Source organism: Streptomyces sp. NPDC048590 (assembly GCF_043199535.1).
In the GTDB taxonomy this organism is placed as follows: Bacteria; Actinomycetota; Actinomycetes; order Streptomycetales; family Streptomycetaceae; genus Streptomyces.
Genome location: NZ_JBICWC010000010.1, coordinates 1 through 57,316 on the forward strand (window position 1 = coordinate 1; position 57,316 = coordinate 57,316).

Genomic DNA, 57,316 nt, shown 5'->3' on the forward strand with positions numbered 1-57,316 from the left:
GCTTTCCAGTTCTTCGCTTTCGCGTTTCCCTTTCCGGCGGTTCCAACTTTACCAGACTCTTTTTCGTTCCGTTTCCGGTCCGAATTTGATTCCGGCGGCCTGTGGAGTGGCCTTTGCCTTTCGGCTGATCCGACTTTATCAGAAGCAATTGGGCCGATGCGAACCCGGCCGTCTGCTCGAAAGAGAAGAATCGATTGGCTCTGCGAAGACTGCGTCCCCTGCAAGAGCGAGTTGAACTTTAGTCGGTCCCAGCAGAGCCTGTCCAGCTCGTTGGAACCGTTAAAATCTACCTCCCCACGCCAGCCATGTCAATGGTTTTTGTGGGCGAGAAGGAGACTAGCAGGTCAGCGACTGTCTGCGCACATCGGCTCTCACCATGCGAAGGGAGCGTCCGCGCTCCGCCCCTCAGCATCCAGATCTCCGGTGTCGCCGGCGCGAGCCGCGCGGCCTCCCAGCACGTAGACGTAAGCGAGGAAGGCCAGTTCGGCCACGACCCCGATGGTGATGCGAGCCCAGGTCGGAAGTCCTGAAGGAGTGACGAAGCCTTCGATCAGTCCTGACACCAGCAGGACCAGCGCCAGCCCCATGGCCATTCCCAACGCGGCCCTCCCCTGCTGTGCCAGTGCCGATCGGCGGCTGAGCGGACCGGGGTCGATGACCGTCCAACCGAGGCGCAGGCCCGTTCCCGCGGCCACGAAGACCGCGGTGAGTTCGAGCAGACCGTGCGGCAGGACCAGTCCGAGGAAGGTGTCCAGACGGCCGGCGGAGGACATCAGGCCGACTCCGACGGCGAGGTTGAGCACGTTGACGAAGAGGATCCAGACCACCGGTATGCAGAGGAAGGCTCCCAGCACCAGGCACATGGCCGCCGCCCGTGCGTTGTTCGTCCATACCTGTGCGGCGAACGAGGCGGCGGGGTGGCTGGAGTAGTACGTCTCGTACTCCCCACCGGGGCGGGTCAGCGCGCGGAGATCGTCCGGGGCCGCGATCGTCGCCTGGACCTCCGGATGAGTCCCTATCCACCAGCCCATGACGGCGGCCAGGAGCACCGAGAGCACTGCCGTGGGGATCCACCAGTGCCGTGACCGGTACACGGCGGCCGGGAACCCCTCGGTCAGGAAGCGGGTGGCGTCGCGCCAGGACGCACGGCGCGTCCCGGTGACCGTGGCCCGGGCACGGGCCACGAGCTGGGTGAGCCGCGCGGTCAGCGCCGGATCCGGAGCGCTCGACTGCAGCAGGGACAGATGCGTGGCCGTGCGCTGGTAGAGAGCGACGAGCTCGTCCGCCTCCTCGCCGGTCATCTTGCGTCCCCGGCGCAGAAGGTGGTCCAGGCGATCCCATTCACCGTGGTGGGCGGTCACGAAGACATCAAGGTCCATGTGCGGCTGCTGCTCCAGGGATGGGTGGTGCGTACAGGTCCGTACTACGGCGGTGCGCCTCGGGTCAGCTTGGCAGACTGTGGCCCTCAGGGGCAGGGAAGGCCGACGAGGGGTGGGTGGCCATGGATGAGCTCGTGACCGGGGACGCGGTCGTACTCGGGTTGAGGCCCGCGAGGCTGCCGAGCCGGGCGTTGGCGATCGCCATCGACCTCACCGTGCTGCTCACCGTCTTCGTCCTGCTGTCCGTCGGCCTCGCCGTGGCGACGGCCGCACTCGACGAAGCGGCCGCCGCGGCGGTCGCCGTCGCCTCGTTCCTGCTGGTGCTGGTGGGCGGCCCCGTGGCGGTCGAGACGCTCACCCGGGGTCGTTCGCTCGGAAAGCTGGCCTGTGGACTCCGTGTGGTGCGGGACGACGGCGGACCGATCCGGTTCCGGCACGCCCTGGTGCGTGGGGCCATGGGAATGGTGGAGATTCTCGGGACCTTCGGGGTGGTGGGCTGCATCGCCTCGCTGGTGTCCGCACGCGGCCGCCGGCTCGGTGACGTCTTCGCTGGAACGCTCGTGGTGCGAGAGAGGCTGCCCTCCGGACGAGCCTTCGCGCCTCCGCCGCCACCTCCGCCTTGGCTCGTGGGCCGCTTCGCACAGCTTGATCTCTCGGGTGTGCCGGACGGCCTCTGGCTGGCGGTGCGCCAGTACCTGACCCGGATGAACCAGCTCGACGGCACGGTACGAGCGGCCATGGCCGACCGCTTGGCCTGGGATCTCTCCTCCCGTACAGGGGTACCGGTGCCGCCGGGGCTGCCTTCGGCCGCGTACCTGGCGGCGGTGGCCGCGGAGCGGCATGCCCGTGAGGTACGCAGGGTCGCCGGTGCGACCGCGGACCGGGCCGACGGGACGGGTCTCGCGAGCGCCCCGGACCGGCAGTTCTCCGGTAGCCACGACCGGTCGGTGCGGACGGCGACGCCCGGACCGGCACCGGCATCTGCACCGCCGGAGGGCGCGGCCGGAGGCGGCAGCGCTTCGGCTCCACGTCCGGACAGGGCCGACGGGCCGGCCTCGACGGGTTTCGCCCCGCCTGCTTGAAGACCTCGGCTCCGTACCGGCCTCGGCGCATCCGCGAGGTCGGGACAGGCTGACGCGTACGCCTACGATCGCGCCTCGCCGTGGCCCGTCCCGTGTTCCCGTCGCGTTCAGTCCTCCGCCGCTGGACCCCTGTCAGGCATGACCGATGGCGGCGATTCGAGGTGTTCGAGCTCGATTCCGGGTGCCGCCAGCACCACGTCACCGGAGAGGTGAACGGTGTGCTGTTCGCCCGTGTCCAGGGCGTTGACCTGGTACTCGTCCACGATCAGGGGCCCGTTGTCAGTGGCGTGCGCTTCACTGTTCAGCAGCGACCAGGACTGGTCGACCGTCAGTGGGGCGAGGACCGGGTCCGTGAAGGTGACCAGACGGACGCGGGCCGAGGGGGAATCGGTGGTGAGGCGCAGGAGCCGGGCCGTGGCGACGAGGAACGCGGGGGATGTGCCGGAGAAGGAATGGGCGCGGACATTGCCTTCGGTGGCATGGGTGCCGGTGGGGTCGGAGCGTACCCAGGTGACCCCGTCGAGGGCGGCGCCGCGGATCTGCCAACTCGCGGAGTGCAGTTCGAGGCGGATGGGGCGGCCGAGATCGTCCAGGGCCAGATCCACGGAGCCCAGATGGGCACCCGAAGGACCCGTGGTCTGCGAGACGTAGCGCCAGCCGGAGGGGCCGGGCGCGCAGTGGAAGTGTTCATCGCCGAGGGGGGTGTGGTCGTGGAGATCGTGGAGCGAATAACGGCCGCGGGGCATGGGGTCCTTCAGGGTCCTCGGGCTGTGCGGGTGCGGTACGGGGCAGGCCCCCGGCACGGGGGTGCGGGGGCCTGCGCTCGGACCTGCTGCTGATCTGCACGCCGGCCTGTGGCCGACGGCCTGATCAGTAGCGGTAGAGGTCCGACTTGTACGGGCCCTCGACCGGGACACCGATGTAGTCGGCCTGCTCCTGGCGGAGGGTCGTGAGCTTCACACCCAGCGCGTCGAGGTGGAGGCGGGCGACCTTCTCGTCCAGGTGCTTCGGCAGCACGTAGACGTCGGTGGGGTACGCCTCGGGCTTCGTGAACAGCTCGATCTGGGCCAGCGTCTGGTCCGCGAAGGAGTTGGACATGACGAACGAGGGGTGACCCGTGGCGTTGCCGAGGTTCAGCAGGCGGCCCTCGGACAGGACGATCAGGACCTTGCCGTCCTTGAACGTCCAGGTGTGGACCTGGGGCTTGACCTCGTCCTTGACCACGCCGTCGATCTTCGCCAGGCCGGCCATGTCGATCTCGTTGTCGAAGTGGCCGATGTTGCCGACGATGGCCTGGTGCTTCATCCGGGCCATGTCGGAGGCCATGATGATGTCCTTGTTGCCGGTCGTCGTGACGAAGATGTCCGCGGTCTCCACCACGTCGTCCAGCGTCGTGACCTGGTAGCCGTCCATCGCGGCCTGGAGGGCGCAGATCGGGTCGATCTCCGTGATGATCACCCGGGCACCCTGGCCGCGGAGGGACTCCGCACAGCCCTTGCCCACGTCGCCGTATCCGCAGACGACCGCGGTCTTGCCGCCGATGAGGACGTCGGTGGCACGGTTGATGCCGTCGATCAGCGAGTGGCGGCAGCCGTACTTGTTGTCGAACTTCGACTTGGTGACCGCGTCGTTGACGTTGATCGCCGGGAAGAGGAGCGTGCCGTCGCGGTGCATCTCATAGAGCCGGTGGACGCCGGTCGTGGTCTCCTCGGTGACGCCGCGGATCTCGGACGCCAGCTGGGTCCACTTCTGCGGGGACTCGCCGAGGGTGCGGTTCAGCAGGGTGAGGATGTACGCGTACTCCTCGCTGTCCGCGGTGGCCGGGTCGGGGGCCTGGCCGGCCTTCTCGAACTCGACTCCCTTGTGGACGAGGAGGGTGGCGTCACCACCGTCGTCGAGGATCATGTTCGGGCCGCCGGTCGGCGTGTTGGGCCACGTCAGCGCCTGCTCGGTGCACCACCAGTACTCCTCCAGGCTCTCGCCCTTCCAGGCGAAGACCGGGACGCCGGCGGGGGCGTCCGGGGTGCCGGTCGGACCCACCGCGATGGCGGCGGCTGCGTGGTCCTGGGTGGAGAAGATGTTGCAGGAGGCCCAGCGGACCTCGGCGCCCAGGGCGACGAGGGTCTCGATGAGAACGGCGGTCTGCACCGTCATGTGCAGCGAGCCGGTGATCCGGGCACCGGCCAGCGGCTGGGCGGCGGCGTACTCCTTGCGGATCGACATCAGGCCGGGCATCTCGTGCTCGGCGAGGGTGATCTCCTTGCGCCCGAAGGCGGCGAGGGAAAGGTCGGCGACCTTGAAGTCCTGGCGATTGGCGGCCGTCGTCATAACGGGCTGCTCCTCGTATCGGGTCGAGGGTGGACTGGCTGGCTCTGCGGCGACCACGGGCACACCAATGCCCGGGTGATCCGCAGTGCAGTCCGTCGGAGGCCCTCTCTCCCTCGGCCGGTCCGCTCTCGCGAACCGATCGACCGCCATCAGCAGCGACGTCTGGTACTGACCCGAATCTACACCGAACGGCCCAGTGACCCCCAGTCCGCCGGAGTGGCGGGATGGGGCACAGGGCCGTTCGTGGCTGATGGAAAGCAGGTCAGTGGCCGGATCCCGACGGCGCGCCGCCGGACTGGTCGGAGGCGGAGTCCCCTGAACCGGAGGCATCCCCGGAACCCGAGGAGTCGGCGGACTCCGCGCCGCCCGGGGCCTTGGCGGGGTTGACGCCGGCCTGTGCCGCCGCCTCGTCGTAGATGTCGGGCTCGAGGTAGATGACCCGGGCGATCGGTACGGCCTCGCGGATCCGTGTCTCCGCGGCGTTGATCGCCTCCGCGACCTCGGCGGCGGACTCCTCTGCACGCACCGCGATCTTCGCGGCCACGAGCAGTTCCTCGGGGCCGAGGTGGAGGGTGCGCATGTGGATGACACGGGTGACGGTGTCGCCGTCGACCACGGAGGCGTGGATCTTCTCGACGTCCTCGACGCCGGCGGACTCGCCGAGCAGCAGGGACTTCGTCTCGGCGGCGAGGACGATCGCGATGACGATGAGCAGGACACCGATGCAGAGGGTGCCGATGCCGTCCCAGACGCCGTCGCCGGTGCCCAGGGCCAGCCCGACACCGCCGAGCGCGAGGATCAGGCCGACGAGCGCGCCGAAGTCCTCGAGGAGGACGACGGGGAGTTCGGGCGCCTTGGCCCGGCGGACGAACTGCGTCCAGGTCAGCTTCCCGCGGGTCTGGTTGGACTCCACGATGGCGGTACGGAAGGAGAAGCTCTCGGCGATGATCGCGAAGACCAGCACACCCACCGGCCACCACCAGGCGTCGATGGGGTGGGGGTGCTTGATCTTCTCGTAGCCCTCGTAGATCGCGAACATGCCACCGACCGAGAACAGCACGATCGACACGAGGAAGGCGTAGATGTAGCGCTCACGCCCGTAACCGAAGGGGTGCTGGGGCGTGGCCTCCCGCTGGGCCTTCTTGCCGCCGAGCAGCAGGAGTCCCTGGTTCCCGGAGTCCGCCAGCGAGTGGACGCTCTCCGCCAGCATCGACGACGAGCCACTGAAGAGGAACGCCACGAATTTGGCCACTGCGATCGCGAGGTTGGCGGCCAGTGCCGCCACGATCGCCTTGGTTCCGCCTGACGCGCTCATAAGTGCCTGGTGTCCCTTCCTCGGTGCTGCGGCGGGCGCCGCGGTACGGCCGGACATTGTTGCAGCCGGTGGTGCGGGCGGTACGTCAGACCACCACGGTCGCGCGGAAGAGTGTTCCCGTACCGGCCACTTCGACCGTTTCGTCCGCCGGGACGAACACGGACTCCCCCGGGGCCAGGGCGATTTCGCCCGCCTTCGGGGTGCCGGCCGTGCAGAGCAGGATCTGCGGGGTGGGCATCGTGAGGTCGAGAGGGGCGCAGCCGGCGGGCAGGACGAAACGCGACAGCCTGAACTCGTCGACCGGCGTCTCGTACAGTTCCTCGCCGCTGGGTGCGGCCTCGGGGCGCAGGATGCCGGGCTCGGTGGCCTCGAAGCGGACGATGCGCAGGAGTTCGGGGACATCGATGTGCTTCGGGGTCAGACCGCAGCGCAGCACGTTGTCGGAGTTGGCCATGATCTCGACGCCCAGTCCCCCGAGATAGGCGTGCGGGACACCGGCACCGAGGAACATGGCCTCGCCGGGCTGGAGTTGTACGTAGTTCAGGAGCAAGGCCGCGATGACGCCCGCGTCGCCGGGGTAGTGGCGGGCGATCTCGGCGTACGGGGCGTGGGCCCCGCCGATCCGTTCGGCGGCCTCGGCCGCCTCGGCGACGGTGTGGGCCATCTCGTCGGGGTCGGCGGTGAGGATCGCCGTGAGGACCTCGCGCAGCGCCTCGTCCTCGGGACGGGCGTGGAGCAGGTCCACGTAGGGCTTCAGTGAGTCGACTCCGAGGGCGGCTATCAGTTCGGCGGCCTCGGCGGGCCTGCGGAATCCGCACAGTCCGTCGAAGGGCGTGAGCGCGCAGATCAGTTCGGGCTTGTGGTTGGCGTCCTTGTAGGTGCGGTGGGGCGCGTCCATCGGGATGCCCCGTGCTTCCTCGTCCGCGTACCCCTGCTGGGCCTGCGCGAGGTCGGGGTGGACCTGGAGGGACAGCGGTGCGCCGGCGGCGAGCAGCTTGAGCAGGAAGGGGAGGCGCGGGCCGAAAGCGCGGACGGCCTCTGGGCCGAGTTCGCGTTCGGGGTCGGCGGCGATGACGTCCGTGAGCGACTGCTCTCCCTGTCCCGCGGCGTCGCCCTCGGGGGAGCGGGTGAGGCGTGAGGGGGCTCCGGGGTGGGCTCCCATCCACATCTCGGCCTGCGGTTCGCCGGTGGGGGCCGTGCCGAGCAGCTCGGGGATGGCCGTGGGGGACCCCCAGGCGTAGGGGCGCACGGTGTTGGAGAGCCGGTCCATGGAGTTTCGTCCTCGTGGGTTGTGCGGGGGCGTGGGCGCCCCGGTGGTGGCGGGGCGTAGCTGCCCGGGGGATGCGGGCGGTCAGGCCCGGTTGTCGGAGGCCAGGGAGGCGTAGACGGCGGCGAAGTCGGTGACCGCGAGGAGTTCGGCGAGCGCTTCGAGGTCGCTGCCCTCCTCCGGTTCGAGTTCGCTGATGGCCGTGTCGTGGCTGAGGGCGAGTTCGCGGGCGGCCGGGCTCGCGGTGAGTCCGCCGGTGGGCCGGTCGCGGAGCAGGACGACGCGGGCCCGCATGGCTTCGGGCTCGTCCACCCGGTCCCGGAAGAAGTCGTCGGGGTCGGCACCGGCGGCGAAGGCTCCCGCGAGCAGCCCTCCGTGGGAGGGCAGTGCCTGGGGCAGCTCGGCCACGAGGGCGGGGCGTCCGGCGAGCTCGGCGAGGACGGCGGCGAAGCGGCGCCCGACGGGGCCGGCCGCGTCGCCCTCGGTCCACAGGAGTGGCAGGCTGTCGGCGAGCTCGGCGGCGAGTGTCTTCGCCGGGTTGCTGTACGTGGCGATCGCGGGCCCGCAGCGTTCGGCGGTGCGGTCGAGGCGGTCGGCGACCTTCTGCAGGGTGTCCGGAGACGCGTCGATCAGGCCGACCCGGTCGAGCAGCGCGAGCAGCGGGGTGAGGAGGGCCCAGAGGGTACCGGGGCCGGCCGCCGAGGTCTCGGCGTCGTACTCCCCGTGCGGGGCGGCCGCCATGGGGACGACGAGCCCGTGGACCCCGTCGACGGCGTCGCGCAGCGGGGAGCGGACGGGTGCGACGGCGACGACCGTGCAGCCGCGGCGGTAGGCCTGCTCTGCGAGGAGCGCGAGGCCGGGCTCCGAGCCGTCGGCCGTGGCGATCAGCAGCAGGTCGACGGATCCGGCCCAGCCGGGCAGCGTCCAGCGCAGTGCGCCGGGGGCCGGTGCGACTCCGGTGGGACGGATCGCGGTGACCGGCGCGGAGGCTCCCGCGAGCGCGCCGATCAGGTCGGCGACTCCGGACGCGGCGGTGCCGGGACCGGCGACGAGGACGGCGCGGGGCCGGCCCTCGGGGGCCAGGGAACCGATTCCGGCCTCGGCCGCGTGCCAGGCGGCGGTACGGACACGGGCTCCGGCCTCGGCGGCACCGCGCAGCAGTCCTCGTCTGTCGGCCCGTGCAAGGGCGTCCGGTGCGTCGAGCAGTGACTCGTCGAGCATGGGTGGGCCTCCGATCACCGTGCTGATCAGGGTGCGGTTTACGCGGGGCGGCGGGCCTCGTCGACGAGGAGCACCGGGATGCCGTCCCGGACGGGGTAGGCGAGACCGCAGTCCGCGCCGGTGCAGACCAGCTCGGGGCTCTCGGCCGCGGACCGGTCGTCGAGCTCGGCGTGGCAGGCCGGGCAGGCGAGGATCTCCAGAAGGCCGGCTTCGAGCGGCATGAGGTGGGTCCCTTCAGGCATACGGTGCGGATCCCCGTCCGGACCCGGTTCGGGTCGGCGGAGCTTGGGGCGTGGTCAGCCTACCGCCGGGCCGGGAGGGTCGCGGCCCGGCGGGTACCGCCCGGCGGGGCATGCCTCGGCGGCGGCCCCGGGCGGACGGTGTGGGCACCTGACCCCGGGGCGTGCCCACGGGATGCGTGTGCCCCTGATGCACGGGGATCACGCCCGGACGAGGGCGGCGATCACACCCGTGGCAAGGGCGGCGATCATGCCCGGACGAGGGCGAGGACCTCGTCGCGGATGTCCTCCATCGTCTTCCGGTCCCGTGCTTCGACGTTCAGGCGCAGCAGCGGTTCGGTGTTGGAGGCGCGGAGGTTGAACCACCAGTCGGTCCCGGTGACGGTGAGCCCGTCGAGTTCGTCGAACCGCACGCTGTCCCGGCCCTCGTACGCCGCCCTGATCACCGCGATTCCGGCCGACCCGTCGGCGACGGTGGAGTTGATCTCCCCGGAGCCCGCGTACCGGTCGTAGCTGTCGAGGAGGCCGGAGAGCGGTCCGTCCTGGCCGCCGAGCGCGGCGAGGACGTGCAGGGCGGCGAGCATGCCGGTGTCGGCGTTCCAGAAGTCGCGGAAGTAGTAGTGCGCGGAGTGCTCGCCGCCGAAGATCGCCCCGTGCCGGGCCATCTCGGCCTTGATGAAGGAGTGGCCGACGCGGGTGCGGACCGGCGTTCCGCCGTTCTCGCGCACGACCTCGGGGACGGACCACGAGGTGATCAGATTGTGGATCACGGTGCCCTCGCCGCCGTTGCGGGCCAGCTCGCGGGCGGCGACCAGCGCGGTGACGGCGGACGGGGAGACGCCCTCGCCCCGCTCGTCGACGACGAAGCAGCGGTCGGCGTCCCCGTCGAAGGCGAGACCGAGGTCGGCTCCTTCGGCGAGGACACGGGCCCGCAGGTCGACGATGTTCTTCGGGTCGAGGGGGTTCGCCTCGTGGTTCGGGAAGGTGCCGTCGAGCTCGAAGTACATGGGTACGAGGTCCAGCGGGAGCCCCTCGAGGACGGTGGGCACGGTGTGGCCGCCCATGCCGTTGCCCGCGTCCACGACGACCTTGAGCGGGCGGATCCCGGAGAGTCCGACGAGGCCCCGGAGGTAGGCCGCGTAGTCGGAGAGGGTGTCGCGCTCGGTCACCTTGCCCGGAGCGACGGTGTCCGCTGCGGGCGTGCCGTGCTCGGACCACTGCTCGACCAGGGTGCGGATCTCGGCGAGTCCGGTGTCCTGGCCGACCGGGGCGGCCCCGGCGCGGCAGAGCTTGATGCCGTTGTATTGCGCCGGGTTGTGCGAGGCCGTGAACATCGCCCCGGGCAGGTCCAGCGCTCCGGAGGCGTAGTAGAGCTGGTCGGTCGAGCAGAGCCCGATGAGGGTCACGTCGGCGCCGCGTGCCGTCGCGCCCCGGGCGAAGGCGGCGGCGAGACCGGGCGAGGACGGCCGCATGTCGTGCCCGATCACGATGGCGTCCGCGTCGGTGACCTGGACGAAGGCGGCGCCGAACAGTTCGGCGAGCGTCTCGTCCCACTGGTCGGGCACGACTCCGCGCACGTCGTACGCCTTCACGAGCTGCGACAGGTCAGCAACCACGGCCGGTCCTCCTGGGTCTTTGGAAGCTGTTGCCTTTCCCCGGTCGGCCTGATCCGACCGGGGAAAGGCGACAGCTTCCTACGGACCGCCCAAACTACCCGGCTCCACGGGCCCGCCCGTCAGGGGAGCATCCAGCCCAGCACAGCGGTGCTCTGCGCCATCACGATCAGGCACATGACCAGGAGCAGTCCGAGGCTCCACGGCAGGACCTTGCGGAGCAGGTCGCCCTCCCGGCCGGCGAGGCCCACGGCCGCGCAGGCGATCGTGAGGTTCTGCGGGGAGATCATCTTGCCGAGTACGCCCCCTGAGCTGTTGGCCGCCGCGAGGAGGGCGGGCGAGAGGCCGGATTCCCGTGCGGCGGAGACCTGGAGGGCTCCGAAGAGGGCGTTGGCCGAGGTGTCGGAGCCGGACACGGCGACCCCGAACCAGCCGAGGACCGGCGAGAGGAAGGCCAGGCCCGCGCCGGCCGCGGCGACGAACTGGCCGATGGTGGCCGCCTGTCCGGACAGGTTCATGACGTAGGCGAGGGCGAGCACGGAGGTCACGGTGAGGATGGCGTAGCGCAGTTCGTGCACGGTGGCCGCCCACTCCCGTACCGCTGCGCCGGCCCGTACGCCGAGCACGGCGGCGGTGACGAGCCCGGCGAGCAGGACGAGTGTGCCGCCCGTGCCGACGAGGGGGAGGGTGAAGACGTTGGCCCCGACCGGTTCGCCGTCCGGGGCGGCGACGTCGAGGAACGGCCAGTCGAAGACGCGGGTCGCCTCGGCCAGCAGGTCCTTGACGGGCGGGATCTGGGCGACGGAGAACACCGCGACGATCAGCGCGTAGGGGGCGTAGGCCCGCAGCACCTCGCGGCGCGGGTCCTCCTGGTCGAGGTCATCGCTGCGTGCGCCCGTCAGCACGGCCTCGCGTACGTCCTCGCCCGCGGGCCGGCGGGCTCCGGGTACGGCGATCAGCGCGCCGGCGCCCACCAGCGCGGCGGCGATGTCGGCGAGCTGGGCCGAGACGAAGTTGGACGCGGCGAACTGGGCGACGGCGAAGGCCACTCCGCAGACGAGGGCGGGCAGCCAGGTCTCCCGCAGCCCCCGCTTCCCGTCGACGAGGAAGACGAGGATCAGCGGGACGACGAGCGCGAGCAGCGGGGTCTGCCTGCCGACGACCGTGGCGACGTCGTCCAGCGGCAGACCGGTGACCTGGGCGAGCGTCACGACCGGGGTGCCCATCGCACCGAAGGCGACGGGCGCGGTGTTGGCGACCAGGGAGACGACGGCGGCCTTCACCGGGTCGAAGCCGAGCGCGACGAGCATCACCGAGCAGATGGCCACGGGTGCGCCGAACCCGGCCAGCGCCTCCAGGAGGGCCCCGAAGCAGAAGGCGATGACGAGGGCCTGGACGCGGGGGTCGTCGGAGACCCTGCCGAAGGAGCGGCGCAGGATGTCGAAGTGCTGGGTGCGGACGGTCATCCGGTACACCCAGAGGGCGTTGACGACGATCCACATGATGGGGAAGAGTCCGAAGAGGACGCCCTGCGCCCCGGCGGACAGGGTCTGTCCGAACGGCATCCCGAAGGCGAGGCAGCCGACGAGCACGGCGACGGCCAGCCCGATGAGTCCGGCGAGGTGGGCCTTCATCCGGAGGGCGCCGAGCAGGATCAGCACCGTCACCAGCGGCAGGGAAGCGACGAGAGCTGACAGACCGAGCGAATCGGCTACGGGTTCGAGTTGCTGGACAAACACACAGGCCTCCCCGGATTCCGTGATGCGGAAGATCCTTCACGGATGCAGGAATGGTCATGTCCGCGCCAAGTGCACGTCAATGGGCCGTACCGGAAAACTTCATTCCACCTGCGGGGCGCACGGGGAACGCGACCCGAGAACGACGCGCAGGACCGGGAGGACGGGCCGGGTCAGGAGTCCGGGGAGCGCAGCACCCTCAGATGCCCACGGCGCGCGACCTCCACCGGGTCCGCCGTACGCGGTCCCCGGTCGCCCGGCTGCCGCTCCTGGGGCCGGGCCGCCTCACGGACGGCGTTGGCGAGCGCTTCGAGATCGTCGCCGCTCGGACGGGTGGGGGCCGAGGGGTCGGAGAGCCGGACGACCTCCCAGCCGCGCGGGGCGGTGAGCCGCTCGCCGTGTTCGGCGCAGAGGTCGTAGCAGTGGGGCTCGGCGTAGGTGGCGAGCGGGCCGAGGACCGCGGTCGAGTCGGCATAGACGTACGTCAGTGTCGCGACGGCGGGACGGCCGCACGCGGTTCGCGAACAGCGACGTACAGGGCTCACGATGTTGGACGGTACCGCACTCTTGAGCGGGCTGCGACGACTCTCCCTCAGCTCACCCCTCGTGTCGCCCGGCGGAACGGCCCCCACGCGGAACCCGCGGAACCGGTCCGACCTGCGCGGCAGCCGTCCCCGGCACCCGCGCCCGCACCCGGCCGTGGTCACCAGGGGGAACACAAGCGGTCATACGGCAGCGGGTCGGCGATCGGAGCAAGGACCGGAAGTGCACCCGACCCTGGCCGGAACGCTCATCCGGTGACATCCTCCGGCCCCGTGGGGAACCGGTGATCTCCATGGGCCCGGGAGAGCTACGCTGCGTCGGTGATGGACAGTCCCGTACCGCCCCGCCCGTCCGAACCACGGCCCCGCCACCGCGACCGTCACGGCCGCGGCATGCGCGGCCCGGTCGCGCCTCCCCAGGTCCCGCTGTCCGTCAGCAGGGCCGAGAGCTTCCGGGACCTCGTGCAGGATTCGGTGGAGCGCCTGGAGCGGCGCTGGCCACAGCTGGCGGACGTCGACTTCATGGTCCTGGACGTGCCGGATTCCCTCGACGACACCGTGCCGCTGGGCCGGGCCCTCTCCGCCGAGAAGGGCCGGCCCGCCCAGATCGTCGTGTACCGGCGTCCCGTCGAGATCCGCACCAAGAGCAGGGACGAGCGCGCCCTGCTGATCCACGAGGTCGTGGTGGAACAGGTCGCGGAGCTGCTCGGCCTCTCGCCCGAGTCCGTGGACCCGCGCTACGGGCAGGACTGAGGACCGGCCTCGGTCGTCAGTCGTCCAGGACCGACAGGTTCTGTTCCGCCGAGGGCACCTCCACCGTGCCGCCGTCGTCCGGGAGCGTCTGCACGGTGAACATGCCGATCCCGCTCTCCTTCACCTCCAGGGTGCGGGCCGCGTGCACGGGCCCGCCCGACTCCGTCTCCACCGTCAGCGCGTAACCGCCCTTGAGGCCTGCCGGGGGCTCCGGCGTGACCTCCAGCGTCGTACCGCCCTTGACCGTGTACGTCTTGACGGACGGCTCACCGCCCTCGCTGCCGGCGGACGCGGTGACCTTGACCTCGGCCGTCGCACCCGGGGCGGTGAGGGAGAGAACCGAGCCCTTGGCGCGGTTGTCGGCGACGGTCGACCGTTCGCCCACCGGACCGGTCGCGGGGATGAACGCGACCTCCTGCTTCGCGCCGGTGCCGCGCACCACGCGCAGCGCGGCCACCACCGGGGTGGCGCTGCCCCCTGCGGGCGAGAGACGGATCGAGCCGGGCTCGCCCCGTGTCACGTCCTTGAGGTCGACGCTCGCGGTCATCCGCGACTTGATGTGCAGGGTGGCGTTCCCGGCCGGGGAGAACGTCGTGCTCTTGCCCATGAGTTGGACCTTCACATCGGCGTCGTCGTCGCCCGGGGCGAAGGCCACCAGCCGGACGGAGGTCGCGTCGGCCGGAATGCCGGGCAGGACCTGGGTGCCGGCGGGGTCGGCGGAGGCGGACAGCCAGTCGCTGCCCACGCCGTCCTCGGCCGAGCTCACGACCGCGCCGACGCGTCCGGTCCTGGTCGTCACGTGGACGGTCACGTTCTCGGCCTGCTCTCCGGTCAGGGTCGAGATCAGCATCGGGACGCTGGACCGCGCCGGGACCGTGATGCCTTCGGCGACCTCTGAGTCGAGGGGGCCGTCCGCGTCGTACAGCTCGATGTCGGCGACGGCCGCGGTGTCGTCCGGATTCGTCAGGTGGACGTAGTCCTGCCGGTCCTTCGCGGTGCTCGCGCCGGGGAACCAGAAGTCCGTGTCGGGGGCCGTGCAGCTGACACCGAGCAGACCACGGGCGCCGCCCGCGGCGGTCGTGGTGGTCTGCTGGGCGGCCCAGCCGGGGGCGAACGCACCGGTGGCGGTGCCGATCAGCGCGGGGGCGTCGGCCTTGGCGGTGTCGGCGGTGACCGGCTCGCCGAGTTCCTTCAGGGAGACGACGGGCTTGCCGTCCGCCGCCTTCTCCTTCTCCTCGTCGTCCTTCTTCCCGTCCTTCGCCGCGTCCTCGTCGGCCGGCGCGTCCTCGTCCACGGGCAGGGCCTTTGCCGGCTCCAGTTCGGCGGCACCGCCCTTCGCGCCGCCCTTCCCGGCGGGGGTGACGGAGGTGTACGTCGTCTCCGCCAGGTCGGAGGAGCTGGGCGCCGGGCACAGGAGGCTGGAGCGCTCGACGGGGAGACGGGCGGCCGCCTTCGCACCGGTCACGCCCCCGTCGCCGGGCGCCGTGAGCGCGGCGAGCCCGGTGACGGCGGCGAGCGCCACGACGCCCGCGATGAGGGACTTGGGGATGGACTTCACTCGGACTCGCCTCGCGATGCGTTGCCGTTACCGGTCTGCCAGGGGCCGTGGCCCGGGGCCGTGTCTTGGTCGTGCCCGCCCTGCCCGTCGTAGGCGCTCTCGCCCGTGTCCGTGGCGTAGGGCTGCTGCTGCGCGTAGCCGTACGGGTCGTAGACGCCCTGCTGGTAGGGGTCCTGCTGGTACGGGTCCTGCTGGTACGAGCCGGCCTCCTGGTACTGGCCGGCGTCCTGACCGGGCTGGTAGAAGCCGTGGTCCGCGTCCTGGTACTGCTGCCCGTCCCACTCCCCGTACTGCTGCTGGTGGGGCACCGCCGCATAGGTTCCGGTGGCGTCCGGGTCGCCGGGAGCCGCCGGGTAGGGATCGGACTCCTGCTGCGCGGGGATGTACTCGCCGGGCGTCTGCTCCGGGGCGGCCGGCGGCTCCACGTACGGGGTCTCCGCGCCGTACGGGGTCTCCGCGGGGTCCTGTGCGTACAGGCCCGCGGATGCCTCCTCGCCGGTGGCGACCGCTTCGGCCTGGGCGGCCGCGCGCAGCCTGCGCGCCCTGCGCCCCTCCCCCGCGACGGGCTCGGCGGGAACGGTCTCGGTCTCCTCGGGCAGGTCGTCGTCGATTTCACGGCGGCGGCCGGGCAGGGCCAGGACGACGAGTACGACGCCGAGTGCGATCTGGGCCCAGACCCAGGCGGTGTGCGTGACGGGGGTGTCGTACGTGAGGTCGAGGGTGCCACCCTCGCCGGGCAGTTCGAAGCCCTGGGCCCAGCCGTCCACCGTCTTCGGCTTCAGGGCCCGGCCGTTCAGGGTGGCCTGCCAGGCCGGGTCCGCCGCGTCGGCGATCCTGAGCACCCGGCCGGAGTCCCCGGCGGGCACCTCGGTGTGCGCGTCCACCGCGTGCGAGCCGACGGGCACGGGCTCGGAACTCTCACCCGCGGGGATGATCGCCAGGCGTGAGACCTCACGGTCGACACGCCAGAGAGCGCTGCCGTCGAGCTGGCTCAGCCGGCTCAGGCCGGGGGTGGAGTCGAGCACCCGGCTCATCTCACGGGGCGCCCCGTCCCGTACGAGGACGTAGCGGATCGCGAACCCGCTGAGCTGGCTCCCCTGGTCCGCGCCGGAACCGGCGACCAGGTTGCCGACGACCTTGTCCAGACCAGGGTCGGCGCCGCCCGCGGCGGTGAGCTCGGCGTCGCCCAGCCGGGCGCCCGAACCACGGACCAGGGTGTAGGAGACGGCGCCCGGTGAGCTGCCCCCGAGCACCAGGGTGCGCGCCTGGTCACGGGTACCGCTCTCCTCGGCGACGAAGGCGGGCACCTGCACGGGGTCGCGGCGTTCCAGCGGACCAGCCGCGCCACCGATCATCCAGCCGGCCGCGGCCAGCGCCGGGGCGAGCGCGGCAGCCAGCGCGATCAGCGCGGCGACCGGCTGGCGCCAGCCGAAGCTCAGCGCGGCGACCCGGGTCCGGGCGCCGTCCGCGCCGAGCAGCGCGGCGACGAGCAGCGCCGCGCCGTAGACGAGGGTGGCGGGCCCCGCCCAGGTGGAGCCGTTGGAGACGGCCGCGAAGGTCAGCGAGACGAGGACGACGACCCAGGCGGTACGGATCGCGAACTGCCGCTCGCCCCGGAGCAGGGCGGCCAGCGCGGCGAGCACGATGCCCAGGAGCAGGATGCCGCCGGCCGCCTTGGGTCCGCCGGGGCTGATACCGAGCAGGTCGAGAGCCGACGCGGTGCCCGTACCGAGGTCGAGCCCCGCCTCCTTCAGGAACCCCGAAGGGCTGGACAGCAGGGACAGGGACCACGGCGCGAGGACCAGCATCGGTGTGCCGGCCAGTGCCAGGAAGCGCAGTCCGTACGCGGCGATGTCGTCGCGCCGCAGCACGAGGACCCCGATACCGAGGACCACGGCAAGCGGCCAGACGACCGGGGTGAACGCCGTGGCCAGGGTCAGCAACAGGGTGTACGCCCAGGTGGCACGCCAGGTGCCGCGTGCGGTGGAACCGCTGCCCCGCAGCCCGTACGCGGCCACGGCGGCGCGGGCGATCAGCGGGAGCAGGATGGCCAGGACGGCCGTGCCGAGGCGCCCGGTGGCCAGCGCTCCGGTCGCCGCGGGGAGGAACGCGTAGGCGACGCTCGCCCAGGCCCGCAGGAGCCGGGACTCGAGGAGCGGCCGGGAGGCGAAGTACGCCGTGAGCCCGGCGAGCGGGACGGAACAGACGAGCAGAAGGGTGAGGGCGAAGCCCGTCGAGCCGAGGAACAGTGCCGACAGGGCGGCGATCACGGCGAGGTAGGGCGGGGCGGCCTGGGTTCCACCGGTGCCGACGGGATGCCAGCCGTCGGCGTAGCGGCCCCAGAGGTCGGAGACGTCCGCGGGGGCCGGGAGCAGTGCGCCGCCGGCGAGGGCGCCGCTGCCGAGGAGGCCTCGGCATGCCACCAGTGAGACGAGCAGGAGGACCAGGAAGAGCACGGGACCGGGCTTGCGGCCGACCTTCTTGAGCCGGGCGAACTGCTCGATCTCGAGGAAGTCGGCGTCGTCGCCACCGGGACCGGACTCGACGGCACCGTGCCGTGATCCGCCGGAGTCGGAGTCGGTGCGGCTGCCGAAGTTGCCCGCGATCTGTTCGACCGTGGCCCGGACCGTGGCGCCGGCCGGCGGGAACAGGGACCGCAGCTCGGCGGCGTCCACCGCGCCCTTTCCGCGCGCCCGGCGCGCGGCGATGATCCTGCCGGGACGCAGCAGGGTGCCGAAGAGTCCGGCGACCTCGTCGAGTGCCTGCCCCGGCACCTTGCCGACGAGGTAGGCGAGGGTGCGCAGCAGGGTGCCGACGAGGAGGCGGACCATGGCCCACGGAAGCTGTTTGCCGCGGGCGTTGACCAGCATGGTGTAGACGGCGCCGGCCTTGTCGACCCGGTGCGGGGAGGCGACGGAGCGTCCGGCGCAGTCGATGGGGCGGCGCTCCCTGGCGGAGGCCTCGGCGTGACGGAGCACCGCGTCGGGGGCGACGAGCACCCGGTGTCCGGCCAGGTGGGCGCGCCAGCAGAGGTCGACGTCGTCACGCATGAGCGGGAGCCTGCGGTCGAAGCCGCCGAGCTCCTCCCAGACGTCGCGCCGCACCAGCATGCCCGCGGAGGAGACCGAGAGGACGGTGCGGACCTGGTCGTGCTGGCCCTGGTCCTGCTCGCGGCGGTCCAGTCCGGTCCAGCGGCGTCCGCTGTTGGCGATGGAGACACCGACCTCGAGGAGCTGCTTGCGGTCGTACCAGCCGCGCAGCTTGGGCCCGACGATCGCGGCGTGCTTGTCGTGGTCGACGACCCGGAGCATCTCGGCGAGCGCGTCCGGTTCCGGAGCGCTGTCGTCGTGCAGCAGCCAGAGCCACTGCACCGGTTCACCGTGCGGGAGCTCCGGCAGGTCGTAGGCGTCGTCGCGCCAGCTGCGGGTGACCGGGTCCCAGCCGCTGGGGCGCTTCAGATAGGGAAGGTCGTCGGGAGTGAGCACGCCGGCCGTGCGGGTCGCCTCTTCGACGGCGGTGCCGAAGCTGGTGCGCCGCGCCAGGTGGAGGACGCGCTCGGCGCCGAGCGCCTCGGTGACCAGACGGGCGGATTCGTCGGCGCTGCCGGTGTCGGCGGCGACGACGTTCTGTACGGGGCGCTCCTGCCCCAGCAGTCCGTCCAGCACGCGGGGCAGCCAGCGTGCGCCGTCGTGCGAGACGAGCACGGCGGTGACGACGTGCCGGGGGAACTCTGGGGCGGCGGCGGCCTCGTTCGGCGCCGCCGAGTGGCTGTGCACGGACATCGGGGTACGGGCCCTCCGGCCGGGTCCGGAGGGGGTCCCCCGGGGGCTGCATCGGTGTACACGCGCGCCGCGGCGGGGCGTTGGCGCGTCTCTCGGACGGGGCCCCACACTAACGGTACGGATGTGCGGCCGGTGCCGAGCGGTTGTCCCGTGGAACGGAAGACCGCCGGGAGAAGGCCTTCGGGGACCGCCCGGCAGCGCGGGCCACACCTGGTCGGCGAGGCCGGTAGGCGCAGGTGGGCGGGGGCCGCGGGACGGATCCGGCCGGACACGGCGACGGCCTGGGGGCCGCACCCTTGTGCAGGGTGCGGCCCCCAGGCCGTCGCCGTCCCGGTGCCGCCGTGTCAGATGGCCGCCTTCTTCAGGCGCCTGCGCTCACGCTCGGACAGGCCGCCCCAGATCCCGAAGCGCTCGTCGTTGTTGAGGGCGTACTCGAGGCATTCGGACCGGACCTCGCAGGCGAGACAGACCTTCTTGGCCTCGCGGGTGGAGCCGCCCTTTTCAGGAAAGAAGGACTCGGGATCGGTCTGGGCGCACAGTGCGCGCTCCTGCCAGCCGAGCTCTTCGTCCGCGTCCTCGACCAGCAGTTGCTGGAACAGCTCGGTCATGTGCGCCCCTCGTCTGTCTCTTGCGTCCCCGTTATGCGGCCGTTATCGGCGGCCGAACGACACGAGTGAAATTACAGGTGTGTAGCTTCGGGCCAGTCAAGCGAAGATCTGCTATTGGCCCCGGGATTCACCCTGCGGAACCAAGCGTATGCAGAAAGTGCTCAAATCACCAAAAACCTGACATATGCCACGGGCTCCGCCATCCGACGCTTCTCACTGAGTGAGACGAGTGGGCCCGGCCCGACGTTGCGGTTTGATCACCGAAGCGACCAAGATCACATTAGGGTCACGGTGCGTCAACCACGTTCACGGACACGGCTGATGCGCCACCTTGCCTCTCCGGTGGTCGCCAAAACCTTTCTTCACATACGGCAACCGGATGGGGTGAAACATTGCCGCCAAATCGGGCATTGAGTTGACAGGGCGCGGACCCAGCCGCTCTCCTTGACTGCATGCCAGCGACCGCAGCGATGTACACGACCCACACCCGTGGGTTCCGTACGGCTGTCCAGGCCCGCTGTTGCTGTTCCAGCTGTCACAGCTGTTGAGCCCTGCCGCTCCAGCTCTGATCCAGCCGCTCTGAATCCGGCCGCGTCCCACCGCGTTCCGGTCTCCGCGACACCCCCCGCACGCGCATCCACATGCCGAGGAACCACCGCACCCATGAACAGCGACAGCGACCTCTCCATCGCCGGCGACATCCTCGAGGTCCAGCACCTCCTCCGGCCCGCCGACCCCCACCCCTCGACGGTGGCCGGCTTCGCCGGCCTCGCCCGCTCCATCGCGGCCGACCGCGCCCGGTGGGCCCCCCTCGTCCGGTACGACACCACCACCCGCTGGTACCACCGCCTGCAGCAGGGCCCCGGCTACGAGGTGTGGCTGCTCAGCTGGGTGCCCGGACAGGGCAGCGGGCGCCACGACCACGGTCCCTCCTCCGGCGTACTCACCGTCCTGGAAGGCGAGTTGACCGAGCACACGGCCCGGGGGGCGCACTCCCTGGACGCCGGGGCGCAGCGCGTCTTCGCACCGGGATACGTCCACGAGGTCGTCAACGACTCGCTGGAACCCGCTGTGAGCCTGCACGTCTACTTCCCGGGGCTGACCGAGATGCCGATGCACACGGCCAGGTGCGAGGCGACGGCGCCCGGGAGCCCCGTACCGGCCGCCTGAGCCAGCCACCACCCCGACAACGGTCAGGCTCCGCCTGACACCCCACCCGTCGCCCGCCACCACCCCGACAACGGTCAGGCTCCGCCTGACACCCCACCCGTCGCCCGCCACCACCCCGACAACGGTCAGGCTCCGCCTGACAGACTGTTGGGCATGCGCATTGTGGTTCTGGCCGGCGGTATCGGTGGTGCTCGTTTCCTGCGTGGCCTCAAACAGGCCGCGCCCGACGCGGACATCACGGTGATCGGCAACACCGGTGACGACATCCATCTGTTCGGGCTGAAGGTCTGCCCCGACCTGGACACCGTGATGTACACCCTCGGCGGTGGCATCGACGAGGAGCAGGGCTGGGGGCGTACCGACGAGAGCTTCCGGGTCAAGGACGAGCTCGCCGCGTACGGCGTGGGCCCCGAGTGGTTCGGTCTGGGCGACCGTGACTTCGCCACCCACATCGTCCGTACGCAGATGCTCGGCGCGGGCTATCCGCTGAGCGCGGTCACCGAGGCCCTGTGCGCGCGGTGGAAGCCCGGGGTCCGGCTGATCCCGATGACGGACGACCGGGTCGAGACACATGTGGCCGTCGAGGTCGACGGCGAGAGCAAGGCCGTCCACTTCCAGGAGTACTGGGTGAAACTGCGGGCCTCCCTGCCCGCGCAGGCCGTCGTCCCGGTCGGGGCGGAGCAGTCCAAGCCCGCGCCCGGGGTGCTGGAGGCCATCGCCGCGGCGGACGTGATCGTCTTCCCGCCGTCGAACCCCGTCGTCTCGGTCGGCACCATCCTCGCCGTCCCCGGAATCCGGGAGGCGATCGCCGAGGCCGGTGTCCCCGTCGTGGGGCTCTCCCCCATCGTCGGGGACGCGCCCGTCCGGGGCATGGCCGACAAGGTGCTGGCCGCGGTGGGCGTCGAGTCCACCGCGTCGGCCGTGGCACGGCACTACGGCTCGGGGCTCCTCGACGGCTGGCTGGTCGACAGCGTCGACGCCGGGGCCGTCGACGAGATCGAGGCCGCCGGAATCCGCTGCCGGGCCGTCCCCCTGATGATGACGGACGTGGACGCCGCAGCCGAGATGGCACGGCAGGCCCTGGCGCTGGCCGAGGAGGTACGGGCATGAGCTCCGGCCCCGAGGACACCGCGCCCTCCTACCGGGTGTGGGCCCTTCCCGGGATGCCCGAGGTGCGGGCCGGCGACGACCTGGCGAAGCTGATCGCCGCGACGGAGCCCGGGCTGGCCGACGGAGACGTGCTGCTGGTCACCTCGAAGATCGTCTCCAAGGCCGAGGGCAGGATCGTCCAGGCCGAGGACCGGGAGGCGGCGATCGACGCGGAGACGGTCCGCGTGGTCGCCAGGCGCGGGACTCTCAGGATCGTGGAGAACCGGCAGGGTCTCGTCATGGCGGCCGCCGGGGTGGACGCCTCGAACACGCCCGCCGGCACCGTCCTGCTGCTGCCCGAGGACCCGGACGCCTCGGCCCGGCTGATCCGGGAAGGGCTCAGGGACGCTCTGGGCGTCGACGTCGGCGTCGTCGTCACGGACACCTTCGGCAGGCCCTGGCGCAACGGGCTGACCGATGTCGCGATCGGGGCGGCCGGGGTCAGGGTCCTCGACGACCTGCGGGGCGGTACCGACGGGTTCGGCAACCCGCTCAGCGCGACCGTCGTCGCCACCGCCGACGAACTCGCCTCGGCCGGCGACCTGGTGAAGGGCAAGGCCGCGGGGCTTCCCGTGGCGGTGGTGCGGGGCCTCGGCCATGTGGTGGCGGATTCCGGCGCCCCCGAGGAGGGCGCCCGTGCCATGGTGCGGGTCGCGGCGGACGACATGTTCCGGCTGGGGACGTCCGAAGCGGTGCGGGAGGCGCTGGGTCTCCGGCGCACCGTGCGCGAGTTCACCGACGAACCGGTCGACCCCGGCGCCGTACGGCGTGCGGTGGCGGCCGCGGTGACGGCCCCCGCCCCCCACCACACGACGCCCTGGCGCTTCGTCCTGCTGGAATCGGAGGAGGCCCGCGTACGGCTGCTCGACGCCATGCGGGACGCGTGGATCGCGGACCTGCGGCGGGACGGGCGGAGCGAGGAATCGGTGGCCAGGAGGGTGCGCCGCGGCGACGTCCTTCGCAACGCCCCGTACCTGGCGGTGCCTTGCCTCGTCATGGACGGGTCGCACACCTACGGCGACGAGCGCCGGGACAGCGCCGAGCGCGAGATGTTCGTGGTCGCCGCCGGTGCGGGCGTCCAGAACTTCCTGGTGGCGCTCGCCGGTGAACGCCTCGGCTCGGCGTGGGTGTCCTCGACGATGTTCTGCCGGTCGGTGGTGCGTGAGGTGCTCGACCTGCCGGAGTCGTGGGACCCGCTGGGCGCCGTGGCCGTGGGCCACCCGAAGGTGACCCCGCCGCCACGGGCGGCCCGGGACGCCGGCGGGTTCATCACCGTGCGCTGAACCGTACGCCGCCGGGCTCACCCGGCCGGTCAGAGCCTGGCGATGTCGCGCGGGGTCATCCGCGGGGCCCGTCGGGCCGGGGTATGGCCGGAGAGCATGATCAGGCGGGTCGCACGGTGGCGCTGGCCGTCGTACGGGGCGAGGAGGGCCAGCATCTCCTCGTCGTCGGCGTGCCTGTTGCCGGCGAGGGCGTGGCCGACGATCCCGGGCAGATGGAGGTCGCCGACGGTCACCGCGTCGGCCGCGCCGTTCGACCGCTGAAGGGTCTCCGCCGCGGTCCAGGGGCCGATGCCCGGGATCAGCTGGAGCCGGGCCGTGGCCTCGGGAAGGTCCATCGCCGCGGCCTCCTCCATCCGCCGGGCCACCCGCACCGCGCGCAGGATCGTGGCCGAGCGTTTGGAGTCCACACCCGCGCGGTGCCACTCCCAGGACGGGATCAGCGACCAGGTCCGCGCGTCCGGCATGACGTGGAGGCCGTGCTTCCCGAACGCCTCGTCGGACGGGCCGGGGGCGGGGGTGCCGTAGGTGCGGACCAGCAGCCGCCAGGCCCGGTACGCCTCGTCGGTGGTGACCTTCTGTTCGAGGATCGACGGGATCAGGGACTCCATGACCAGCCCGGTGCGCAGCAGGCGCAGGCCGGGCCGACGGCGCTGCGTCAGGGCGACCAGGCGGTGGCGCGGCTCGAAGGCGTCCGGGGTGTCGTCGGCGCCGAGCAGGGCAGGGAGCCCGTCCAGGAGCCACTGGGCGCCCGGACCCCACGCCGCGGCCGAGATCCGGCCGTCGCCCGGCGCGGAGATCCGCAGTGTGCCGGGTCCCGCCGGGGTGCGGGTCGCCCGCCAGAAGGTCCCGTCCGGCAGCGCGCGATAGGCCGGGTCGGCCGGGCCCCGGCGCAGCGGGCTCAGGACCAGGCGCAGGTCCAGCGGGCCGGGCGGGGTCCAGATCCGGGTCAGCGGGGCGGACGCGGCGTCGCGGGGACCGGCCACCGGCCCCTGCGGGGGTACGGCGGTGGTGCGGGGTACGAAGCGTCCTGCCACGGGGTCCTCGGTCGTCGGAAGTGCCACGGGGGTCGCCCTGCGGATCAGGTCCGCGCCGCGGTCCCGGGCGGATTCCGCCGGACACCCCTGTGACGAGGGTACGGCCGGCGGGCGGCTTTCACTGGTCCGACGAGAAGCGGACCGAGGCGTCCGGGAGGACCGCACCGCACCAGACGCGGATGCCGTCCCGCAGCTCGTTGTCGGCACCGACCCGGGCTCCGTCGCCGATCACCGCGCCGGTGAGGACCGTACGGCTGCCGATCCGCGCCCCGGCGCCGACGAGCGAGTCGGTGATCACCGCACCCGGTTCGACCACGGCGTGGGCGAGGACCGTGGAGCCGGAGATCCTGGCGCCCTCGCCGATCAGGGCGCCCTCCCCCACGACCGTACCGCCGGTGAGCTTGGCGCCGGGGGCCACGGACGCGGTGGGCAGCACCAGCCGGTCGCCGCAGCGTCCCGGGACCGCCGGGGAGGGGGCGCGGCCCAGGACGAGGTCGGCGGAGCCGCGTACGAACGCCTGGGGGGTGCCGAGGTCCAGCCAGTAGGTGGAGTCGACCATGCCCTGGAGGTGGGCGCCGGACTCCAGCAGGCCGGGGAAGGTCTCACGCTCCACGGAGACCGGCCGGCCCTCGGGGATCGTGTCGATGACCGACCGGCGGAAGACGTACGCGCCGGCGTTGATCTGGTCGGTGACTATCTCCTCGGGTGTCTGCGGCTTCTCCAGGAAGGCCGTCACCCTGCCCGTGGCGTCCGTCGGCACGAGGCCGAAGGCGCGCGGGTCCTCCACCCGGGTGAGGTGCAGGGAGACGTCCGCCCCCGAGGTGGCGTGCGCGGTGACGAGAGCCCGGATGTCGAGGCCCGTGAGGATGTCGCCGTTGAAGACGATGACGGGTTCGTCCGGGCCCGAGGCCAGCCGCGACGCAACGTTGCGGATGGCCCCGCCGGTACCGAGGGGGTCGTCCTCGGTGACGTACTCGATGGAGAGGCCGAGCGACGAACCGTCACCGAAGTACGGTTCGAACACCTCCGCCAGGTAGGACGTGGCGAGCACGATGTGCTCCACCCCGGCCGCCCTGGCGCGCGCCAGCTGGTGGGTGAGGAACGGCACCCCCGCCGCCGGGACCATCGGCTTCGGCGTGTGCACCGTGAGCGGGCGCAGCCGGGTGCCCTTGCCCCCGACCAGGAGGATCGCTTCTCTTGCCTCTGTCACAGCGCCGTCTCTGCTTCCTGCTGGGGCCAGGCCTCGTTTCGGCTGGCCAGTGTATGCAGACCGGCGGGTGCCTCCCGGTCAGCGGCCCTGCAGCTTCGCGGAACTGGTCCGTACCGTGCCGAGCTTGTTGTAGAGACGGATTCCCGGGCATTCGGTTGCGAAGCCGTCGCGGTGCCCGGAGATGACGTTCAGCTTGGCCTTGGCCCCCTTCGCGTACTTGCCGCTGCCGCCCGAGACGAGTGTCACCTTGCCCTTGGGGTTGCGGCCGAACAGTCCGAGCTTCCAGGCGGTGAGCTTGGCGATCGCGTTGACCGCGGCGGCGGGCGGGGTCTTCGAGCTGTAGGTGCCGAGCACGGCGATGCCCATGCTGTTGGTGTTGAAGCCCAGGGTGTGCGCGCCGAGCACGGCCTTGGTCACGCCTCCGGCGCGTCCTTCGTAGATGTTCCCGCACTTGTCGATGGCGAAGTTGTAGCCGATGTCGCGCCAGCCGCTGCTCTTGACGTGGTAGCGGTAGATACCGCGCAGGACCGAGGGCGCCTGCGCACAGGTGTAGTTGTTGCCGGTCGCACTGTGGTGGACGAAGGCCGCCTTGACCGTCGAGGTGTAGGCGAAGGTGCGCTCCCGCAGGCTCTCGTCGGCGCCCCAGCCCTTACGTGTGACGATGCCCGGGCGGGGCCCCACGTACGGTTTGGCGGCCGCTCCGACGACCGCCTGCTCCTCGGACTCCTCCTTGCTCAGCGCGGGGATCAGGGTGGCTCCGAGCGGTGCGAGGTCGGCGTTGACGGCGGAGCTCTCGGCCGCGGCGATGCCGGCCGTCGCCGACTCGGGCACCGTGCCGGGCTTGGGCGCGGTGGCGGGGGTTGCGGTGCCGGGCGCGGGGGTGACATCGGCCCGCGGCTCCTCCGGGTCGTCGCCGGGAGAGACGAGTTCCACCCGCAGCCCGGCGGGAAGGGCGGCGGTGTCCTCGTCGTCCCCGCTGCGCGGTCCGGAGCTCTCGGAGCGGACACGGACCTCGACGCCGTCCGAGTCGCCGACCCAGAGCGGGGCGGTCGAGCCCCGTACGGTGCCGGACTCGCGCTCGGGGCTGCCCGCGTCGGCGGCGTGGTCGATGTTGTGGGTCTCGAGCGACTGCCAGCCGGTCCACGAGGTGGTCCCGGCCATTCGGGTGCGCACCTGGACGGTGCCGTGCAGTTCGGCGTCGGCGTCGTCCCAGACGACGCCGACGAGTGAGAAGCGGTGCGAGCCGCGGCGCTTCAGCCCTTGCTCGGATCCGGGCCTCATCGATTCGGAGGGCGTACCGGTGGCCCTCGACGACGTGTCGTCGAGCGGGCGCAGAGGCAGCGACTGGGTCGAACCCGCGGGTTCGACGGGGGTGGCCGAGGGCGCCTGGGCGACTCGGGCGGGGACAGGGGCGGCGGGGGCGGGTGCGGCGAGCGGGAGGGTGAGTGCCGTCGCGCAGGTTACGCCGATGGATGTTGCAAGAAGTGCACGCATACAGGAAATCCTTGACAGAACCCGGCATTCCCGGCTACTGGAGCGCGCACGCGCCCAGCTGACGCACCGTCTGCCGAACCGGTGCATGGGACACCCGTCACGTCCGGGCGGGCCGGCACCCGCCGCGTACCCTTGCGCGGATGAACGCCAGTGATCGCACCCCCGCCGACCTGCTGCGATCCGCGCTCGCCGCGGACCCGGCCCGCCCCCTCGTCACCTTCTACGACGACGCAACCGGAGAGCGCGTCGAACTGTCGGTGGCCACCTTCGCCAATTGGGTGGCCAAGACGGCCAACCTGCTCCAGGGTGAGCTGTCCGCCGAGCCCGGGGACCGGCTCGCCCTGCTGCTCCCCGCCCACTGGCAGTCCGCCGTCTGGCTTCTCGCCTGCTCCTCCGTGGGTGTGGTCGCCGAGGTGCAGGGTGACCCCGCCTCGGCCGATCTCCTCGTCAGCGGACCCGACTCGCTCGACCGCGCCCGGGCCTGCCGCGGCGAGCGGATCGCGCTGGCCCTGCGCCCGCTCGGCGGCAGGTTCCCCCAGGCCCCGGAGGGCTTCGCGGACTACGCGGTGGAGGTGCCGGGCCAGGGCGACCGCTTCGCGCCGTTCGCCCCGGTGGATCCCGCCGCCCCGGCCCTGACGGTGGCGGGCACCGCCCTGACGGCGGACCAGCTGGTCGGCCGGGCCCGCGAGGACGCCGCGCGGCTCGGACTCGTACCGGGCTCCCGGGTTCTGACGGGGCATGGGTACGACACCTGGGAAGGGCTGTCCACGGGACTGTTCGCGCCGCTCGCCGCCGGAGGGTCGGTGGTCCTCTGCCGGCACCTGGACCGGCTGGACGCCCAAGGACTGGCGGGGCGCGTCGAGAGCGAGCGGATCACCGTCACCGCGGTATGACAAGCGCTCCGTGCGCCACTCGTCCGGCCCATGGCGGGCCGAGCCCCCGGGACTGAACACCGACGGCGGTACATGATCGGCGGTACGAAAGCACCGCCGGGAATGCCCTCTGGATGCACAACCAAGCGTGAGGTTCAGCCGTCTACTTCTGCGACCGGCGGCCCTTCGCACCGCCGAAACGTGAAGGATGGACGCAGACGTGAGCGACAGCCCCGGTACCCCGGCCGACCCGGAGCGCCCGGAGCATTCCACCGGGGGTGGGCCGGCGGACGGGACCGGGGACCCGTCCGGGAAGGCCCCCGGGGGCGACTCGGCCGGCGGCGGGACACCCGCCGGGGAGGATCAGGCTCCGGGCGAGGGCGACGGAGGGACCGCGGCGGGCGCCGCGGACGGGACCTGGTCCCAGCGGCCCGAGCGCGCCCCGGGCAGGGGCAGGCGTCACTGGCTGCGCTGGACCGCCCTCGGCGTCTCCTTCCTCGTACTGGTCGCCGCCGGTGTCGGCTGGTGGCTGTACCGGAAGCTGGACGGCAACATCACGACCGACACCAGCGCCGCCGCCGAGCTGAAGGCGTACGAGAAGGAGCGCCCGCGGCCCATCGCGCGGGACGCCCAGAACATCCTGCTGATCGGCTCCGACACGCGCTCCGGCGACAACAGCGCCTACGGGCGCGACGACGGCGGGAGCCAGCGGTCGGACACCACGATCCTGCTGCACCTGGCGGCCGACCGTCACAGTGCGACGGCGGTGTCGATCCCGCGGGACCTCATGAGCCAGATCCCCAGCTGCCACACGGCGGACGGCAAGACGACGAAGGCCCAGTTCGCCCAGTTCAACTGGGCTTTCGAGCTCGGCGGCACGGCCTGCACGATCCGCACCGTGGAGAAGATGACCGGCATCCGGATCGACCACCACATGGTCATCGACTTCAGCGGGTTCAAGGACATGGTCGACGCCGTGGACGGTGTCGAGGTCTGCCTCAAGGAACCGGTCGACGACAAGGACGCCCACCTCAAGCTCCCCGCCGGGCGTCAGGAGCTCGACGGCGAGCAGGCCCTGGGGTACGTACGCGCCCGCAAGTCGATCGGCGACGGCAGCGACACCGAACGCATGGACCGTCAGCAGAAGTTCCTGGGTGCCCTGGTCAACAAGATGCAGAGCAACGGGGTGCTGCTGAACCCGACGCGGCTCTACCCGGTCCTGGACGCCGCGACCAAGTCACTGACGACGGACCCGGGCCTCGACTCGTTGAGGGATCTCTACGACCTGGTCCGCGGGATGCGGAACGTACCGACGGAGAAGGTGCAGTTCCTCACGGTTCCCCGCACCTCGTACCGGGCCGACCCGAACCGGGACGAACTCGTACAGCCCGACGCCGAGCGGCTGTTCACGCAACTGCGCGAGGACGAGCCGGTGGCGGTGGTACCGGCCGACACCGGCAATTCCCGGGATTCACAGGCAGATCACAGCTCCAGGAACGAACAGTCCACCGAAAAGCCCGCCACTTCGGACGGGAGCCCCACTCCGGCCCCGACCTATTCGGGGTCGAATGCGGCGGAAGACCCGTGCGGCGCGTAAAGCAATTCTCAAGCGATGGGCGGTAATCGCGACAGAACAGGCGGAATGCCCGGTTATAAAGGGCGTGGAATCTGTCACGCGCGGCCCCGGTGGCCGATTCCGCCGGATAGTGTGACGCGATCCGGTACGTGCGGCCTCGGGGGCCGCACGGCGGAACCGGCGACCGGGCGCCCCTACGGGGAGGCGTCCTGTGTCGCACCGACGGAGGACTCAGCAACCGTGGACCGGCACAGCCGTGGGCGGGCGGAAGAGATCGACCCCGCCGACCAGTGGGCCACGGAGCTACGGACCAGCCGTCACGAATTGCGACCGGTTCGCTCCGGAGCAGAGTCGTCCCCCTCTCCCGCTCACGCCGAGGGGTTTCGTACGACGGTGCCGACGGCCAGCAGGGGCATGGCATGAGCGACGCGGGGACACCCGTCACCGGACCGGCAATGGCGCCGGACGGCTCGCGGCGGGCCGGCGTCGGCACGGCGGAATGCGCGAAGTGACGGACAGTCGCGCCACAACGGAATTCTGAGATGCAGGGGGGTCCGGTGGGACGGAGCAGCGTACGCGGAGAGGGGACACGGCCGCGCGGCCGCCACGACGGGCCTCCCGGCTCCGGCGGGGCGGAGGCCGCCGGCGGCCGGTCCGGCCAGGGCAGGCGTTCCGGGGCGGCTCCGGCGGGCACGGGGCCCGGGCGGGCCGACCGCCCGTCCCGGCGCGCGCCCAAGAGCGGCAAGCGGCGGGTCCTGCGCTGGGTGGCGACCGTGCTCGCGCTTCTCATACTCGGCACCGGCGGGGCCGGTTACCTGTACTACAAGCACCTCAACGGGAACATCAGGAAGGAGGACCTGACCCTCGGCGACAAACAGATGGCCGACCACAAGGCCAACGCCGCCGGGCAGACCCCCCTCAACATCCTGCTCATAGGCTCCGACGCACGGGACTCCGAGGCCAACCAGAAGCTGGGCGGTGCCAAGGAGACCTTCGGCGGTACACCCCTCGCCGACGTGCAGATGCTGCTCCACCTCTCCGCCGACCGCAGCAACATCTCCGTCGTCAGCATGCCGCGCGACACCATGCTGAAGATGCCGAAGTGCACGGACCCCGAGTCCGGCAAGGTGTACGCGGCCAGCACGGTCGACGTGCAGACCAACGAGAGCCTCGGCCGCGGCGGTCCCGGCTGTACGGTCGCCGCCTGGTACGAGCTGACCGGCATCACCATCGACCACTTCATGATGATCGACTTCGCGGGTGTGGTCTCCATGGCCGACGCCATCGGCGGTGTCCCGGTCTGCGTCGACGCCAACATCCGCTCGCGCGGCAGCGACGGCAAGGGCTCGGGACTGAAGCTGGAGGAGGGCACGACCTCCGTCAAGGGCAAGCAGGCCCTCCAGTGGCTGCGGACCCGCTACGGCTTCGAGGACAACACCGACCTGGGCCGCACCAAGGCCCAGCACCAGTACCTGAACTCGATGGTCCGCCAGCTGCGCAAGGGCACCAAGCTCACGGACCCCGGGAAGCTGATGAGCCTGGCCGAGGCGGCCACCAGCGCGCTGACGGTCGACAAGGGCCTCGACACGGTCAAGAAGCTGTACGACCTCGCCGAGGAACTCAAGAAGGCCCCCACCGACCGCATCACCATGACGACCATGCCGAACGTCTACGGCACGGGCCAGTTCTCCGGGCGCGTGTACCCGAAGGCCGACGAGGCCGAGCAGGTGTTCCGGATGATCCGTGAGGACATCCCGCTCGACGGCAAGGCGTCCAAGCGCAAGACGCCCGTGGTCACGGACAAGGCCGCCCCGGACGACGAGATCGCCGTCAGCGTCCGCAACGCCACCGGCACGGACACCCTGGGTCCCGCCCAGGGGCGCGCGAGCACGGTCAAGGAGCTCCTGACCGACGCGGGCTTCACCCGGGCCTCGGTCGACTCGCAGAACACCGAGCCGGCGGCCAGGACCGGTCTCCTCTACCCCAGCGCGGACCTGGAGGGCGACGCGCAGGCGGTCGCCAAGGCGCTGGGGATCCCGGTGGCCCAGGTGAAGAAGTCCACGGAGGTCTCGGGCATCGTGCTGGCCGTGGGAGCCGACTGGCGCGAGGACGGGGCCTACCCCGCCAAGGCCGCCGACGAGAAGACCCCGGAATCGGCGAACCCGCTCAACGGTGCGGACGAGAAGGCGTGCATGCACGTCAACCCGAACTACACCTGGTGACGGGGCGACCACGAGGAAGGGCCCCACCGGCGCCGGTGGGGCCCTTCCTCGTGGTCGGCGCGGTTCAGGCCGTCTGCTCCTGGACTGCCGGGCGGCGGCTCGCGATGACCTTCCTCGCCAGCGAGCGCGGGCTGGTCAGGAATCCGTAGCCCCACGACATGTGCATGGTGGCCAGCGCCAGCGGGATCTGCGCCCGCGCCTTGAGCGGCAGGCCCTTCCCCGCGGGCAGCGATCCCGCGACGATCGCCGCGACGTAACCGGCCGGCACGACGAACGCCCACGGCGTGACGGCCGCGCCCAGGACCACACCGGCCGCTATGGCGCAGACGGCGGTCGGCGGGGCCAGGTAGCGCAGGTTGATCGAGCCGGAGTGGTAGCGGGCCACGACGTGACGCCAGCGGCCGTACTCCTTGTACTGCTTCGCGAGCGCGCGGACGCTGGGGCGCGGGCGGTACTGCACCTTCAGCTCGGGAGAGAACCAGATCAGGCCACCCGCCTCGCGGATGCGGAAGTTCAGCTCCCAGTCCTGGGCGCGGATGAACTCGACGTTGTAGCCGTCGGCACGTTCCAGCGCCTCCCGGCGGAAGACGCCCAGGTAGACGGTCTCGGCCGGGCCCGCGGCGCCACCGGTGTGGAAGGCCGCGTTCCCGACGCCGATCTTCGAGGTCATCGCGGCGGCGACGGCGTCCTCCCAGGCGTTCTCGCCCTCGGCGTGCATGATGCCGCCGACGTTCTGCGCCCCGGTCTCCTCCAGGAGCCGGACCGCCGTCGCGATGTAGTCGGGGGACAGCATCCCGTGCCCGTCCACGCGTACCACGATCGGGTGATGCGACGCCTTGATCGCGGCGTTGAGCGCGGCAGGGGTGCGGCCGGTCGGATTCGGGACCGTGTGGACCCGGGAGTCCTCCTTGACCAGCTCCGCGGCGATCTCGTCCGTACGGTCGTCCGAGGGGCCGAGGGCGATCACCACCTCCATCTCACCGGCGTACTCCTGCTCCAGGATGTGCCGGACCGAGTTCCTGAGATGGCGTTCCTCGTTGAGCACCGGCATGATCACGGAGACGGCGGGGTACTGCGCGGCAGACATGTGGTCCTCGGGTCCTCGGGGGTGCCAGGGCTCCGGGGTTTCGCACCGGAGGAGGTGGCGTGATTCCGCCGCCACGTTACCGCGAACGAGGGACAGCGGCGCGCGCCGCCGCCCCTCCTCCCGGTCGGCAGATCGTATGGGCCTACCGTGCGAAAGTCCTACTCGCACCGCGGAGGTGTCCCTCGTGCCCACGCCGCACCGATCGCCCCGTCCACCGCACCCCCGCACCGCTCCCCCGCGCGGCAGGAGCTCACGGCAGCCCGGCCGCCCCGCGCCACGGAAGCGGGCAGGCGTCCGGAAGGAGCGGCCGAGGTGGGGCATGCGGATCGCCACCGGGCTGTCCGTGCTGGTGCTCGGTGCCGGGGGCATCGGCCACGCCGTGGTCAGCGGGCTGGAGACAGGGATCGACCGGGTCGACCCGTTCAAGGACATGAAGAACCGCCCTCAGGGCGGTCACGGCATGAACTTCCTGCTCGTCGGCACCGACGGCCGCGACCGGATCTCCGCCGCGGAGAAGAAGAAGTACAAGCTGGGCGGCGCCCCGTGCCACTGCACGGACACCCTGATGCTCGTCCACCTCTCCGCCGACAAGCAGCGGGCGAGCGTGGTCAGCCTGCCGCGCGACAGCTACGCCGAGCTCCCCGCCCACACCGACGCCACCACCGGCAAGGAGCACTCACCGCACCCGGTGAAGCTGAACGCCGCGTACGCCGAGGGCGGCCCCCACCTCACGGTCCGGACCGTGGAACAGATGACGGGCGTCAAGATCGACCACTACCTGGAGGTCGACTTCACCAGCTTCATGAAGACGGTCGACACCCTGGGCGGGGTGGAGATCTGCACCGCCAAACCGCTCAAGGACTCCTACACCGGACTGGACCTGGCCCCCGGCACCCACACGCTGGACGGCGGCCGGTCCCTGCAGTACGTCCGCTCCCGCCACCTCGACGGGGCGGCCGACCTCGGCCGGATGCAGCGCCAGCAGAAGTTCATGGCCGCGCTGATCAAGCGGACGACGAGCAGCGGCGTGCTGATGAATCCGGTGAAGTTCCAGCAGGTGGCCTCGTCGATGCTGGAGTCCGTACGCGCCGACAAGGGCTTCGGTACGGAGCAGATGCTGGAGCTCGGAAAGGCCATGCGCGGCTTCACCCCGGCGTCGTCCGAGTTCGCCTCCGTACCCCTGGAGGAGAAGGGGCTCCAGGTCAAGGGCATCGGTGCCACCGTGAAGTGGGACGCGGCGCGGTCGAAGAAGATGTTCCGTGCCCTGCGCGAGGACCGCCCGCTCGCCCCGCACGTCCCGAAGGCGCCCAAGGCGACACTCGTAGACGTCGCCCCGGAGCAGATCCGGGTGCAGGTCTTCAACGGAACGCCCAAGGACGGGCTCGGCCAGGAGGTCGACGCGGCGCTCCGGGCCACCGGCTTCAACACCACCCGCGCCCCTCTGAACGGCGGCCCGAGCAACCTGACCCGCACCCAGGTCACCTACGACCCTCGCTGGGACCGCTCGGCGAAGTCCCTGGCCACGGCGCTGCCCGGGTGTGAACTGCGGGCGGTGAAGGGGCAGGGCGCGACGATGGAGGTCACCGCGGGCTCGGACTTCACCAAGGTCCGGCGGGTCAAGGCGGAGGACCCACAGCGAGGGGAGTTCGGCACGGTCACCGGCGACCAGGTGGTCTGCCCCTGACCGCGCCCGCGCGGGTCACCCCGCACGGCGCCGTCGGAACGCTTTCCCCTCCCGGCGGCGTGAGAACGCGGTCACCCCTCCCGGCGCCGTGAGAACGCGGTCGCCGCGAGTGCGACGGCCGCCGCGGCCGATGCGGTCAGCCAGAGTGCGGTGTAGCCGCCCTCGCCCGGTTCGCCGGTGGCGGGCGACAGGAAGGCACCGAGCAGGGCCGCGAAGACACCGCCGGCGACGGCGCCGCCCAGGGTCTTCACGTTGTTGTAGAGCGCGGCGGCGATACCGGTCCTGGACGGGTCGGAGGCCTCGACGATCACCGTCGGCATGGCACCCAGGGCGAGCCCGATCCCCAGGCCGGTGAACGCGGATCCGGCCGCCATCTGCCAGATCTCGTCGTGCAGGAAGGCGAACTGCAGGAAGCTCAGGGCGACCAGCCCGAAGGCCGCCATCAGCGTCGGGCGGTAACCGGCCCGTCGGGCGACGGCGGCCGTGCCCAGGGAGCCGACGACACTGCCGACGGCACCGGGGAGCAGGACCAGCGAGATGGCCAGCGGGCCCAGACCGAACCCGTAACCGGTGGCCTCGGGGTCCGCCGCGTAGAAGGCGGAGTTGGGGGCCTGGCTCCCGAAGTAGAAGACGCCGAAGAGGAACGCCGCGCCGTAGAAGGGCGCGGTGGTCCGGGCCGCCAGCGCCCGTACGTCGACCAACGGCTCCGCGACGCGGAGCTCCACCCTTGCCCACAGCGCCAGCAGCACGATCCCGAGCGCGAGAGGCCCCAGGACCCTCGGGGTGCCCCACGAACCGTCCTCCGCCCCCGAGACCCCGCCGAGCAGGGCGACCATGGCGCCACCGAGCAGAGCCACCCCGGCCCCGTCGACCCGGCCGGGGGCCCTGGTCCGTGACTCCGGCACCGCGACGAAGGAGACCGGCACGCAGAGCACGGCCAGGGCGGCGGGGACCAGCAGGGTGAGCCGGAGATCACCGAAGGCCGAGTCGACGAGACCCATCACCACCCCGCCCGCCATCGCGCCCAGCGTCAGCGCACCCACCAGGCGGGCGATGGCGCGGCGCGCGTCGGCGACCGGCAGACGGTCCCGTACGAGAGCGATCTCCAGCGGCAGCAGCGCGGCGATCGGCCCCTGGAGCACCCGGCCGGCGATGAGCGTCGGGAAGTCCGGTGCGAGCGCGACGACCAGGGTGCCCGCCGCGATCAGCGCCAGGGCCGTACGGAGCATCCGCCGGTGTCCGTACAGGTCACCGAGGCGCCCGAACAGCGGGACGCAGACGGCCGCGGCGAGCAGCTGGACGGAGACGACCCAGTTCAGGGCGGCCGTACCCATCCCGAGATGATCGGCCAGACCGGGGAGCAGCGGGGCGAGCCCGAACTGAAGGAAGCCGCTGGTCACCTCGAAGAGGACGAGGAGTCCCACGACGGCGGTCACGGACGCGGGCGGCGGCTCGACGGGAGCGTCCGGCGGCGGGGTGTCGGTGGCGGTCATCGGCCTACTCCTCCCCGCTCGCCGCGAGCGGGGAGCCGGCCTCGGGCGTGAGCGGGGTCCCGAGCCGGCGCAGCGCCAGTCCGGCGAGGAGGGCCGCCGCGTGCGGCAGGGCATCGTCGTCGTAGACGGCCTGCGCGGAGTGGTTCATCGGGGCGGTGGCCGGGTCGGTGTCCGGCGGGCATGCCCCGAGGCCGACGAAGGCGCCCGGCACCTCCCGCAGCACGAAGGAGAAGTCCTCGGCCCCGGCCATCGGACGTGGCGCCTCGAAGACGTGTCCCTCCCCCAGGACCTGCCGCGCGGTCTCCAGGGCGAACGCCGCCTCGTCCACGTCGTTGACCGTCGGCGGGTACTGCTCGACGTAGTCGATCTCGGCGGTCAGCCCGTGGGCGGCGGCCACCCCGTGCACGGTGCGCTCGAAGGCTGCGCGCACGCGGGCACGGGAGGCGTCGGAGAAGGTTCGCACGGTCGCGGCGAGGCTCGCGGTCTCCGGGATGACGTTGGCGGCGGTGCCGGCCTCGATCCGTCCGACCGTGACGACGGCGGGGTCGAAGACGTCGATCTCGCGGGTGACGGCCGTCTGAAGTGCGGTGACCATGGCGCAGAGCGCGGGTACCGGGTCGGCGGCGGAGTGCGGTGACGAGCCGTGTCCGCCCCGGCCGCGCACCGTGACCGCCACCGCGTCCGAGGCCGCCAGCATGGAGCCGGGACGGGTCGCGGCGAAGCCGGTGGGAGCGCCGGTGGAGATCACGTGCAGGGCGTAGGCGGCGACGACCCGCTGCCCCGCGGCATCGAGCACTCCCTCGTCGATCATGATCCGGGCCCCGCCCTGGCCCTCCTCCCCGGGCTGGAACATGAGGACGACGTCGCCCGCCAGTTCCTCCCGCCGGGCGGCCAGCAGCCGTGCGGCACCGACCAGCCCGGTGACGTGCAGATCGTGTCCGCAGGCGTGCATCCGGCCGTCGATGACGGAGGCGTACGGGAGGCCGGTGTCCTCCTGGACCGGGAGGGCGTCCATGTCGCCGCGGAGCAGGACGGCGGGGCCCGGCCTGCCGCCGCGCAGCACGGCGGTCACGGAGCTCAGCGCGGTGCCGGTGCGTATCTCCAGGCCGAGGCCGTCCAGCGCGGCAAGGATCTTGGCCTGCGTCAGCGGGAGGTCCAGACCGAGCTCGGGCTCACGGTGCAGGGCGTGGCGGAGTTCGGTCAGGGCGGGGGCGAGGTCACGGGCCTCGTGGAGCAAGGACATGGGCGTATCGTGCGGAGCGCGGCCCCTCATCCATGATCGTACGCAGGAAAGCGCCTCTCATGAGCCAGACGACGCAAGAATCCGCCGGGCCACCCGAGCGCCTGCTGCGCACCGCGCAGCCTGAGCCGCTGGACGAGCTGGACTATCTCCTGATCACCGCGCTCCAGACCTCGCCCCGGGCCGAGTGGGCGCAGATCGGGAAGGTACTCGGGGTCGACGCCTCCACGGCGGCCCGCCGCTGGACCCGGCTCACCGAGGCCGGGCACGCCTGGCTGAGCTGTTACACGGTGGCGGTGGGCCCCGCCGTGCCGATCATCGCCTTCATCGAGGTGGACTGCGCGGCCGGCACCCTGCACGACGTGGCGGCCGAGATCGCCGACGATCCGCATCTGATCACCATCGAGCACGTCACCGGCGCCCGGGACCTGGTGCTCACCGCCGCCTTCCCCGACCTGGCGATGCTGGCCAGGTACGTCGGCTTCCGCCTCGGGCGGCTGCCGGGCGTGTCGGCGACGCGCTCCCAGACGGCCACCGCCGTCCACACCGAGGGCAGCCGCTGGCGGCTCGACCGGCTGGATCCCGACAGCAAGGACCTGCTGGCGAAGGACCGCGGACCGGCCATGCCGCGCCGGGGCCTGCCCGCTCCCGACGCCCTGGACACCGGGCTCTACCTGCTGTTGAGCGAGGACTTCCGCCAGTCGGCCGCCCGCCTCGCGGAGCGCCTCGGAGTCAGCCCGACCACGGTCCGCCGCAGGCTCGACCGCATGCACCGGCAGGACGCGCTGATCTACCGCTGCGAGGTGGCCCGCCACCTCTCGGGCTGGCCGATCTCGGTCACCCTCTGGGGCGTCGCACCGGCCGGTGAGAGCGCGCGGATCGCCGCGCAGCTGATCCGGATGCGGGAGACCCGGCTCTGCGCCTCCCTCACCGGACCGCACAACCTGATGCTCACGGTCTGGCTCCGCACCGCGGAGGACATCGGGCCCTTCGAGGCGCGGCTGGCGGAGCGGTTCCCGGAGTTCACCGTCGCGGACCGGGCGGTCGCGCTCTGGCAGCTCAAGATCGCCGGACATCTCCTGGACCCGCAGGGCCGCCACATCAGGGGCGTGCCCGTCACCTTCTGGGAGGAGCCGGACGCCGAGCGGGCCGAGGACGCGCTGCTGGACCGGCTCCGGGTCCCCCGCTGACCTCGCCCGGCCCCGAGGGCCCGCTCAGTCGTCGATGCCCTCGGCGGCGCGCTGCTCCCGGAGCTCCTTGATCGCGCGACGGCGGGCGAGGCGGTGCGTACGGCGGATCTGCGCCTCCTGGTAGCGGCGCTTGTCGCGCTCCGTCTCCGGGGCCACCTGCGGGACGCGACGGGGCTTGCCCTCCTCGTCGACCGCCGCGAAGACCAGGTAGGCGCTGCCGACCTGCTGGGCGGGGGTCGACTCGTTCCACCGCTCGGCCATGACGCGGACGCCGACCTCCATGGAGGAACGGCCGGTCCAGTTCACCTGGGCCTTCACATGGACGAGGTCCCCCACCCGGACCGGCTCCAGGAAGACCATCTCGTCCATGGAGGCCGTGACGGCCGGGCCGCCGGAGTGCCGGCCGGCGACCGCTCCGGCGGCGTCGTCGACCAGCTTCATGATCACGCCGCCGTGCACCGTGCCCAGCAGGTTGGTGTCGTTGCCGGTCATGATGTGACTGAGAGTGGTCCGGGACGCCGAGGTCGGCTTGACCGGAACATCACCCTCCGGTTGCTGGGGCTGATCTGTCATGCCCTCCACCTTATGCGGGGGCTTGAGCCCGGTCGCATTGCATCAGCTTCGCAACAGCCACGCCCCGATCCCCGATACACCCTGTAAGAGCCCCCGGCCGAGACGGCACACTGGTCGGCATGAGCGATTGGCCCGAAGGACGGAACGGCGGACCCGACGAGCGCTACGGGCGGGGCAGTGCGAGCCCGCAGCCCGAGAGCGCCCGTGCCATGCCGCACGTCCGGCGGCGCCCCGCGCCGCCGCAGTCCCCGCCCCGCATCCCGCCGCAGCAGGGCCAGGGGTACGACGGCTACGACGACGGCCCCGGCTACGACAGCGGCTACAACACGGGCCAGGTCTACGGCGGCGGACGCGGCAGCGGGCAGCGCGGTGGCGGCGGACACGGTGGCGGTGGCTACGGCGGCGACGGCGGCTACGTCCAGCCCCGGCCCGCCCCGAACTGGGGCCGGCGGATCAAGGTCGGCGTGCTGACCCTGGTCGTCGTCGTACTCGCCGTCTCCGTCGGCACGTACTTCTGGGCCGACGGGAAGCTCAAGCGTGAGGTGGATCTCTCCAAGGTCATCGAGCGGCCGGAGGAGGGCGACGGCACGAACTACCTGATCGTCGGCTCCGACAGCCGTGAGGGCATGACGGACGAGGACAAGAAGAAGCTGCACACCGGTTCGGCCGAGGGCAAGCGGACCGACTCGATGATGATCCTGCACGACGGGTCCAACGGGCCGACGCTGATTTCCCTGCCCCGTGACTCGAACGTCGAGATCCCGACCTTCGTCGGCTCGGAGTCCGGCAAGAAGTTCCCGGGCACCGGCCGCCAGGTGAAGCTGAACGCCGCGTACGCGGAGGACGGCCCGGAGCTGCTGGTCCGTACCGTCGAGTACAACACCGGCCTGCACATCGACCACTACGTGGAGATCGGCTTCGGCGGGTTCGCCAACATCGTGGACGCCATCGGCGGTGTCGAGATGGACATCCCGAAGGCCTTCAAGGACAAGAAGTCCGGTGCCGACTTCCAGGCCGGCAAGCAGACCCTGAACGGCGAGCAGTCCCTCGCCTTCGTCCGCACCCGGTACGCGTTCGCGGGCAGCGACCTCGACCGTACGAAGAACCAGCAGAAGTTCCTCGCGGCCCTGGCCTCCCAGACGGCGACCCCCTCGACGATCCTCAACCCGTTCAAGCTCTACCCGACGATGGGCGCGGGCCTGGACACGCTGGTCGTGGACAAGGACATGTCGCTCTGGTCGCTCGGCAACATGTTCTTCGCGATGAAGGGCGTCACGGGCGGCGAGGGCACGTCGATGAACATTCCGCTGACGGGGCAGAGCGTGAACGGCAACCTCGTCTGGGACAAGGACAAGGTGAAGCAGCTCGTCGAGCAGCTGAAGAACGACGAGAAGGTCACGGTCAAGGGCAGCTGACCGGATCGACGACGAGGGCGGGCCGGGGAGTGCGTTCCCCGGCCCGCCCTCGCGTACGGCGGCTCAGTGCTCGCAGAGGGAGAACTCCCGCTCGTAGAGCTGCTCGTTGTGCTCGTCGACGAAGAACTTGCGTTCCTTCATGAGCTGTTCGCGGTAGTCCCTGGCCTGCTCCGGCGTCATGGTCGACGTCTCGGCCCAGGGCTGCTGCGGGGGCACGTCCGAGGTCGAGACGAGCGTCACCGAGGGGTCGACCAGGAAGAACGCCAGGATCTTGCGGTGACCGGGCCTGGAGGGATCCGCGAGCCGGAACGGGCTGACGCGGTGCTGGAGGACGTTCGGGAAGGCGAGGGCGCGGCCCGCCGGTGTCGGGACCGAGCCGAGCACCTGGTTCAGCCGGCCCTCGTTCTCCAGGCCGTAGACCTCGCTCACCCCGTTGTCGTCGCTCTGCTCGTAGTCCGGTTCGTCGACACCCGCCCTGAAGCCCAGCAGGCTCTCGGTGATGTTCTCGCTGTCCCAGTAGTAGATGCCGGTCGAGACGATCCGCTCGTTCATCATCCCCTCGACGTGCCAGGAACCGCCCGGGTACTCGGGGTTCTCCGGGGTGAGATGGATGGTGGCGAGCTTGACGATGACCTGGAGGCGGCGACCGCGCAGGCTTACCCGGTCGGAGCCGCCGGGTATCGCGGGAGGGACGAAAGCCGGGGCGTCCGGGACGACCGGGCGGCGTGTGTCCCACCACGTGTCCATCGCGTCCTCGAACCGGTCCCAGGCCTCCTCGTCCTCGGTGGACGGCTCGACCGGCTTGTCCGGGGACTCCTCGTACCAGCTGTACGGATCGGCCTCGATCCGCACGGGCCGTGGATGGCGCAGATCGGTGAGCACGTTCTCCCAGAGCGGGAGCATCCGGCCGAACAGGTCGGGCAGCACGGAGGCGAGTGCGCGGTGCGCCACGGGATGGACGTTGTTGACGTACGAGCGGAAGACCGCCTCGCCGTCGTCGCCGACCTCGACGTCCGTGGGCAGCCATTGGAACTTCTCGGAGAACTCGTACCGGGAGACGCTGTCCGGCGGGCTCTGCCAGGCCCGCTCGTACACGCCGCTCGCCTCGCGCACGAGGCAGAACAGCGAGGGGTGGACGAGGTCCAGCACCTGGCCGCCGGATCCCGGGTGCCAGTCCCGCTCGTCCTCGGGGACCTCCTCCAGGACCCGGACAGCCTCGCGCAGCCGGGACCTGAGCCCTTCGTCGATCAGCGTGTCCGACTGCCACACCCCGTCGACGGCGGACACCTCGACGCCGGTCGCGGCGTCGCGCAGCTCGGCGTAGTGCGCGAGTTCGTCCAGCACGTAGCGGATCTGTGCCTCGGTCATGCCCTGCTCCGCGGCTTCCCGCGCCCACCTGCGGGCGATCTCGGCGTCCCGCATCTTGGCGGACCACCCAGGCTTGGCCCGGATATGGGCGCTGCACCGCGCCATCTCGAGTTCCCGCAGGGTCCTGGGCTTCGCGAACGCCGTCGAACGGGCGCCTCTGAAGGGCAGCGGGAAAGCGGCTGTCTCGGTCAACTCTTCTGGTCCTCCCGGTCGGTGATGGGCGGCGGCAGCATACGGGAGGGGCAGACACGGGCGCGGGACGCCCGGAAAGCATGCGAACGGCCCCCGGGGATCCGTCGGTGGATCCCGGGGGCCGTTCGGTGCCTCAGGCCGGCTGCCGCGGTGGTCCGGCTACGGCAGGTTGCGCGCCATCACGATGCGCTGGACCTGATTCGTGCCCTCATAGATCTGCGTGATCTTGGCGTCGCGCATCATGCGCTCCACCGGGTAGTCCCGGGTGTAGCCGTAGCCGCCGAGCAGCTGGACCGCGTCGGTGGTGATCTCCATGGCGACGTCGGAGGCGAAGCACTTGGCCGCGGCGCCGAAGAAGGTGAGGTCCCCGTCGAGGCGCTCGGACTTGGCGGCCGCCGAGTAGGTGAGCTGGCGGGCAGCCTCCAGCTTCATGGCCATGTCGGCGAGCATGAACTGGACGCCCTGGAAGTCGCCGATCGGCTTGCCGAACTGCTTGCGCTCCTGGACGTAGCCCTTGGCGTAGTCCAGGGCGCCCTGGGCGATGCCGAGGGCCTGGGCGGCGATCGTGATGCGGGTGTGGTCCAGGGTCTTCATCGCGGTGGCGAATCCGGTGCCCTCGGCGCCGATCATGCGGTCGGCGGGGATGCGGACGTTGTCGAGGTAGATCTCACGCGTCGGCGAGCCCTTGATGCCGAGCTTCTTCTCCGGGGCGCCGAAGGAGACGCCCTCGTCGGACTTCTCCACGACGAACGCCGAGATGCCCTTGGAGCGCTTCTCGGGGTCGGTGACGGCCATCACCGTGTAGTACTCGGAGACGCCCGCGTTGGTGATCCAGCGCTTGACGCCGTTGAGCACCCAGAAGTCGCCGTCACGGACGGCCTTGGTCTTCATCCCCGCAGCGTCCGAGCCCGCGTCCGGCTCGGAGAGCGCGTACGAGAACATCGCGTCACCCTTGGCCAGCGGGCCCAGGTACTTCTTCTTGAGCTCCTCGGAACCGGAGAGGATAACCGGGAGCGAGCCCAGCTTGTTGACGGCCGGGATGAGGGAGGAAGACGCGCAGGCACGGGCCACCTCCTCGATCACGATGACCGTGGCGAGTGCGTCGGCGCCCGCGCCGCCGTACTCCTCGGGGACGTGGACGGCATGCAGGTCCGAGGCGACCAGGGCGTCCAGCGCCTCCTGGGGGAAGCGTGCCTCCTCGTCGACCGCAGCGGCGTGCGGGGCGATCTTCGTCTCGGCCAGCGAACGGATCGCCTCGCGGAGCATGTCGTGCTCCTCGGCCGGACGGTACAGGTCGAAATCGGTCGAACCCGCCACGATGTTCACTCCCCAAGATGCTAACTACCGTTAAGTAACCCGATTTTAGTTGTCCCGGTACGTGACGGCATACCGACCGGACACGTGAGCTTGCCGACAGACCCGGGCGCGGCCGGAAAACGGCCGTTCCGTCAGCACGGTTATGCTCGGCTCCGCACGTCTGTCCGCATCGTTCAGGAGCACCCCATGGCCCTCAGGATCACCGTGATCGGCACCGGCTACCTCGGCGCCACCCATGCCGCGGCCATGGCGGAGCTCGGCTTCGAGGTCCTCGGCCTCGACATCGTGCCCGAGAAGATCGAGATGCTCTCGGCGGGCCGGGTGCCGATGTACGAGCCCGGGCTGGAGGAGATCCTCCAGAAGCACGTCGCGGGCATCGAGGGGTCCACGGGACGGCTGCGGTTCACCACCTCCTGGGAGGAGGCCGGGACGTTCGGCGATGTGCACTTCGTCTGCGTCAACACTCCCCAGAAGCACGGCGAGTACGCCTGCGACATGAGCTACGTGGACAGCGCCTTCGAGTCGCTGGCCCCCCACCTCACCCGCCCCGCCCTTGTCGTCGGCAAGTCGACCGTGCCGGTGGGCTCGGCCGCCCGGCTCTCCCGGCGGCTGGCAGAGCTGGCGCCGGCGGGCACCGACGCGGAGCTGGCCTGGAACCCCGAGTTCCTGCGCGAGGGCTTCGCTGTCAAGGACACCCTGCACCCGGACCGGATCGTGATCGGTGTGGAGAGCGAGCGGGCCGAGAAGACCCTGCGCGAGGTGTACGCGGGACCTGTCGCCGAGGGCTCCCCCTTCGTGGTGACGGACTTCCCGACCGCCGAGCTGGTGAAGACGTCGGCGAACTCCTTCCTGGCGACCAAGATCTCCTTCATCAACGCGATGGCCGAGGTCTGCGAGGCGGCCGACGGCGACGTGGTGAAGCTGGCCGAGGCGATCGGGCACGACGATCGGATCGGGAAGAAGTTCCTGCGGGCCGGGGTCGGCTTCGGCGGGGGCTGCCTGCCGAAGGACATCCGGGCCTTCATGGCACGCGCCGGCGAGCTGGGCGCCGACCAGGCGCTGACCTTCCTCCGGGAGGTCGACTCCATCAACATGCGCCGGCGCGGTCACATGGTCGAGCTGGCCCGTGAGGCCGTGGGCGGCGGCTCGTTCCTCGGCACGCGGGTCGCGGTGCTGGGCGCCACCTTCAAGCCCGACTCCGACGACGTACGGGACTCTCCGGCCCTGAACGTCGCCGGGCAGATCCATCTCCAGGGCGGCCAGGTCACCGTCTACGACCCGAAGGGCATGGAGAACGCCCGGAAGCTCTTCCCGACGCTCGGCTACGCCGAAACGGCGCTGGACGCGGTACGCGGCGCGGACGTGGTGCTGCACCTGACGGAGTGGCGTGAGTTCCGGGAGCTGGACGCCGTGGCGCTGGGCAAGGCCGTCGGCCGGCCGATCATCCTGGACGGCCGGAACGCGCTCGACCCCGCCGTGTGGCGCGAGGCCGGCTGGACCTACCGGGCGATGGGCCGCCCGAAGGCCTGAACCGCGAGGACCTGGACGACGAAGGAGGGGCGGCCGAGCGGCCGCCCCTCCTTCGTCGTCGTACGGAGTCAGTGCCCCGGACCGTCGAGTTCGCCGATCGTCGCGTGGGACGGGCCGACCCGTGCGCCCAGGTCGCGGGCAACGGCCTCCGCGTCGCGCAGCACCCGGACAGCGTTCTGCCACGTCAGCTTGGCCAGATCGCCCTCCGACCAGCCGCGGGTGAGCAGTTCCGCGATGAGGTACGGGTAACCGGAGACGTCCTCGAGTCCGAGCGGCAGGAACGCCGTGCCGTCGTAGTCGCCGCCGATGCCGATGTGGTCGATCCCGGCGATCTCGCGCATGTGGTCGAGATGGTCGGCGATGGTCCCCACCGTGGCCATCGGACGCGGGTTGAGCGCCTCGAAGTCCGCGTGGATCCGCATGGCGGCCGGGGTGGTGTCCAGGTGGTGCAGCCCGTGCTCCCGCATGTTGCGGTCGGCGGCCGCCGTCCACTCGACCGCGGCAGGCAGGACGAACTTCGGCACGAAGGTCGCCATGGCCACACCGCCGTTGGCCGCCAGCATCCGCAGGACGTCGTCGGGGACGTTGCGCGGGTGGTCGCAGACCGCGCGGGCCGAGGAGTGCGAGAAGATCACCGGTGCGACCGAGGTCGCGAGCGCGTCCCGCATCGTCGTGGCCGCAACGTGGGAGAGGTCGACCAGCATCCCTACGCGGTTCATCTCGCGCACGACCTCACGCCCGAACTCCGACAGGCCGCCGACGCGCGGGGAGTCGGTCGCCGAGTCCGCCCAGTCGGTGTTGTCGTTGTGCGTGAGCGTCATGTAGCGGACGCCCAGGGTGTGCAGCGCGCGCAGCGTACCCAGCGAGTTGTTGATGGAGTGGCCGCCCTCGGCCCCCATCAGGGAGGCGATACGGCCCTCGGCCCGCGCCTTCTCCATGTCGTCGGCAGTCAGGGCCCGCCGCAGGTCGTCGGGGTAGCGGTCGAGCATCTCGCCGACCACGTCGATCTGTTCCAGGGTCGCGCTGACCGCGTCGTCACCGGCCAGGTGCGAGGGGACGTAGACCGACCAGAACTGCGCGCCGACGCCACCGGCGCGCAGCCGCGGGATGTCGGTGTGCAGGATGCCGCTCTGGTCGCCCGAGATGTCACGGGCGTCGAGGTCGTAACCGCACTGTTCGCGCAGCGCCCAGGGCAGGTCGTTGTGGCCGTCGACGACGGGGTGGCCGTCGAGGAGGAGCCGGGCGCGTGCCAGGTTCGCGGAGGTGGTCACGGGCGCCTACTTCCCGAAGCCGAAGGAGTCCGCGCCCTGGGCCTTGGCCCGCAGCCGCTTGCCCTTCTCCGTCGCCTGGTCCCTGAGCTCCTGCTGGAAGTCCTTCATCCGGGCCAGCAGGTCAGCGTCGTGGGCGGCGAGGATCCGGGCGGCGAGCAGCCCGGCGTTGCGGGCGCCGCCGACCGAGACGGTGGCGACGGGGACACCGGCCGGCATCTGGACGATGGAGAGCAGGCTGTCCATGCCGTCGAGGTACTTCAGCGGGACCGGGACGCCGATCACGGGCAGCGGGGTGACGGAGGCCAGCATGCCGGGCAGGTGGGCCGCTCCCCCCGCTCCCGCGATGACGGCCTTGAGACCGCGGTCGGCAGCCGACTCGCCGTAGGCGATCATCTCGTGCGGCATGCGGTGTGCGGAGACGACATCGACCTCGTAGGGGATCTCGAACTCGTCGAGAGCCTTCGCGGCCGCTTCCATCACGGGCCAGTCGGAGTCCGAGCCCATGACGATGCCGACGACGGGGGCGGAACCTGGTGCGGTCATTCGGTGATCGTTCCTCGCAGGTAGTCGGCCGCGTGCCGGGCGCGCTCGCGCACGTCCGCCAGATCGTCGCCGTAGGTGTTGACGTGGCCCACCTTGCGGCCCGGCTTCACGTCCTTGCCATACATGTGGATCTTGAGCTGCGGGTCGCGGGCCATGCAGTGCAGGTAGCCCTGGTACATGTCCGGGTAGTCGCCGCCGAGGACGTTGCACATGACCGTCCACGGGGCGCGCGGGCGGGGGTCGCCGAGCGGGAGGTCGAGGACCGCGCGCACGTGGTTGGCGAACTGCGAGGTGACCGCGCCGTCCTGGGTCCAGTGGCCGGAGTTGTGCGGGCGCATGGCGAGCTCGTTCACGAGGATGCGGCCGTCGCGCGTCTCGAAGAGCTCGACCGCGAGGTGGCCCACCACTCCGAGCTCGGCGGCGATCCGCAGGGCGAGCTGCTGGGCCTCGCCCGCGAGCTGCTCGTCGAGGTCGGGCGCCGGGGCGATGACGGTGTCGCAGACACCGTCGACCTGGACCGACTCGACGACGGGGTAGGCGACGGCCTGCCCGTGCGGCGAGCGGACGATGTTGGCCGCCAGCTCGCGGGCGAAGTCGACCTTCTCCTCGGCGAGGACGGGCACTCCGGCCCGGAAGGGCTCGGCAGCGTCCTCCTCGGAGCGCACCACCCAGACGCCCTTGCCGTCGTATCCGCCGCGGACCGTCTTGAGGATGACGGGGAAGCCCCCGACCTCCTCGGCGAACGCCGCGGCGTCCGCCGGGTCGGCGACGATGCGGTTGCGGGGGCACGGCGCCCCGATCTCGGCGAGCCGGGCGCGCATCACCCCCTTGTCCTGGGCGTGCACCAGCGCGTCGGGCCCCGGGCGTACGGGGATGCCGTCCGCCTCCAGGGCCCGCAGGTGCTCGGTCGGCACGTGCTCGTGATCGAAGGTGATCACGTCGCATCCGCGCGCGAAGGCCCGCAGGGTCTCCAGGTCGCGGTAGTCGCCGATGACGACTTCACCCACCACCTGGGCCGCCGAGTCCTGAGGTGTGTCACTGAGGAGCTTGAATTTCAGGCCGAGGGGGATGCCCGCCTCGTGGGTCATACGGGCGAGCTGACCGCCGCCGACCATGCCGACTACAGGGAACGTCACACGCCCAGGGTATCGGGCGGGTGGAACCGCCCCCTCACCCTCTCTCCGGAACGGTGCCCCGAGGCCGTGCGGGCGGGCTCGGGGCCCGGGCACGGCAGCTCACAGGCATCACACGGGAGGGCTGGTTAGCATGGCCCGGTTGACGAAACCGACCGGACGGGGCTGAGCGATCACCATGGGAGAACGGGGCGCACTGCGGGCCCGGCTTGACCTGCTGGCCCGGGAGGTCGCCAAGTTCGGGGCGGTCGGCGCCCTCGGGCTCGTCGTCAACATCGCCGTGTCCAACCTGATCTGGCGCACCACGGAGATTCCAGTGGTGCGGGCCGGGCTGATGGGGACGGCGGTCGCCATCCTCTTCAACTACGTCGGCTTCCGCTACTGGACCTACCGGGACCGCGACAAGAGCGGACGGACCAGGGAGTTGATGCTGTTCCTGCTGTTCAGCGCGGCGGGAGCGGTGATCGAGACGGGTGTGCTCTACCTCGCCACGTACGGCTTCGGGTGGAACAGCCCGGTCCAGAGCAATGTCTTCAAGATCCTCGGGATCGGGATCGCCACGCTCTTCCGCTTCTGGTCCTACCGCACCTGGGTCTTCCGCGCGCTGCCCGCCGAGGAGGCCGTGCTCGACACGGACCGATTTCTGGAGCAGCGGCGGCCCTCCGACGAGGTAGCACCCGGCCCCGTGGCGAACTGACCGCGGGCTCTCCCGGGCTCAGCGCACCGGGCGTACGTTCTCCTTGCGGCCGGGCGCGACGCGGCTGAGGAAGAGGGCGAAGACCGGTGGCTGCTGCTGGAGCAGTTCGAGCCGGCCGCCGTCGGCCTCGGCGAGGTCCCTGGCAACCGCGAGCCCGATGCCGGTGGAGTTGCGTCCGCTGATGGTGCGCTCGAAGATCCTGGCCCCGAGGTCGGCGGGAACGCCCGGGCCCTCGTCGGTGACCTCGACGACGACCTGGTTGCCGGTGACCCGGGTGCGCAGTGCGACCGTTCCCCCACCGTGCATCAGGGAGTTCTCGATCAGCGCGGCCAGCACCTGGGCGACGGCCCCCGGGGTGCCGACGGCCTCCAGTCCGTGCTTGCCCGAGCAGACGACCGCGCGGCCGGCGCTCCGGTAGGCCGGGCGCCATTCCTCGATCTGCTGCTTGACGACCTCGTCGAGGTCGAAGACCACGGCTGATCCGGTGCGCGGGTCCCGGGCGTTGGTCAGCAGCCGCTCCACCACGTCCGTGAGCCGCTCGACCTGCACCAGCGCGATGTTCGCCTCCTCCTTCACCGTGTCCGGGTCGTCGGTGACCGAGATCTCCTCGATGCGCATGGAGAGGGCGGTCAGGGGTGTGCGGAGCTGGTGCGAGGCGTCGGCCGCGAGGCGCCGTTCCGCCGTGAGCATCCTGGCGATGCGCTCCGCGGAGGAGTCCAGCACATCGGCCACCCGGTCGAGCTCCGTCACCCCGTACCGCTTGTGCCGGGGGCGCGGGTCCCCCGACCCGAGGCGTTCGGCCGTCTCGGCGAGGTCGGTGAGCGGGGAGGTGAGCCGGTCGGCCTGGCGTACGGCCAGGAGTACGGCCGAGATGATGGCGAGCAGTGCCACGGCACCGATGATCAACAGGGTCCGGCCGACCTCCCGGGTCACCGCGGAGCGGGACTCCTCGACGGTGACCTTCTCGCCCTGCTCGCCCGTCTCGACGCTGCGGATGACGCTGCCCGTCGGGCGTTCGCCGACCTCGATGGGCGCGCGGCCGGGGATCTCGACCCGGGCGTAGCGGCTGGGGTCCACCTGCTCGGCGAGGACGCCGGGGGTGATCCGTTCGGCTCCCAGGAGCCGGCTCTCCACCACGCTGATCAGCCGGAAGGCCTCGGAGTCCACGCTCTCCTGGGCACTGTTGCTGATGGTGCGGGTCTCGACGATGACCAGGGAGACGCCGAAGACGGCGATCACGACGAGCACCACGGCAAGCGTGGAGTTGATCAGTCGGCGGCGCATGACTGTCTCTGTACGTCAGCTCTTCTCGAACCGGAAGCCGACGCCCCGGACGGTGGCGATGTAGCGCGGATTGGCCGCGTCGTCGCCGAGCTTCTTGCGGAGCCAGGAGATGTGCATGTCGAGGGTCTTGGTCGACGACCACCAGGTGGTGTCCCAGACCTCACGCATCAGCTGGTCGCGGGTGACGACCCGGCCGGCGTCGCGTACGAGGACGCGCAGCAGGTCGAACTCCTTCGCCGTGAGCTGGAGTTCCTCGTCCCCCATCCACGCGCGGTGCGACTCGACGTCGATCCTGACGCCGTGCGTGGCGGGCTGCGGGGCGGGCTCGGTCGCGCCGCGGCGGAGCAGGGCGCGGACCCGGGCGAGGAGCTCGGCGAGGCGGAAGGGCTTGGTGACGTAGTCGTCGGCGCCCGCGTCGAGGCCGACCACCGTGTCGACCTCGTCGGCGCGGGCGGTGAGCACGAGGATGGGCACGGCGTGGCCGTCGGCCCTGAGGCGCCTGGCGACCTCCAGACCGTCCATCCCGGGCAGTCCGAGGTCCAGCACGACCAGGTCGACGCCGCCCTGGAGTCCGGCGTCGAGTGCTGTCGGGCCGTCCTCACGGACCTCGACCTCGTACCCCTCCCGACGCAGGGCGCGGGCCAGCGGCTCCGAGATGGATGCGTCGTCCTCGGCGAGCAGTACACGGGTCATGCAGTGATGGTAGTCCGCGTGGGGCCGCTGAGGTGAAGCGCTCGGCAGGCCCTGCGGGGTAGGGACAGGAATAGGTCATAGACCTTCGAATATGGGAGCGTGGTTCCACCGGAACCTGTGATCCATGTCTCAAGTCCTTTCATATCCCCCCGTGTCATGTCGTATGGTTGCTCGACGCCTGTTGCACCACCCATGACCTTTGGGCGACGTTTCGCACCGAAGGTCGCTTTTATGTACGGGCCGGTTCTCGCCGGTCCCGACCAGTGAATGACCTGTGGGCCGGGCCCGGAACGCGACGACGCGCGCCGGGCGTGGATCCCGGAGCGGTCGTCCCACGATCACGTCTCCCGCACCTCCGCTCGGAGCCCGGCGGCCGGATCGATCCCCTCGAGGCGTCGGGGGCGGGCCATGTCCGTGCCGGTGCCGGCCACCCCCCACCGGGCGCGTAACGCTCACGAGGCGACGCGTCCCGACCAGCAAGGATCGACCATGGCGTCCAGCCTGACGAAGGACTCCGCCGGTACCGCCGGCTCGGAGAAGACCTTCTTCGGCCACCCCCGCGGCCTGGCCACTCTCTTCATGACGGAGATGTGGGAGCGTTTCAGCTACTACGGCATGCGCGCCCTTCTCCCGCTCTACCTGATCGCTCCCAACGGGCTTCACATGAACCCCGCCACGGCCACGGCGATCTACTCGGTCTACCTGTCGCTGGTGTACCTGCTCGCCCTGCCGGGCGGATGGTTCGGCGACCGCGTCTGGGGACCGCGCAAGACCGTCGCCATCGCGGGCGGCATCGTCATGCTCGGCCACCTGACCCTGGCACTGCCGGCCGAGGGCACCTTCTTCGCCGGTCTCGGCCTGGTCGCGATCGGTTCCGGCCTGCTGAAGTCGAACATCTCCACGATGGTCGGCCACCTCTATGACGGCCCGGACGACCCGCGCCGTGACGGTGGCTTCACGATCTTCTACATGGGCATCAACCTGGGCAGCTTCGCCGCCCCGTTGGTGATCGGCACGATCGGCGAGAACGTCAACTGGCACCTGGGCTTCGCCCTGGCCGCGGTCGGCATGGGACTCGGTGTGGCCCAGTTCCTGCTCGGCACCCGCCACCTGGACGCACGCAGCAGCGTCGTGCCCAAGCCGCTCCCCTCGGCCGAGCGCGCGTCCACCCTGCGGAAGTCGATGATCTGGCTCGGCATCGCAGCCGTCTTCTACATCGTCACCGTCGTCACCGGCGTCTACACGCTGAACTGGCTGCTGGTCCCGATCACGGTCGCCGGTCTGGTCATCCCGGTGATGGTCCTGGCCCGCATCAAGCGGGACAAGGAGCTCACCGACACCGAGCAGAAGAAGGTCTCCGGCTACGTCTGGTTCTTCGTGGCCGCCGCCATCTTCTGGATGATCTACGACCAGGGTGGCTCCACCATGGCCATCTTCGCCGACTCGTCGGCGGAGAACTCGGTGCTCGGCTGGGACTTCCCGGTCTCCTGGTACCAGTCGGTCAACCCGGTCCTGATCATGGCGCTGGCCCCGGTCTTCGCCGCCTTCTGGATGGCGCTCAACCGACGGGGCAAGGAGCCCAGCACGGTCGTGAAGTTCAGCTCCGGCCTGGTGCTGGTCGGCGCGTCGTTCTTCCTCTTCCTGGCGCCGCTGACCATCGCGGGCGACGGCCACAAGGCCGCCGCGATGTGGCTGGTCGCGATCTACTTCGTGCAGACCCTCGGCGAGCTCACCCTGTCGCCGGTCGGCCTCTCGGTCACCACGAAGATGGCTCCGGCCAAGTACGCCAGCCAGATGATGGGCGTGTGGTTCCTGGCCGTGACGGCGGGTGACTGCACCACCGGCCTGCTGTCCATCGCGGGTGTCGACCTGAACGGCACCGGAGTGGTCGCCCTCCAGGCAGCCCTCGCGGTCGCCGCCGGTGTCGCGGTCTTCATGTACCGCGGCAAGGTCAAGGCCCTCATGGGCGACGTCCGCTGACACGGACCGTCCTCACGAAAGATGCCCCGCACCGATCGGTGCGGGGCATCTTTCGTTTCGTACGAGGGACGTGTCCCGGGTGCGGACGGAGTCTCGCGGCTCTACGCGGGAGCGGCGAGCTCCGCCCAGACGGTCTTGCCCGGCTGGTCCGGGGTGCGGGTGACGCCCCAGTCGAGGCAGAGCCGCTGGACGATGAACATGCCGTGGCCGCCGGGGCGCCCCGCGCGGTGCGGGGTGCGGGGTGCGGGCTGGCCCGCCCCGCCGTCGACGACCTCGACGCGGAGCATCTTGGAGGAGCAGGCGATGCGGAGTTCCTCGGGGCCCTCGGCGTGCAGGCAGGCGTTGGTGACCAGCTCCGAGACGACCAGCAGCACGTCCTCGGCGGCCGCCCGGCGATCGGCGCTCGCCGCGGGCAGCCAGCCCCAGTCGTGGAGAGCCTGCCGGGCGAAGTCGCGGGCCATCGGCACGATGCCGCTGGCGTCTCTCAGCGAGAGGGTGCGCCACTGCCGGTCAGCGGGTACGGCAGGGGCGGTGCCCGTGCCGTCCGGCTCGCGGCCGAGGCCGCCCGGCGGATGCTGCCGGGTGGTGCTCATCAGCGCTTCACCTCACCGATTCACCGTGTGTTGCCATCGAACAGATACTGATCAGATACAGAGTGTGCGGGCTCCATGACCCCGACGGGATGACTTCTGCCCGTATGGATGAGGGCGACACCCACTTCGTCTACGCCATCAGCGTGACGCGCGCGATAGTCGGGGCTCCCGGGGCCGGGCATACGCATCGGAGAGGCCGCCGTCAGCCGCTCAGGGCGTCTTCGAGCGAGTCATGGACGGTGAAGACCGCCTCGGCACCCGTGATCTCGAATACGCGGGCCACCACCGGCTGCATTCCGGCCAGGTGGACCCCTCCGCCGGCCGCCTCCGCCTTGAGGCGTGCCCCGAGGAGCACGTTGAGTCCGGTGGAGTCACAGAAATCGAGGCGCGAGCAGTCGACGACCAGGCGCGTGCGCCCTTCCTCGACCGCGTTCTCCAGGGGCTCGCGCAGCAGGTCGGCGGTGTGGTGATCGAGCTCACCCACCGGCGTCACGACTTCGCTGCTGCCCTCGGTCCGGACCTCGACCTGTAGCCGACCCCGGTTCGCACTGCCGACCGTCCCGCGGTCCATGCCGTCCCTCTTCGCCGTTCGTCACTGTCCGCGGCACGGTGTGTACGCGGCTGTCATCGTGGCTGCCCCCGACGTGCGTGAAACATTACGCGTTTCCCTCGCCACACGGTAGTCGAAGAACTCAACAAACTGGACATACAGGCGTATTTGGCGCTTGTAACTCACGGCAGGAACCGGGTAAGGGTAGTAGGGACATCCACACCCAGAACCCGACCGGCTTCGGAGGCGCCGCTTCACCGCAGGAAGACGTATGGGCATCGGCAGCCATATGCCGAGAACGATGGAGGAGAACCATGTCACCCCGGCTCGACGTATCGCGTACCCACATCGCGACGTCGGCATGTCCTCAGGGACCGACCGATTCCGACTCCGCTGCCGCGAGCACCGTTCCCGGTCCGCGCATCAGCACCACCGCAGACACGACCGCCGACGACCACTTCGCGGACGGCGGGTTCGAGGGCCTGGAGGGCCTCCCCGAGATCCCGCACCACTCCGAGATCGGCGCGCTGGACGCCCGGGCCCTGTCGAAGACCCTCTTCGCACGGCTCGAAGCCCTCGAGGAGGGCACCCACGAGTACGCGTACGTACGCAACACCCTCGTCGAGCTCAACCTGGCCCTGGTCAAGTTCGCCGCCTCCCGGTTCCGCACCCGCAGCGAACCCATGGAGGACATCGTCCAGGTCGGCACGATCGGCCTGATCAAGGCGATCGACCGCTTCGAGCTCAGCCGGGGCGTGGAGTTCCCGACCTTCGCGATGCCGACCATCGTGGGCGAGATCAAGCGTTTCTTCCGTGACACCAGCTGGTCCGTGCGCGTCCCGCGCCGGCTGCAGGAGCTGCGGCTGGACCTGGCCAAGGCCGGCGACGAACTGGCCCAGAAGCTGGACCGCGCGCCGACCGTGCTCGAACTCGCCGAACGGCTCGGCCTGAGCAGGGACGAGGTCGTCGAGGGCATGGCCGCGAGCAACGCGTACACCGCGAGCTCGCTGGACGCCAAGCCCGACGACCACGGGGACGGCAACGAGGCCGCCCTGGCGGACCGCCTCGGCTACGAGGACAACGGCATCGAGGGCATCGAGTACGTCGAGTCCCTGAAGCCGCTGATCGCCTCGCTGCCGCTGCGCGACCGCACCATCCTCTCCATGCGCTTCGTCTCCAACATGACGCAGTCGGAGATCGGTGACGAGCTCGGCATCTCGCAGATGCACGTGTCCCGGCTCCTGTCCAGGACCCTGGTCAAGCTCAGGAAGGGCCTGACCGTGGAGGAGTGACCGCGCGTCACCTCACACCCGGACGAGCAGCGGAAGGACCCGCCCCGAGGGGCGGGTCCTTCCGCGTTCCCAGGGGCGCGGGGCTCACACCACCCGCTCGCCCCGCCGCCACACCGCCCTGACCAGGGGCACCCCCGGCCGGTAGGCGAGGTGGACGTGGCTGGGCGCGTCCAGCATCACGAGGTCGGCACGGGCCCCGGGGCTGACGCGGCCGACATCGGTACGGCGCAGCGCGGCCGCGCCGCCCGCGGTGGCCGACCAGAGGGCCTCGTCGGGCGTCATCCCCATGTCCCGCACCGCCAGGGCGACACAGAACGGCATGGAGGACGTGTAGGAGGAGCCCGGGTTGCAGTCGGTGGAGAGCGCGACGGTGGCACCGGCGTCCAGGATGCGGCGGGCGTCGGGCCAGGCGGCGCGGGTGGAGAACTCGGCGCCGGGGAGCAGGGTGGCGACGGTCTCCCCCTGGCCGAGCGCGTCGAGGTCGGCGTCGTCGAGGTGGGTGCAGTGGTCGGCCGAGGCCGCTCCGAGCTCCACGGCGAGCCGTACACCGGGTCCGTGACCCAGCTGGTTGGCGTGGACCCGGGGCTGGAGTCCCTTCGCCATGCCGGCGGTGAGAACGGCGCGCGCCTGGTCCTCGTCGAAGGCGCCGCGCTCGCAGAAGACGTCGACCCAACGGGCGTGCGGGGCACAGGCGTCGAGCATCGGACCGGTGACGAGGCCGACGTATCCGGCGGGATCGTCGGCGTACTCGGGGGCCACGATATGAGCGCCGAGGAAGGTGACCTCGTCCGTGTGGCGGGCGGCGATCCGCAGTGCCCGTGCCTCGTCCTCGACGGTGAGCCCGTATCCGGACTTGGTCTCGAAGGTGGTGGTCCCCTGCCCGAGCGCCTCGGCGAGATGGCGCGCGACGTTGTCGGACAGCTCCTCGTCGGATGCGCCGCGGGTCGCGGCGACGGTCGTCCGGATGCCGCCCGCGGAGTAAGGGCGCCCGGACATACGGGCGTTGAACTCGGCGGTGCGGTCGCCCGCGAAGACCAGGTGGGAGTGGGAGTCCACGAAACCGGGGATCACCGCCCGGCCCCCGGCGTCGACGGCGGTGTCGGCGGCGGGTACGTCACCCGATTCGCCGGTCCACGCGACGCGGTCGCCGTCGATGACGACGGCCGCGTCGCGGATCAGGCCCAAGGGGGTCCCGTCACCGAGGGAGGGGTCGTTGGTGACCAGGTTCGCGATGTGGGTGATGGCGGTCGTCGTCATCCGGCGCAGCTTTCGTCGGGTCCGGCCGGAGCGGCCGGCTCAAGGGGCGGGGGCGGGCGGGCTCCGGGGTCAGCCGTGGTGGAGTGCCGCCACGGCCGAGGCGAGCGCTCCGGGAACGTCCTCGATCCGGGTGTGCCGGCCGTCGCGGACGATGTGCCGTCCCGCCACCACGGTGTGCCGCACATCGGCGGCGGTCGCGGCGAACACGGCCGCTTCGGCCGCGAGCCTGGGCACCGGTCCGGCCGTCCTGACCGAGTCCAGGGCGACGGTGGTGAGGTCGGCGGGCGCCCCGGGTTCGAGGACGCCGGCGTCCGGACGGCCGAGCGCCGCGTGTCCGTCGGCGGAGGCGGCCCGCAGCAGGGACGCCGCCGTCCAGTGGCCGCGCACATGGGTGCGCAGCCGTTCGTTCAGCTCCATCGCCCGCGCCTCCTCGAAGAGGTCGATCACGGCGTGGCTGTCGCTGCCCAGGGAGAGGGGGGAACCCGCGCCCTGGAGGGCGGCGGCGGGGCCGATGCCGTCGGCGAGGTCGCGTTCGGTGGTGGGACACATGCAGGTGCCCGTCCGGGAGGTGCCCAGCAGTCCGATGTCCTCGGCGGTGAGGTGGGTGTTGTGGATGCCGGTGGTGCGGGGACCGAGAACGCCGTGGTCGGCGAGGAGGCGGGTCGGGGTGCGCCCGTGGGCGGCGAGACAGGCCTCGTTCTCCGCGGTCTGCTCGGAGAGGTGGACGTGCAGCGGCGCGGACCGCTCCTGGGCCCATCCGGCGACGGTGGAGAGCTGACCGGCCGGCACGGCGCGTACGGAGTGGACTGCCGCGCCGATCACGACCATGTCGTCGTCGCCCTTGAGGAGGGAGGCGCGCTCGGCCCAGGCGTCGGCTGTGGTGTCGGAGAAGCGCTGCTGGGGGCGGCTGGGCTTCTCTCCGAATCCTGCCGCCAGGTAGGCGGTGTCGAGCAGGGTGATCCGGATGCCCGCCTCCGCCGCGGCGGCGATGAGCGCCTCGCCCATCGCGTTCGGGTTGTCGTAGGGCGTACCGCCGGGCGCGTGGTGCAGGTAGTGGAACTCCCCGACGGCGGTGATCCCGGCCAGCGCCATCTCCGCGTAGGTGGCACGGGCCAGGTCGTAGTAGGTGTCGGGGGTGAGCCGGGACGCCGTCCGGTACATGGTCTCGCGCCATGTCCAGAAGGTGCCGGACCCGACCTGGACGGTGGAGCGCAGCGCGCGGTGGAAGGCGTGCGAGTGGGTGTTCGCCAGGCCCGGGACGGTCAGCCCGTCCAGCACGGTGGCTCCGGGCGGCGGGGCGTCGATGCCGGTCCGTACACCGGCGATGCGCCCGCCCGCCACGTCCAGGAGGACGCCCGGCTCGACATGGGTGCCGAGCCAGGCGTGCGACATCCAGTACGTCGCGGTGACCGGTGTGCCCGTCGGTTGCGTTGTCAGCTGCACGCGAGACCTTCCAGTACGTCGGCGAGTGCCCTCACCCCGGCCACGCAGTCGTCCTCCG

The 57,316-nt window shown here is 71.4% G+C and carries 47 protein-coding genes (1 of these 47 cut by a window edge); 15 read left to right on the forward strand and 32 right to left on the reverse strand.

From position 1 onward, the window contains the following. Window positions 1–371: 371 nt before the first annotated feature. Window positions 372–1,379, reverse strand: a complete 1,008-nt coding sequence (locus ACGFNN_RS26780) for a stage II sporulation protein M (protein ID WP_393559628.1) — start codon at window positions 1,377–1,379, stop codon at window positions 372–374. Window positions 1,380–1,501: 122 nt separating this feature from the next. Between ACGFNN_RS26780 and ACGFNN_RS26785 the strand changes: the two genes are divergently transcribed. Continuing rightward, a complete protein-coding gene (locus ACGFNN_RS26785) occupies window positions 1,502–2,461 on the forward strand; it encodes an RDD family protein (protein ID WP_393559630.1) in 960 nt (319 codons plus the stop codon). 107 nt (window positions 2,462–2,568) lie between these two features. Here the strand turns inward: ACGFNN_RS26785 and ACGFNN_RS26790 are convergent, their stop codons facing one another. The 9 genes from ACGFNN_RS26790 to ACGFNN_RS26830 all read right to left on the reverse strand — a co-directional run bounded on the left by ACGFNN_RS26790 (window position 2,569) and on the right by ACGFNN_RS26830 (window position 12,776). After that, entirely contained in the window at window positions 2,569–3,207 is a 639-nt protein-coding gene (locus ACGFNN_RS26790) for a hypothetical protein (protein ID WP_393559632.1), read from the reverse strand. A gap of 124 nt (window positions 3,208–3,331) precedes the next feature. Further along, window positions 3,332–4,789 carry an adenosylhomocysteinase gene (ahcY, locus tag ACGFNN_RS26795; protein WP_362674336.1) on the reverse strand — a complete coding sequence of 486 codons (1,458 nt, stop codon included), beginning with the start codon at window positions 4,787–4,789 and terminating at the stop codon, window positions 3,332–3,334. Window positions 4,790–5,051: 262 nt separating this feature from the next. Further along, complete coding sequence (locus ACGFNN_RS26800; RefSeq protein WP_393559634.1) at window positions 5,052–6,104, reverse strand: cation diffusion facilitator family transporter; 1,053 nt, start codon at window positions 6,102–6,104, stop codon at window positions 5,052–5,054. Window positions 6,105–6,189: 85 nt separating this feature from the next. Continuing rightward, on the reverse strand, window positions 6,190–7,374 hold the full coding sequence (gene manA, locus ACGFNN_RS26805) for a mannose-6-phosphate isomerase, class I (RefSeq protein WP_393559636.1): 1,185 nt from the start codon (window positions 7,372–7,374) through the stop codon (window positions 6,190–6,192). 81 nt (window positions 7,375–7,455) lie between these two features. Continuing rightward, window positions 7,456–8,592, reverse strand: a complete 1,137-nt coding sequence (locus ACGFNN_RS26810; RefSeq protein WP_393559638.1) for an SIS domain-containing protein — start codon at window positions 8,590–8,592, stop codon at window positions 7,456–7,458. Window positions 8,593–8,630: 38 nt separating this feature from the next. Continuing rightward, complete coding sequence (locus ACGFNN_RS26815) at window positions 8,631–8,813, reverse strand: Trm112 family protein (RefSeq protein ID WP_362540783.1); 183 nt, start codon at window positions 8,811–8,813, stop codon at window positions 8,631–8,633. Between the two features lie 266 nt (window positions 8,814–9,079). After that, on the reverse strand, window positions 9,080–10,447 hold the full coding sequence (locus ACGFNN_RS26820; RefSeq protein WP_393559640.1) for a phosphomannomutase/phosphoglucomutase: 1,368 nt from the start codon (window positions 10,445–10,447) through the stop codon (window positions 9,080–9,082). 119 nt (window positions 10,448–10,566) lie between these two features. Beyond that, a complete protein-coding gene (locus ACGFNN_RS26825; RefSeq protein WP_393559642.1) occupies window positions 10,567–12,183 on the reverse strand; it encodes an L-lactate permease in 1,617 nt (538 codons plus the stop codon). Between the two features lie 170 nt (window positions 12,184–12,353). Further along, a complete protein-coding gene (locus ACGFNN_RS26830) occupies window positions 12,354–12,776 on the reverse strand; it encodes a DUF3499 domain-containing protein (RefSeq protein WP_362540855.1) in 423 nt (140 codons plus the stop codon). Window positions 12,777–13,046: 270 nt separating this feature from the next. On the opposite strand from ACGFNN_RS26830, the gene ACGFNN_RS26835 reads away from it, so the two are divergent. Beyond that, entirely contained in the window at window positions 13,047–13,475 is a 429-nt protein-coding gene (locus ACGFNN_RS26835) for a metallopeptidase family protein (RefSeq protein ID WP_362674348.1), read from the forward strand. 16 nt (window positions 13,476–13,491) lie between these two features. Here the strand turns inward: ACGFNN_RS26835 and ACGFNN_RS26840 are convergent, their stop codons facing one another. From ACGFNN_RS26840 to ACGFNN_RS26850, 3 genes are all read right to left on the reverse strand, one after another. Next, complete coding sequence (locus tag ACGFNN_RS26840; protein ID WP_393559644.1) at window positions 13,492–15,033, reverse strand: DUF5719 family protein; 1,542 nt, start codon at window positions 15,031–15,033, stop codon at window positions 13,492–13,494. Beyond that, the gene (locus tag ACGFNN_RS26845) at window positions 15,030–18,815 is read right to left on the reverse strand and encodes a glycosyltransferase (RefSeq protein ID WP_393559646.1); all 3,786 of its coding nucleotides are present in this window, start codon (window positions 18,813–18,815) and stop codon (window positions 15,030–15,032) included. The genes ACGFNN_RS26840 and ACGFNN_RS26845 overlap by 4 nt, the downstream gene beginning before the upstream one ends. Window positions 18,816–19,159: 344 nt before the next feature. Next, a complete protein-coding gene (locus tag ACGFNN_RS26850; RefSeq protein WP_031093859.1) occupies window positions 19,160–19,423 on the reverse strand; it encodes a WhiB family transcriptional regulator in 264 nt (87 codons plus the stop codon). Window positions 19,424–20,086: 663 nt separating this feature from the next. Here ACGFNN_RS26850 and ACGFNN_RS26855 point away from each other — a divergent pair. From ACGFNN_RS26855 to ACGFNN_RS26865, 3 genes are all read left to right on the forward strand, one after another. Further along, window positions 20,087–20,593: a cysteine dioxygenase gene (locus ACGFNN_RS26855; RefSeq protein WP_393559647.1), complete on the forward strand. Its 507-nt coding sequence runs from the start codon at window positions 20,087–20,089 to the stop codon at window positions 20,591–20,593. 153 nt (window positions 20,594–20,746) lie between these two features. Beyond that, entirely contained in the window at window positions 20,747–21,703 is a 957-nt protein-coding gene (gene cofD, locus ACGFNN_RS26860; RefSeq protein WP_362540764.1) for a 2-phospho-L-lactate transferase, read from the forward strand. Continuing rightward, on the forward strand, window positions 21,700–23,025 hold the full coding sequence (locus ACGFNN_RS26865; RefSeq protein ID WP_393559649.1) for a coenzyme F420-0:L-glutamate ligase: 1,326 nt from the start codon (window positions 21,700–21,702) through the stop codon (window positions 23,023–23,025). Before cofD ends, ACGFNN_RS26865 begins: the two co-directional genes overlap by 4 nt. Before the next feature lie 29 nt (window positions 23,026–23,054). On the opposite strand, the gene ACGFNN_RS26870 is transcribed toward ACGFNN_RS26865, so the two are convergent. The 3 genes from ACGFNN_RS26870 to ACGFNN_RS26880 form a co-directional block, all read right to left on the reverse strand. After that, window positions 23,055–24,059, reverse strand: a complete 1,005-nt coding sequence (locus ACGFNN_RS26870; protein ID WP_393560110.1) for a DNA-3-methyladenine glycosylase family protein — start codon at window positions 24,057–24,059, stop codon at window positions 23,055–23,057. Between the two features lie 118 nt (window positions 24,060–24,177). Next, window positions 24,178–25,269: a sugar phosphate nucleotidyltransferase gene (locus ACGFNN_RS26875; protein ID WP_393559651.1), complete on the reverse strand. Its 1,092-nt coding sequence runs from the start codon at window positions 25,267–25,269 to the stop codon at window positions 24,178–24,180. Window positions 25,270–25,347: 78 nt separating this feature from the next. Next, window positions 25,348–26,763 (reverse strand): N-acetylmuramoyl-L-alanine amidase, encoded by a 1,416-nt coding sequence (locus tag ACGFNN_RS26880; protein ID WP_393559653.1) that lies wholly within the window; start codon window positions 26,761–26,763, stop codon window positions 25,348–25,350. Between the two features lie 140 nt (window positions 26,764–26,903). On the opposite strand from ACGFNN_RS26880, the gene ACGFNN_RS26885 reads away from it, so the two are divergent. From ACGFNN_RS26885 to ACGFNN_RS26895, 3 genes are all read left to right on the forward strand, one after another. Continuing rightward, window positions 26,904–27,656, forward strand: a complete 753-nt coding sequence (locus ACGFNN_RS26885; RefSeq protein WP_393559655.1) for a TIGR03089 family protein — start codon at window positions 26,904–26,906, stop codon at window positions 27,654–27,656. A 199-nt stretch (window positions 27,657–27,855) separates the two neighbouring features. Beyond that, the gene (locus ACGFNN_RS26890; protein ID WP_393559657.1) at window positions 27,856–29,232 is read left to right on the forward strand and encodes an LCP family protein; all 1,377 of its coding nucleotides are present in this window, start codon (window positions 27,856–27,858) and stop codon (window positions 29,230–29,232) included. A gap of 536 nt (window positions 29,233–29,768) precedes the next feature. Then, a complete protein-coding gene (locus ACGFNN_RS26895) occupies window positions 29,769–31,433 on the forward strand; it encodes an LCP family protein (protein ID WP_393559658.1) in 1,665 nt (554 codons plus the stop codon). Between the two features lie 64 nt (window positions 31,434–31,497). Here the strand turns inward: ACGFNN_RS26895 and ACGFNN_RS26900 are convergent, their stop codons facing one another. Next, window positions 31,498–32,520 carry a glycosyltransferase family 2 protein gene (locus ACGFNN_RS26900; protein WP_362540745.1) on the reverse strand — a complete coding sequence of 341 codons (1,023 nt, stop codon included), beginning with the start codon at window positions 32,518–32,520 and terminating at the stop codon, window positions 31,498–31,500. A 319-nt stretch (window positions 32,521–32,839) separates the two neighbouring features. Between ACGFNN_RS26900 and ACGFNN_RS26905 the strand changes: the two genes are divergently transcribed. Beyond that, entirely contained in the window at window positions 32,840–34,204 is a 1,365-nt protein-coding gene (locus ACGFNN_RS26905; protein WP_362540742.1) for an LCP family protein, read from the forward strand. 71 nt (window positions 34,205–34,275) lie between these two features. Here ACGFNN_RS26905 and ACGFNN_RS26910 read toward each other — a convergent pair whose 3' ends face one another. After that, complete coding sequence (locus ACGFNN_RS26910) at window positions 34,276–35,697, reverse strand: MFS transporter (RefSeq protein WP_393559660.1); 1,422 nt, start codon at window positions 35,695–35,697, stop codon at window positions 34,276–34,278. A gap of 4 nt (window positions 35,698–35,701) precedes the next feature. Then, window positions 35,702–36,940, reverse strand: coding sequence for a M20 family metallopeptidase (locus ACGFNN_RS26915; RefSeq protein ID WP_393559662.1), 1,239 nt, complete (start codon window positions 36,938–36,940; stop codon window positions 35,702–35,704). Window positions 36,941–36,999: 59 nt separating this feature from the next. Here ACGFNN_RS26915 and ACGFNN_RS26920 point away from each other — a divergent pair, with 59 nt between their 5' ends. Beyond that, entirely contained in the window at window positions 37,000–38,127 is a 1,128-nt protein-coding gene (locus ACGFNN_RS26920; protein ID WP_393559664.1) for an Lrp/AsnC family transcriptional regulator, read from the forward strand. A gap of 24 nt (window positions 38,128–38,151) precedes the next feature. Here the strand turns inward: ACGFNN_RS26920 and ACGFNN_RS26925 are convergent, their stop codons facing one another. Beyond that, on the reverse strand, window positions 38,152–38,700 hold the full coding sequence (locus ACGFNN_RS26925; RefSeq protein WP_362540730.1) for an acyl-CoA thioesterase: 549 nt from the start codon (window positions 38,698–38,700) through the stop codon (window positions 38,152–38,154). Between the two features lie 119 nt (window positions 38,701–38,819). Here ACGFNN_RS26925 and ACGFNN_RS26930 point away from each other — a divergent pair, with 119 nt between their 5' ends. Beyond that, window positions 38,820–40,115 (forward strand): LCP family protein, encoded by a 1,296-nt coding sequence (locus ACGFNN_RS26930; protein WP_362671459.1) that lies wholly within the window; start codon window positions 38,820–38,822, stop codon window positions 40,113–40,115. 63 nt (window positions 40,116–40,178) lie between these two features. On the opposite strand, the gene ACGFNN_RS26935 is transcribed toward ACGFNN_RS26930, so the two are convergent. Then, window positions 40,179–41,729 (reverse strand): DUF4246 domain-containing protein, encoded by a 1,551-nt coding sequence (locus tag ACGFNN_RS26935; protein WP_393560112.1) that lies wholly within the window; start codon window positions 41,727–41,729, stop codon window positions 40,179–40,181. Between the two features lie 105 nt (window positions 41,730–41,834). Continuing rightward, on the reverse strand, window positions 41,835–42,992 hold the full coding sequence (locus ACGFNN_RS26940; protein WP_362540846.1) for an acyl-CoA dehydrogenase family protein: 1,158 nt from the start codon (window positions 42,990–42,992) through the stop codon (window positions 41,835–41,837). Between the two features lie 186 nt (window positions 42,993–43,178). Between ACGFNN_RS26940 and ACGFNN_RS26945 the strand changes: the two genes are divergently transcribed. Further along, window positions 43,179–44,522 (forward strand): UDP-glucose dehydrogenase family protein, encoded by a 1,344-nt coding sequence (locus ACGFNN_RS26945; protein WP_393559666.1) that lies wholly within the window; start codon window positions 43,179–43,181, stop codon window positions 44,520–44,522. 68 nt (window positions 44,523–44,590) lie between these two features. Here the strand turns inward: ACGFNN_RS26945 and ACGFNN_RS26950 are convergent, their stop codons facing one another. The 3 genes from ACGFNN_RS26950 to ACGFNN_RS26960 are packed head-to-tail and all read right to left on the reverse strand — an operon-like array spanning window position 44,591 to window position 47,472. After that, window positions 44,591–45,793: a dipeptidase gene (locus tag ACGFNN_RS26950; protein WP_393559668.1), complete on the reverse strand. Its 1,203-nt coding sequence runs from the start codon at window positions 45,791–45,793 to the stop codon at window positions 44,591–44,593. A gap of 6 nt (window positions 45,794–45,799) precedes the next feature. Next, window positions 45,800–46,336: a 5-(carboxyamino)imidazole ribonucleotide mutase gene (purE, locus tag ACGFNN_RS26955; protein ID WP_393559670.1), complete on the reverse strand. Its 537-nt coding sequence runs from the start codon at window positions 46,334–46,336 to the stop codon at window positions 45,800–45,802. Beyond that, window positions 46,333–47,472, reverse strand: coding sequence for a 5-(carboxyamino)imidazole ribonucleotide synthase (locus tag ACGFNN_RS26960; protein WP_393559672.1), 1,140 nt, complete (start codon window positions 47,470–47,472; stop codon window positions 46,333–46,335). Before ACGFNN_RS26960 ends, purE begins: the two co-directional genes overlap by 4 nt. Window positions 47,473–47,647: 175 nt before the next feature. Between ACGFNN_RS26960 and ACGFNN_RS26965 the strand changes: the two genes are divergently transcribed. Next, complete coding sequence (locus ACGFNN_RS26965) at window positions 47,648–48,166, forward strand: GtrA family protein (RefSeq protein WP_393559674.1); 519 nt, start codon at window positions 47,648–47,650, stop codon at window positions 48,164–48,166. Between the two features lie 18 nt (window positions 48,167–48,184). Here the strand turns inward: ACGFNN_RS26965 and ACGFNN_RS26970 are convergent, their stop codons facing one another. Both ACGFNN_RS26970 and ACGFNN_RS26975 read right to left on the reverse strand, forming a co-directional pair. After that, window positions 48,185–49,450, reverse strand: coding sequence for an ATP-binding protein (locus tag ACGFNN_RS26970; protein ID WP_393559676.1), 1,266 nt, complete (start codon window positions 49,448–49,450; stop codon window positions 48,185–48,187). Window positions 49,451–49,465: 15 nt separating this feature from the next. After that, window positions 49,466–50,143: a response regulator transcription factor gene (locus ACGFNN_RS26975; protein ID WP_031098784.1), complete on the reverse strand. Its 678-nt coding sequence runs from the start codon at window positions 50,141–50,143 to the stop codon at window positions 49,466–49,468. 489 nt (window positions 50,144–50,632) lie between these two features. On the opposite strand from ACGFNN_RS26975, the gene ACGFNN_RS26980 reads away from it, so the two are divergent. Then, window positions 50,633–52,123, forward strand: a complete 1,491-nt coding sequence (locus tag ACGFNN_RS26980; RefSeq protein ID WP_393559677.1) for an oligopeptide:H+ symporter — start codon at window positions 50,633–50,635, stop codon at window positions 52,121–52,123. A 101-nt stretch (window positions 52,124–52,224) separates the two neighbouring features. On the opposite strand, the gene ACGFNN_RS26985 is transcribed toward ACGFNN_RS26980, so the two are convergent. Beyond that, window positions 52,225–52,716, reverse strand: a complete 492-nt coding sequence (locus ACGFNN_RS26985) for an ATP-binding protein (RefSeq protein ID WP_393559679.1) — start codon at window positions 52,714–52,716, stop codon at window positions 52,225–52,227. 202 nt (window positions 52,717–52,918) lie between these two features. After that, complete coding sequence (locus ACGFNN_RS26990) at window positions 52,919–53,287, reverse strand: STAS domain-containing protein (protein ID WP_362671436.1); 369 nt, start codon at window positions 53,285–53,287, stop codon at window positions 52,919–52,921. Between the two features lie 293 nt (window positions 53,288–53,580). On the opposite strand from ACGFNN_RS26990, the gene ACGFNN_RS26995 reads away from it, so the two are divergent. Then, on the forward strand, window positions 53,581–54,558 hold the full coding sequence (locus ACGFNN_RS26995) for an RNA polymerase sigma factor SigF (RefSeq protein ID WP_393559681.1): 978 nt from the start codon (window positions 53,581–53,583) through the stop codon (window positions 54,556–54,558). 84 nt (window positions 54,559–54,642) lie between these two features. On the opposite strand, the gene hutI is transcribed toward ACGFNN_RS26995, so the two are convergent. The 3 genes from hutI to ACGFNN_RS27010 all read right to left on the reverse strand — a co-directional run. Beyond that, window positions 54,643–55,815 (reverse strand): imidazolonepropionase, encoded by a 1,173-nt coding sequence (hutI, locus tag ACGFNN_RS27000; RefSeq protein WP_393559683.1) that lies wholly within the window; start codon window positions 55,813–55,815, stop codon window positions 54,643–54,645. A 69-nt stretch (window positions 55,816–55,884) separates the two neighbouring features. Next, the gene (locus ACGFNN_RS27005) at window positions 55,885–57,258 is read right to left on the reverse strand and encodes a formimidoylglutamate deiminase (RefSeq protein ID WP_393559685.1); all 1,374 of its coding nucleotides are present in this window, start codon (window positions 57,256–57,258) and stop codon (window positions 55,885–55,887) included. After that, on the reverse strand, window positions 57,249–57,316 hold the final stretch of the coding sequence (locus ACGFNN_RS27010; RefSeq protein ID WP_393560114.1) for an allantoate amidohydrolase. It continues 1,147 nt past the right edge of the window; the window shows 68 of its 1,215 coding nt (coding positions 1,148–1,215); the start codon falls outside the window, past its right edge; its stop codon occupies window positions 57,249–57,251. The genes ACGFNN_RS27005 and ACGFNN_RS27010 overlap by 10 nt, the downstream gene beginning before the upstream one ends.

Bases quoted from the DNA above. Each gene is read 5' to 3' on its own strand.
- ACGFNN_RS26975 (WP_031098784.1), bottom strand. From the start codon at position 50,143: ATGACCCGTGTACTGCTCGCCGAGGACGACGCATCCATCTCGGAGCCG.
- ACGFNN_RS26785 (WP_393559630.1), top strand. From the start codon at position 1,502: ATGGATGAGCTCGTGACCGGGGACGCGGTCGTACTCGGGTTGAGGCCC.
- ACGFNN_RS26815 (WP_362540783.1), bottom strand. From the start codon at position 8,813: ATGCCGCTCGAAGCCGGCCTTCTGGAGATCCTCGCCTGCCCGGCCTGC.
- ACGFNN_RS26790 (WP_393559632.1), bottom strand. From the start codon at position 3,207: ATGCCCCGCGGCCGTTATTCGCTCCACGATCTCCACGACCACACCCCC.
- ACGFNN_RS26835 (WP_362674348.1), top strand. From the start codon at position 13,047: ATGGACAGTCCCGTACCGCCCCGCCCGTCCGAACCACGGCCCCGCCAC.
- hutI (WP_393559683.1), bottom strand. From the start codon at position 55,815: ATGACGACGACCGCCATCACCCACATCGCGAACCTGGTCACCAACGAC.
- ACGFNN_RS26990 (WP_362671436.1), bottom strand. From the start codon at position 53,287: ATGGACCGCGGGACGGTCGGCAGTGCGAACCGGGGTCGGCTACAGGTC.
- ACGFNN_RS26850 (WP_031093859.1), bottom strand. From the start codon at position 19,423: ATGACCGAGCTGTTCCAGCAACTGCTGGTCGAGGACGCGGACGAAGAG.
- ACGFNN_RS26905 (WP_362540742.1), top strand. From the start codon at position 32,840: ATGCGGATCGCCACCGGGCTGTCCGTGCTGGTGCTCGGTGCCGGGGGC.
- ACGFNN_RS26925 (WP_362540730.1), bottom strand. From the start codon at position 38,700: ATGACAGATCAGCCCCAGCAACCGGAGGGTGATGTTCCGGTCAAGCCG.
- ACGFNN_RS26985 (WP_393559679.1), bottom strand. From the start codon at position 52,716: ATGAGCACCACCCGGCAGCATCCGCCGGGCGGCCTCGGCCGCGAGCCG.
- ACGFNN_RS26910 (WP_393559660.1), bottom strand. From the start codon at position 35,697: ATGACCGCCACCGACACCCCGCCGCCGGACGCTCCCGTCGAGCCGCCG.
- ACGFNN_RS26945 (WP_393559666.1), top strand. From the start codon at position 43,179: ATGGCCCTCAGGATCACCGTGATCGGCACCGGCTACCTCGGCGCCACC.
- ACGFNN_RS26965 (WP_393559674.1), top strand. From the start codon at position 47,648: ATGGGAGAACGGGGCGCACTGCGGGCCCGGCTTGACCTGCTGGCCCGG.
- ACGFNN_RS26780 (WP_393559628.1), bottom strand. From the start codon at position 1,379: ATGGACCTTGATGTCTTCGTGACCGCCCACCACGGTGAATGGGATCGC.
- ACGFNN_RS26920 (WP_393559664.1), top strand. From the start codon at position 37,000: ATGAGCCAGACGACGCAAGAATCCGCCGGGCCACCCGAGCGCCTGCTG.
- ACGFNN_RS26865 (WP_393559649.1), top strand. From the start codon at position 21,700: ATGAGCTCCGGCCCCGAGGACACCGCGCCCTCCTACCGGGTGTGGGCC.
- purE (WP_393559670.1), bottom strand. From the start codon at position 46,336: ATGACCGCACCAGGTTCCGCCCCCGTCGTCGGCATCGTCATGGGCTCG.
- ACGFNN_RS26980 (WP_393559677.1), top strand. From the start codon at position 50,633: ATGGCGTCCAGCCTGACGAAGGACTCCGCCGGTACCGCCGGCTCGGAG.
- ACGFNN_RS26915 (WP_393559662.1), bottom strand. From the start codon at position 36,940: ATGTCCTTGCTCCACGAGGCCCGTGACCTCGCCCCCGCCCTGACCGAA.
- ACGFNN_RS26855 (WP_393559647.1), top strand. From the start codon at position 20,087: ATGAACAGCGACAGCGACCTCTCCATCGCCGGCGACATCCTCGAGGTC.
- ACGFNN_RS26845 (WP_393559646.1), bottom strand. From the start codon at position 18,815: ATGTCCGTGCACAGCCACTCGGCGGCGCCGAACGAGGCCGCCGCCGCC.
- ACGFNN_RS26800 (WP_393559634.1), bottom strand. From the start codon at position 6,104: ATGAGCGCGTCAGGCGGAACCAAGGCGATCGTGGCGGCACTGGCCGCC.
- cofD (WP_362540764.1), top strand. From the start codon at position 20,747: ATGCGCATTGTGGTTCTGGCCGGCGGTATCGGTGGTGCTCGTTTCCTG.
- ACGFNN_RS26900 (WP_362540745.1), bottom strand. From the start codon at position 32,520: ATGTCTGCCGCGCAGTACCCCGCCGTCTCCGTGATCATGCCGGTGCTC.
- ACGFNN_RS26885 (WP_393559655.1), top strand. From the start codon at position 26,904: ATGAACGCCAGTGATCGCACCCCCGCCGACCTGCTGCGATCCGCGCTC.
- ACGFNN_RS26930 (WP_362671459.1), top strand. From the start codon at position 38,820: ATGAGCGATTGGCCCGAAGGACGGAACGGCGGACCCGACGAGCGCTAC.
- ACGFNN_RS26880 (WP_393559653.1), bottom strand. From the start codon at position 26,763: ATGCGTGCACTTCTTGCAACATCCATCGGCGTAACCTGCGCGACGGCA.
- manA (WP_393559636.1), bottom strand. From the start codon at position 7,374: ATGGACCGGCTCTCCAACACCGTGCGCCCCTACGCCTGGGGGTCCCCC.
- ACGFNN_RS26970 (WP_393559676.1), bottom strand. From the start codon at position 49,450: ATGCGCCGCCGACTGATCAACTCCACGCTTGCCGTGGTGCTCGTCGTG.
- ACGFNN_RS26810 (WP_393559638.1), bottom strand. From the start codon at position 8,592: ATGCTCGACGAGTCACTGCTCGACGCACCGGACGCCCTTGCACGGGCC.
- ahcY (WP_362674336.1), bottom strand. From the start codon at position 4,789: ATGACGACGGCCGCCAATCGCCAGGACTTCAAGGTCGCCGACCTTTCC.
- ACGFNN_RS26995 (WP_393559681.1), top strand. From the start codon at position 53,581: ATGTCACCCCGGCTCGACGTATCGCGTACCCACATCGCGACGTCGGCA.